Below are 56,076 nucleotides of genomic sequence, written 5' to 3'. Positions count from 1 at the left end.
AGCTCGTGGAACGGCTGCCCCGTGGCCTCGGTCACGAGCGTCGAGCTCATCATGTTGAGTCCCTGGCGTCCGGTCTCCTCGGCCGTGGCGCGCGAACCCGAGCCCCACCAGATGTGGTCGCGCAGCGTGGGCGACTGCGGCTCGATCGCGAGGTACTGTCCCGCGCCCACCATGCGGGGGTCGCCGGGGGCGAGTCGCTCGCCGTCGATGGCCCGCAGGAAGATCTCGAACTTCTCCCGTGCGAGCACGCTGCCGCGCTCCTTATCCTCCTCGTCGCGGAAGCCGAAGGTCTCGTAGCCGCGCAGCGCCGTCTCGGGTGACCCACGGCTCACGCCGAGCGCGATGCGCCCGTCCGCGATGAGGTCGAGTGCGGCCGCCTCCTCCGCGAACTGGAACGGGTTCTCGTAGCGCATGTCGATCACGCCGGTGCCGACCTCGATCCGCTCGGTGCGCGCGGCCATGGCCGTCAGCAGCGGCATCGGGGACGCCGCCTGACGGGCCCAGTGGTGCACGCGGACGTAGGCGCCGTTGACGCCGAGCTCGTCCGCGCCCTCCGCGATCTCGATGGTCTGCTTCAGCATGTCGCCCGCGGTGCGGGTCGCCGAGCCGGGCACGTCGGCGTAGTGACCGAACGAGAGGAATCCGAAAGCCTTCATGGTGTATTCGAACGCATGGAAGCCGGGACTATTCCCCCGGGAGGAGGAAGCCGTCGAGCACGAGTCCCCGGATGCGCGGCTCGAGCTCCGCCCACAGCTGCGGGAAGGGCACCTCGAAGAGGTCGGCGAGGGCGGGGGCGATCTGCAGCACCTGGAGCTCCCCGTCGCAGGCGCCGACGAACCCGGCGAGCGCGGGATCCACCGCGACGGTCCGCGCGAATCCGCCGCCCTGACGCAACTCGATCACGCTCGGGTCGTCGTTGCCGGGAAGCAGGTGTCGCGCCTCCGTGACGTCGGGGGCCACGACGAGCGTGTCGGGCAGTCCCTCGGCGAGCGCATCGTGAGCCGCGAGGCCGAGAGCGAGCGCCGCCCCCACGTTCGCCACGGGCTGCGAGACCCGCTCCGACCGCCGCAGCGGCTCCCCCTGCCCCCGGCGGAGCAGCACGTAGCCGAAGCCGATCGCGGTCACGCCCCGCGCCGCGAAGTCGTCGAGCCACGCGGTGAGCAGCGGAGTGAACGCGGCGTCGCGCGGCGTGATGCCGCCGTCCCTGATCCAGAGCTCGGCGTACGCGAGGGGCGACAGCTCCTCCCGCTCCACCACCCACAGGTCGAGGTCGGCGGGCACCCACGCGTCCAGCCGGGCGAGGCCGGTGATCCCCGTGCGGGACTCCCAGTTGCCGAGAAGCTGGGCGATGCCGCCGGGGGTGAGGTGCGCCGGTGCCGTGCGCACGAACTGCTCGACGAGCGCATCGCCGACCAGACCGCCGTCGCGGTACTCGTAGGCGGGGACGCCCTCGGTTCGGGGGGTGATCACGAACGGCGGGTTCGAGACGATGAGATCGAACGCCTCCCCGGCGACCGGCTCGAACATGCTCCCGTGGCGGAACTCGATGTTCGTGACCCCGTTGAGCTGCGCGTTCAACGCGGCGTAGGCGAGAGCACGGCGGGAGACATCGGTGGCGACGACCCGGCCGGCCCGCCGCGCCACGAGGAGCGCCTGGATGCCGCACCCCGTGCCGAGGTCGAGCGCACGATCCACCGCGAGCGGCACGACGGTCTCGGCGAGCGTGCGCGAGGCCCCGCCCACACCGAGCACGTGATCGGCGGGCAGCGGGCCGTCGAGGGCGACCTCGTCCAGATCGCTCGCGATCCACCACTCCCCGACCCCGTCCTCGTCGACGAACGACTGCGGGCGCAGCAGCGCGATCGGCGTCACGGAGTCGGGGTCGATCCTCGCCAGCCCCAGGGCCTCCAGACCGTCCACGCCGAGGGTGGGCAGGGCGCGCTCCACCGCTGCACGGGGCTGCGGAAGCCCGAGCACCAGGAGACGTCCGAGGGTCGCGAGCACGCCCTCGTCCCCGGCGATCGCCCGCAGGATGGGTTCGCGCAGGCCGCGGGCGAGGGCATCGTCCGCCTCCTCTCCCCAGAGGCGACGCAGGGGCTCGGATCGGAGGTCGGCGGCGTCGAGATCCGCGGCGAACGCGGCACTGCGGAGCGGGTCGGGATGAGGGGCGGGGGTGTCGGACACGGCCGTCACTCTACGCGTCTTCAGGGTTCTCCTCCCTCCGGCCTCCTAGAATCGCAAGGTCAGTACTCACGATCCGCCTCCTCCCGGCGTTCGAGGAAGACCTTCATGACCGCGATCACTCCCGAGACGGGCCTCCGCGCGCGCGTGCGCCGGCTCGCGGCGTTCGTGGTCGCCGCCGGGGTCTGCGCCCTGGGCGTCGGCGAACCGGCGATGGCGGCGGACGAGCCCCCCGCGGCCGACGAGCAGCGGGTGGACCTGCACGTCACGGCGGGCCTGCGCGGCACCGTCGCACCGGGCACCTCGACCTCGGCCGTCGTCACGATCGACAACGAGACCGCATCGGAGCTCTCTGCGGGCCGTGTCGAGGTCGAGCTCGGCACCACGCCGCTCAGCGACGATGCCGCTGTCACGGACTGGCTGGAGGAGGGACGTGCCGCCGGTTCGTTCCTGCCTCTCGGCGACGAGACCACGAAGACGGCCGAGGCCGGCGGCTCCGCGACGACCACGGTGTTCGTGCCGCAGGAGACCCTCACGCCCCTCGCGCCCGGAGTGTACCCGCTGCGGGCGGCTCTGAGCGATGCCCGCACGAAGGACACCTCAGGAGGGCGCACCACCACGTGGGATGCGAGTGCGACGACCGTCCTCGTCGTCACCTCCACGCCGACCAGTCCGATCGGAGTCCTCGTCCCGATCACCGCCACCCCGGCCGGCGGCGCCCTGCTGAGCGCGGAGGAGCTCACTGAGCTCACCGCACCGGACGGCGACCTCACCGCGCAGCTCGACGGCGTGGCCGGGACGACGGCCGTGCTCGCTCTCGACCCCGCCATCCCCGCCGCCATCCGCGCCCTCGGGACGGCTGCCCCCTCGACGGCCACGGAATGGCTGGAGAGGCTCGATAAGCTCCCCAACGTCCGATTCGCCCTGCAGTTCGGCGACGCCGATCTCACCGTGCAGGCCCAGGCCGGTCTCCCGGACGCCCTGACTCCGCTCCCGCTGACCTCTCTGCTCGACCCCGCGGCTTTCCCGCAGCAGCGCGCCGTGACCCCGACGACCACGCCGGGCGCCCCCACCACGCCGTCTCCCTCATCGTCGGACGAGCCCGCTCTCCCGACGGACCAGGAGCTGCAGGAGATCAGCGGTGCCCTCCCGGGGATCGTCTGGCCGGACACCGACCTCACGCAGAGCGACCTCGCGGCGTTCTCCGGCTACCTGGACGGGAGCGCGACCACGGTCGTGTCCTCGGAGGCGGTCGGTGGGCGCAGCGCGGCACATGCGAGTTCCGGCGGGCAGGACCTCCTCGTCACCGACGCCGCGACGTCGGCAGCCCTGTCGGCAGCCGCGGCGGAACCCGCCTCGACGCCCCGCCAAGGGCTCCTGGCGGAAGCGGCGGCGCGGCTGTTCCTCGCCGGAGCGCGGGCCCCTGGCGCTCCCCTTCTCGTCGGACTGGAGCGCGATGAGAATCGCTCGGCCGAGGCTCTTCGCGACGCGATCTCGGCCGCGGACTCCATCGGCTTCGAGTTCTCAGCGGTCCGCGCAGCCCCAGCCGTTCCCGTGGCCGTGGCGGAGACGGCCGCAGCGACGCGGGCCCCCGACCTCGCGAACCTTCTCTCCGACGAAGGCTCCCTCACCGCCTTCGCCACGATCCTCAGCGACCCGCTCGTGCTGCTGAGCCCGGAGCGCATCCGGATCCTGCGCACCATCGCAGTCGGCTCGTCCGACGCCGCCTTCGCGGAGAAGGTCGCGGATCACCGTGCCCGCACCACCGAGACGCTCGGAGCGGTGAGCATCCCCGACTCCAGCACGATCCAGCTGCTCACGGCCAACGCCGACCTGCCGATCGCGGTGCGCAACGACCTCCCCTGGCCCGTGTCCGTGCGGCTGTTCGCCTCGCCCAGCGATCCGCGCCTCGAGGTGGAACCCGTGATCGACGTCCAGGTGCAGGCGAGCTCGACGACCAGGGCGAAGGTCCCCGTCTCCGCCCGGGTGGGCAGCGGCGAACTCGATCTGCGTCTCGCGCTGACCAGTCCGACGGGCGTGCCGATCCAGTCGCAGCAGACCGTCCGCGTGGCGGTGCGAGCAGAGTGGGAGACCATCGGCCTCGTCATCTTCGGCGGCCTGGCGGTGCTGCTTATCGCTCTCGGGGTTGTCCGCACCGTGCGCCGGAAGCGTCGGGAGGCGATCGAGGAGCAGGCCGTGGAGGCCGCCGTCGAGGAACTGATCGAGGAGAAGGAGGCGGAGGCGGCCGTGCAGGAGCACCACGACGGTCCGGATGCCCCGCCCACGAAGGAGTCGAGTGAGTAGTCTCGGGCGCGCCAGCGCCATCATCGGCGCCGGCACCATGGTGTCGCGCGTGACCGGGCTGCTGCGCAGCATCGTCCTCGTGGCGGTGATCGGCTCGTTCAATTCGGGGCCGGCCGACGCGTTCGCCGCGGCGAACACTCTCCCGAACAGCGTCTTCTCCCTCATCTCCGTCGGCATCCTCACCGCGGTCATCGTGCCGCAGATCGTCAAGGCCACCGCAGATGCCGATGGGGGCAACACCTTCATCTCGAAGCTCTTCACCCTCGGCACGGTCGTGCTGGTGGCCGTCACGGCGATCGCCACGATCGCCGCCCCGTGGCTCGTGCAGATCGTGGCCGGGGGCCTGTCCTCGACCACCCAGGCGCTCGCGACCGCGCTCGCGTACTGGTGTCTCCCGCAGATCCTCTTCTACGGCCTCTACGCGCTGCTGGGCGAGGCTCTGAACGCGCGGCGTATCTTCGGGCCGTTCACCTGGGCCCCCGTCGTCAACAACATCGTCTCCATCATCGGGTTCCTGATCCTGGGATGGGCCTTCTCCCCGGTCTCGCGGAACTCCGCCGACTGGACGCCGGAGATGATCGCGACGCTCGGCGGCACGGCGACCCTCGGCATCGCCGTGCAGGCGCTCATCCTGCTGCTGTTCTGGAGGCGGACCGGGCTGTCCCTGCGTCCCGATTTCCATTGGCGGGGCGTCGGCCTCGGCAACGTAGGCAAGCTCGCGGGGTGGACCTTCCTGATGGCCCTGGCCTCGCTCTCCGCGGGCGTGCTGCAGGGCAACATCGTCAGCAACGCGTCGGAGTCGGGTGCATCGCTCGCCGTGACGGCCAACGCCTGGCTCATCTTCATGCTGCCGTATTCGGTCATCGTGCTGTCGATCGGAACCCCGTACTTCACGCAGATCAGCGAGCACGCCGCCGCAGGTCGCGATGAAGAGGTCCGCGGGGACATCTCGCGCAGCATCCGCACTCTGCTGTTCTTCATCGTCGCCGCCGTCGCCGCCGTCGCCGCCGCGGCCATCCCCGCCTCCCGCGTCTTCACCGAGAGCCCCTCGGATGCCGAAGGCGCCGCCATCGTCCTCCTCTGCTATCTGATCAGCCTCATCCCGCTCACGATCCTGTTCATCGTCCAGCGCACCTTCTACGCCTACGACGACACGCGCACCCCTTTCTGGTTCACGATCTTCCAGTGCACGTTGATCGTCGTGACCGCACTGGCCGCGGCCGCGCTCCTGTCCGCAGAGGTCATCGCCCTGACCCAGCTGGCTGCCGCCGTGGCTCTCGGCCAGTCCATCGCCAGCACACTGCAGACGATCGTGGCGACCTGGCTGCTGCATCGCAAGATCGGCGGGCTGGGCGTCCTCTCGTGGATGCGTGCCCTCGCGCTCTTCGCGATCGCCGCGATCCCGGCCGGTCTCGCCGGCTGGGGCACCTTCCTCCTCCTCGGCGGGACGACGGGATGGGCGACGTCCGGAGTCATTCCCGGCACCCTGGCGACCGCCGTCATCGGACTCGTCGTGGTGCTCGTCTACGTCGCGATCCTCGCGGTCTTCCGCGCCCCGGAGCTGAAGGCCGCCGGCGGGCTCGTCCGCCGCTTCCTGCCCGGCCGCTGACGCGGGAATGCCCCGCGGTTACCATGGGTTGAAGCAGTCGGACGTCTTTCGACGGCACCGCCTTTCTAACGGAGATCACATGCGTCAGGTCATCATCATCGGCTCCGGCCCCGCCGGATTCACGGCTGCCATCTACGCGGCGCGCGCGAACCTGGAGCCGCTCCTCATCGCGAGCTCCGTCGAGGTCGGCGGAGAGCTCATGAACACGACCGAGGTGGAGAACTACCCCGGCTTCCCGGAGGGCATCCAGGGCCCCGAGCTCATGGCCAAGTTCCAGGAGCAGGCCGAGAAGTTCGGCACCGAGGTGCTCTACGACGACGTCACCGAGCTCGACGTCGCCGGTCCCGTCAAGAAGGTCACCCTCGGTTCGGGCGCCACCCACGAGGCGAAGACCATCATCTACGCGACGGGTTCCGCCTACCGCAAGCTCGGTATCGAGGGCGAGGAGCGCCTCTCCGGCTTCGGTGTCTCCTGGTGCGCCACCTGCGACGGCTTCTTCTTCCGTCAGAAGACGATCGCCGTCGTCGGCGGCGGTGACTCGGCGATGGAGGAGGCCACCTTCCTCACGCGCTTCGCGGACAAGGTGTACGTCATCCACCGCAAGGACACCCTGCGGGCCTCGAAGATCATGCAGGAGCGCGCCCTCGCGAATGAGAAGATCGAGTTCGTGTGGAACAGCGAGGTCGTGGAGATCCTCGGCGACAACGCCGTCTCGGGCGTGCAGCTGCGTTCCACGGAGGACGGCTCGCTGCGCGACCTGCCCCTCGACGGCCTGTTCATCGCCATCGGCAACGACCCGCGCACCCACCTCGTCCACGAGAAGCTCGAGCTCACGCCCGAGGGGACGATCTGGGTCGACGGTCGCTCCTCGCGCACGTCGGTTCCCGGAGTCTTCGCCGCCGGCGACGTGATCGACCCCACGTACCGCCAGGCCATCACCGCCGCGGGGACGGGCACGATCGCGGCCCTCGACGCCGAGCACTTCCTCGCCGACCTGGAGGACTCCTCCGTCGAGGTCCCCGCGGCCGAGGCCGCCGAGGTCATCACGGCCTGACGACGGCCGGGAACACTTTCCCCCCGCCCGTTGTTGCAACAGGCGAACCTCGAACAAGGAGAACTCTGATGAGTGCAAAGGCAACGAGCCAGGCGACCTGGGAGCAGGACGTGCTGCAGGCCGATGGTCCCGTGCTGGTGGACTTCTGGGCCGAGTGGTGCGGTCCGTGTCGTATGGTCGCGCCGGTGCTGGACGAGATCCAGTCCGACAACCCCGACAAGATCACCATCCTCAAGCTCAACGTGGACGAGAACCCGGAGCTGGCCATGAAGTACCAGATCACGTCGATCCCGGCGATGAAGGTCTTCCAGGGCGGAGAGGTCAAGACGACGATCATCGGCGCCAAGCCGAAGTTCGCCCTCGAGCAGGATCTCGCCGCTTTCCTCGGCTGATCCCCCCGACCACGAGAAGGGCCGCACCTCCGGGTGCGGCCCTTTTCGCTCTCTCCGGGCCCCTGAGCGTGGTCAGCGCTTGTCGTACACGTCCACGGGTTCGAGACCGCGCGCGGCCCGGGCGCTGTTCACGATCTCCTGGATGACGGCCGTCTTTCCCGCGTTGTAGGAGCACACCCCGTCCGCCGCCACCCGCGCTGCGTCGTGCGTGGCGCGCTCGTATCGCTCCGCGTCTGCCGGATGCGTGCGTAGCCAGTCCCGCAACAGGCGCTGGGGCGCGAGATCCCACTCCGCGGCAGGGAAGAAGTGCGCGATGGCGAGGCGCTCCCCCGCCGACTCTCGGATCATCACCGGATGCGTGCGAACCCCGCTGCCCGTGCGCCAGCCGGCCGCCTCCAGTGTGGGCCTCCGGACGCCGAACTGCTCCCCTGTCTCCATGCGCACCGCGAGGTCGATGACCGGCTTCGCGCTCATCCCGGGAATCGCGGTCGAGCCGATGTGCTCGATGATCCAGTCGTCCGCACCGGCCGTCCGCATCGATGAGGCGAACTCCTCGAACCGCTGCGGCCACGACGGGTCGGAGGGAACGAGGAGCATCGGCGTCAGGAGGCGTCGGCGATGCGCGGGTCCCAGCGACGGTGGCGCTGCTTCTCGTCCAGAAGCCCCCAGACGGCCGGTGTGAGCTCCGGGTACTCGAGGGCGATCTGGCGCAGCACCCGGTAGTGTCGTGCGGCATTGGGTCGCACACCGTCGTTCGCAGCGATGTTGTCCGCACGGAGCAGGTAGACGACGAGTTCGTCGACGCTGGGCAGCTCCTCCATGAACTCCCAGGGGTCCTCACCGCCCAGAAGGCGCTCCTGGACGAGGACGGCGAGTTCGTCCGACGCCTCGGCGCGCAGCACTTCCAGGCTGGCGCGACGGGGGACGGATTCGGTCATCCCTCCAGCCTACGCGCGTGCGCGACGGGGTCGGCGCTCCACCTTGGCATCTTCGCTCATGTCCTCGAGCTCGCGGCCCTTGGTCTCCGGCACCTTGAAGAACACGAAGAAGAACGACAGCAGCGCGAAGAACGCGTAGAAGCCGTACGCGAAGGTGAGGCCGATCTCGGCGAACGCGGGGAACGTCGTCGAGATGAAGAAGTTGGCCACCCACTGCGCGGCCGCGGCGACGGCGAGGGCGCCGGCACGGATCGAATTCGGGAAGATCTCGCCCAGGAGCACCCACACCAGCGGCCCCCAGCTCGCACCGAAGAACACGACGAAGCCGTTGGCGCAGATGAGCGCGACGGTGGCCCAGGGGTCCGGGAGCGTCGCGGTTCCGGAGGCGTCGAGCGTGCCGAACGAGAAGGCGAGCGCCATGAGTCCGAGGGTCACCGTCATGCCGACCGAGCCGACGAGGAGCATGATCCGACGACCGACCCGATCGACGAGGAGGATCGCGACGATCGTGACGACGATGTTCGTGACGGAGGTGATGACGGACGTGAGGAGGGCACTGGACTCGTCGAAGCCCACCGACTGCCACAGCGTGGTCGAGTAGTAGAAGATGACGTTGATGCCGACGAACTGCTGGAACACCGACAGCAGGATGCCGACCCAGACGATCGGCTTGAGTCCCAGCCGGCTCCCCCGCAGATCCCGCAGCGACTCGGAGCGCTCCGTATCGATCGTGCCCGTGATCTCCTTGATCTTGGCTTCGGTGTCGATCGTCCCCGTGACGGTCTGGAGCACTTCCGCGGCGCGCTTCACCTCGCCCTTGCGGACCAGGTAGCGCGGCGACTCCGGCAGCCGCAACGACACGAGTCCGTAGACGAGCGCGGGGATGGCCGCGACCATGAACATCCACCGCCACGCGGTCAGGCCCCACAGCGGCTGGTCGGCCTCCCCCGCGATGCCCGCGAGCAGGGCGTCGGACAGGAGGGCGGCGAAGATGCCGAGGACAATGGCGAGCTGCTGCAGCGATCCGAGCCGACCGCGGATCGCTGCCGGCGAGACCTCTGCGATGTACGCGGGTGCGATCACCGACGCCGCACCGACGCCGAGTCCGCCGATCACGCGCCAGATGATGAGGTCGACGACGCTGAAGGCGAGACCGGAACCGATCGCCGAGACGAAGAACATGGCCGCGGCGACCACCATCACGGGGATGCGTCCGAACTTGTTCGAGACGGGCCCGGCGAACCAGGCGCCCACGGCGCAGCCGATCAGGGCGGACGACACGGCGAAGCCCTTGAGGCCGGTTCCGAGATCGAAACCGGAGACGTCTCCGGCCAGAGCGTCGACGGCGCCGTTGATCACCGCGGTGTCGAATCCGAAGAGGAATCCGCCCAGAGCCGCCGCGATACTGACGGCGATCACGCGACGCTTGATACTCGCTGGATCAGCTGGTCTGGACATGACATCCCCCTCGCATCGTCAAGATGACGCGAGTCTATGGCACCCCCGACCAGGGGCGCGGTCACCGCGCGGAGCCGTACCCTTCTTCGCCCAGCTCCTCGAGAATGCGGTTCAGATCCTGGATCGATGCGAAATCAATCGTGACCTGGCCTTTTCGGGCACCCAGAGAGATCCGGACGCGCGTGTTGAGCCGGTCTCCGAGCTTGCCGGCGACCTCGTCCAGGTAAGCCCGCCGCGCACCCGGGGTGGGCTTGGGAGTCTTCCCTGCGGACGGCTGCGACTTGGCGGCTTCCTCCGTCGCGCGAACGGACAGGTCTTCATTGACGACCTTGTCCGCCAGCCGCTGCATCGCCTCCGGAGAGTCCACGCTGAGGATCGCGCGCGCGTGTCCGGCGGTCAGCACACCGGCGGCCACCCGCTGCTGCACCGGCACCGGAAGCTTGAGCAGGCGGATGGTGTTGCTGATCTGAGGGCGGGAGCGACCGATGCGCGTGGCCAGCTCCTCCTGAGTGATGCCGAAGTCGTCGAGGAGCTGCTGGTAGGCCGAAGCCTCTTCGAGGGGATTCAGCTCCGAGCGGTGGAGGTTCTCCAGCAGCGCGTCCCGCAGGAGATCCTCGTCGGCCGTGTCGCGGACGATGGCGGGGATCGCCTCGAGTCCGGCCTCGCGGGCGGCTCGCGTGCGCCGCTCCCCCATGATGAGCTCGTACTCGCCGTCGCTGTTCTTCCGGACGACTACCGGCTGCAGCACGCCGAACTCACGGACGCTGTGCACGAGTTCCGCGAGATCCTCGGGGTTGAAGTGCGTGCGGGGCTGCCGAGGGTTCGGCACGATCGCCTGTGGGTCGACCTGGATCAGGTGGATCCCCGGCACCGCCTCGAGTTCGGTCTCGGGCGCGGCGTCGGCGCTCGTGGAGGGAGCCTCGGGGGTCGGAGCGATCTTCGCACCGGGGAAGAACACGTCGACGGGACGTTCGGTCTGGTCCGCCGTCGGGATGAGGGCGCCGATGCCGCGGCCGAGTCCAGTGCGCTTCGCCATTATTTCTCCTTGCTCTGCGTCTGTCGCGACGCGATTTCGACGGCGGCCTCGCGGTACGCGATCGCCCCGGCGGACTGACCGTCGTAGGCGATGACCGTCTGGCCGAAACTGGGGGCTTCCGACACACGGACGGAGCGCGGAATCACGGTGTCCAGCACCTGCGAGGGGAAGTGGGAGCGCACCTCTTCCGCCACCTGCTGGGCCAGCCGCGTCCGTCCGTCGAACATCGTGAGGAGGATAGTCGACAGATGCAGACCCGGGTTGAGGTGCTTCTGGATCATCTGGATGCTGCCGAGTAGCTGGCTCAGGCCCTCCAGGGCGTAGTACTCGCACTGGATGGGGATGAAGACCTCGTTCGCGGCTGTGAAAGCGTTGATCGTGAGCAGTCCGAGGGAAGGGGGGCAGTCGATGATGACGAAGTCCACGGGATGGTCCGCGAGGTAGTCCTCCAGAGCCCGGCGGAGGCGGTGCTCTCGCGCCACCTGCGCGACGAGCTCGATCTCAGCACCCGCAAGGTGGATGGTGCTTGGCGCGCAGAAGAGATTCGGGCTCTCGGGGCTGGGCTGAACGATCTCCGCCAGGGGGAACTCGTCGATGAGGACGTCGTAGACACTCGGGGTGTCGGCGTTGTGTGGCACCCCGAGGGCCGTGGAGGCGTTCCCCTGCGGATCGAGGTCGATGACGAGGACCTTCGCGCCCAGTCCCGCCAACGCGGATGCGATGTTCACTGCGCTGGTGGTCTTACCCACGCCGCCCTTCTGATTCGACACCGTCAGGATGCGGGTATCGCCACTGAAGTCGACGGAAACCCCTTCCAGCGCGCGGCGCCGGGCGGAGAGATCCGCGATTTCTCGCGCGAGGGGTGTATCCATCCCGAACGATTCGTTCGACGATGCCTTCTCGGACTGTTTCACGTGAAACATCCACTCCTTTCGGGGCCGCGTTCCACTCTAATCGCAGGGACCGACCTCGCATCACAGGCGCGACCAGGGAGCAGAACGCGCGCCTCCCGCAACGCGTCCCCCGAATGGACTGCATGGTGCGGACACAGACGTTTCACGTGAAACGCCTGCTGCCCTCTCGATCTGAAGATCGGCCTCAGCGCCACGTCTTGTTGCCGTGTCGTGCGCCGTGACGGGGGAAACTGGCTCCGCTGTCATCCGCGTCCCCAGGATCGCGTCGGGTCGAGAGCAGGCTTCCGTCAGGTCCGCGAATCAGCGCCTCGTTCACCAGATCCGTGGCGCTACGAGGCCCTGGCACGCCCGCCTCGGCAAACCGCAGATGCTCCTCCCCGCCCCGTCGGTGTTTCCACGCAGTCCGGCAGCCCTGAATCTGTAAGGGCCCCGCCCCTGGGGCTCGCGCCGAGACACGGGCACTCCGGCACGCGCGTCCCCCACCACTACGCGTCGCAATCCGAGACCGAGATAGCCCCCACAGCGCCAGGCCGCCAACCGCCGGCGCCCACAAAGCCCGCTTTCCTTATCCGTGTCTGGGCGCCCTCTGCACCCGTCTATGTCACCCGCGCCACGCCATCCTCGTGTGGACGTCCACGCCGACCGTTGGTAGACACCAGGAACACGACGTAGTCCGCGTGCGGGTGGTGTTCCGGCCGCGCCTGCCTCCACCCGTCACTGCCGCGCGGGCCATGAGTGACGCACCCCCGGCACGCGCGATTCACGGGTCCGCTGAGCACGCACTGCTCGTCATGTGTGAGAACAGGCGTTGAGTCCCCACTTTCGGTGCCGTTTCACGTGAAACGCCCAGGGGTTCACCCTTCAGGCGAGCGCTCACTTCGTGTCGCCGGGTACCGCAGGTAATCCTGTAGGCCGGCGTCGTGCGACGCCCTTCGAAGATCCCGAGCTGACCCCCGCTGAAGTGCGCGCGCCACGCCGTCGCGCGGTCGAGGAGCTCAGCACCGGTTCTCGCCAGCGACCAGCCCCGCGCCGCCGCGACATCCCTCGGTCGACACACGAGTCCCGTGCGCACCCCGCGCAAATCATGGCGACGGGTCGGTGCTCGGCCACGAACGAGACATCCACGCGGTCCCCCCTCCGGAAAGCACAACTCACTCGTCCGCGCCCGCCGGGGTGCGCGCTGCCGCCTACAACCCAGACAATCAGACAGCCCACGCCCGCCCCCCCTACGGGAGCACCCGCGCCCACCGCGACCGCGTACCTGCCATCCCAAAGACCGCGTGCACCACCGTGAGCGCGACGAACACACGACCGATCCCCCACGACTGACGCCCCACGACAGACTGACTCTCAGCGCGACGGGGTTCGCCAGATCACACAACCGCCTCCACCCCCGCCGCGCACTCGCGGCGGGGTTCACGTGAGACGGCTGTACGACGCCCGGAGCTCGGCTCTGCGCGCTGCGATCCTGGGCCGTCGTCGCCGCGCAGTATGGACGCTGGGCTTGGTTCGCGAGAGGGCTATTCCCTCCACTGCCCGCCGTGCTTCCTCAGCTGCTGTCGGCCACCGTTTCACGTGAAACCGCCGGACGAGGGCCCGACGCTCGGCTCCGCGCGCTGCCGCCCTTGTTCAGCGCTGCCGCGCAGCATGAGGCACTGGGCTCGGATCGCGAGACGCCCCCCACTGCCAACCGTACTCCCGCAGCTGCTGCCCGCCACCGTTTCACGTGAAACATCGGTGCCGCCCCCAGCGCTCGGCCCTGCGCGCTGCACTCCGTGCCGAATCCGACGCGCAGCATCAGGCACCGAGCGCGGACAGCAAGGCCATGACCCCACCTACCGAGAGCCCTGCGCCCCCAGCCAGCGTCCCACCGTTCCTCGTGAGACCGCCGCGCAGCTCCCGACTCCCGGGCCTGCGCGCTACGCGCCTGAGCCAAAGTCGCCGCGCGGCAGTACGTACCGGCCTCCGACAGCGAGACGGCATCTCCCCTGAGCGCCAGGGCGGGGCCCTCAGCTGCAGCCAGATGCCGTTTCACGTGAAACGACCGCCCACCTCCCTCACATTGCACCGGAGGTTCGGACGCCAGACGTCGCGTCTGCCGATGACACACCTCCGTGGTCCTCCCGGGCCTCACGGACCCTTGGCGAGCCGCAGTCGAGACACCTCGTCGCCCTTGTTGCACGTGAGACGGACCGGAGCCGACAGGGCGGGTCAAAACGACGCGGACCCCTCTCGTTAGGGCGTCCGAGTGGCTGAGCCCAGCCCATCGTCCGCGCCGTCGCGAGTACGCGCTGAGCAGGTCAGCGCTCGCATTGCTACCCGACTTCGAATCTGGGCGCTGCCCTCCGGATGACGGGCCCCACAACACGTGGAGCCAGACGTGCGTTACGAGTGGTTAGGCCCGGTTCTCGACCACCGTCTGGGACACCCGGCCCCTGCTCGTGCAGGCATCGGAGCCCACTTGGCGACTCCCGCAAGACAAAGAATGGCAACAGTCACCGCGCGGACGCCGCCCCACCCCCAACGGGCGACGCGCGCGGCCCCCATCACTCGGACGGGCCACGTCCTGCCCTGCCCGGCAACACCTCCACCTCACCATCGCGCCGCTGGCCCAACGGCGTCAGCGGTACCCGCTGATGAAGCCGCAGATCGACACCTGTCAACGTATCGGCGTACGGCACTGTGCCCTACTCCCCTGCGTTGCTGGCAGACCTTCTGGACGATGCAACTTTCCAGGCATGACGCCGTTTCACGTGAAACTACTTGAGTCCGCTACAGGGAGATCTGCCGTAGACCACCCGTACTGCAGAGCTCACTCGCGCGATGCAGAGATCGAACCCGTCCAGTTCGCCGCAGTAAGCCGCAGGAGGGCCCATTGCGCGACGCACCGACTCAGCGAAGCCCAGCCTTGGCGCCTCGATCAGCGGAACATGAAGTCCATCGATTCCACAGTAGGACCAACCATGGCGGGGCGGGGTGAACGACGACCGCTCCGACTTCGATCCGTCCGAACACATCCACAGCCGCAGCGGAGCGTCCCACGTCAGGTGATCGCACGACAGCTCGCCAGGGAGAGAGATATGCAGGCGCAGTGTCGACGGCACCCAGAACGTGAGACACGGTAGGACCCGGGTCAGTCTCGTGTCCCAGGAAACGGCGACGTCTTCAGCGCACGGAGGCGCGGACGACCCGAGTGGTCTCCGGGAGCAATCCCTCGCCCAGGACCTCGACGCGAACATCCGCAAGCTTGAACTTCGCGATCTGCTTCCTCGCCGCTTCGATCTCGTTCGCGGCGTTCATCCCCTTCAACAGGGCCAGTTCCCCACCATCGCGGACCAGCGGAGCGGTGAGAGGGATCAGGGTCCGCAATGCGCTCACCGCTCGAGCCGTGACGACATCGAAGGCACCCTTCGCCCGCACGTCCTCGGCACGCGCGCGGAGAATGGTGACATTCGTGAGTTCCAGGTCGTTCACTTGCTCAGTCAACCAATTGATCCGACGCTCCATCGGCTCCACGAGCGTCCACGACACGTCGGGCCGCGCGATCGCGAGCACCAGACCGGGCAGTCCGGCCCCGGACCCGATATCCGCGACGGAGCCGTGGAAGAGGGGCGCGGCGATCGCGCTGTTCAGGATGTGGCGCGTCCACAAGCGCGGCAGTTCCAGCGGTCCGATCAGGCCCCGCTCCTCCCCCTCACGCGCAAGGGAGTCCGTGAACCGTCGAGCGAGCTGCAGTCGCTCTCCGAAGATCCGGGCAGCGACTGCCGGCTCCTGCTCGACGGTCTTCTCGCCGGGATCCTGAGTCTCGGACACGTTCCAGCGCTCGCCTTCCGCGCGTCAGTGCCGACGCAGGACCGTGTGTCGGTCCGCGCCCTCGCCGTACGACTCGGAGACGAGCCCTCGCTCGGCGGCGATGTCGTGGACCAGCTTGCGCTCGTAGCTCGACATCGCCGGCAGCGAAGCCTGCGACGAACCCTCATCGAGCTTCGCGGCGGCGGCCTCGACCAGAGTCACGAGCTGACGACGCCGCGCGTCGCGGGATCCACCGATGTCGAGGATGAGGCGCGAGAACGAGCCCGTCTTGTTCTGCACCGCGAGACGCGTGAGCTCCTGCAGCGCCTGCACCGTATCGGGAGCGGAGAGCAACGCGAGCGCGTCACCCTCGGCCTCGACCGAGACGTACGCACGACCCTGACGGACGTCGAGGTTCAGATCACCGTCGATGTCTGCGATGTCGAGCAGCTCCTCGAGGTAGTCCGCCGCGACGTCCCCCTCGTTCTCGAGCTGCGCCACAGTGGGCTCTGTGCTCCCGGTCACGACCTCGCTCATGACGCGTTCCCCTTCTTCTTCGCACGCTTCTTGCCGACCGGCTGCTGCCGCTTCGGCGCCGCCGCCTTCGCCTTCTCGGCCTCCTCGAGCAGACGCTGCTGCTCGGCTTCGTAGGCAGCCATCGGGACCACCTTGCCGGAGGAGTCGATCGCCTTCCCCTTGCGGGCGAGCCGCTCCTCGCGGGCCTTGGCGGCTTCGGAACCGGGAGTCGGCATCTCACGGATGACGAGGAACTGCTGCCCCATGGTCCAGAGGTTCGAGATGAACCAGTACACGACCACGCCGAGCGGGAAGAAGACACCGGAGAAGATGAAGCCCAGCGGCAGAACGTAGAGCATGATCTTCTGCATCTGGTACGCCTGGCCGGTCTTGGCCTCCGGCGAGAGGTTCTTCGAGATGATCTGCAGCTGCGTGAAGAACTGCGACGCGATCATCAGGACGACCAGGGTGATCAGGATGATGATCGCCGTGACGTTCTGGGCCTCGATCGCGTTGCCGAGGTTCTCGTGCAGGGACGCGACGCCGAAGAGCTTGGCGTCGTAGAACTCCTGCGTGAGCTCCGCGCTCAGCAGCCCGACACCGCCGACACCCTGCGTCGCATGCTTGCTGACGTCGCTCAGCACGCTGTAGAGCGAGAAGAAGATCGGCATCTGCACGAGCAGCGGCAGACAGCTCGACATCGGCGTCGTGCCGTGCTTCTTGTACAGCGCCATCGTCTCGCGGCTCATCGCCTCGCGAGAGAGCTGGTCCTTCTTGCCGCGGTACTTCTCCTGGACTTTGCGCAGTTCAGGAGCGATTTCCATCATCTTCCGCTGGCTCTTGATCTGCTTCACGAACAGCGGGATGAGCGCTGCACGGACCACGATCACGAGGCCGACGATCGAGAGGACCCAGGTGATGCCGGACGCCGCAGGGAGACCGACGGCCGTCAGCAGCCAGTGCCAGGCGACGAGGATGAGCTCGACGACCCACTTCAGCGGCCACAGGATCGTGCCGAGCAGATCGAATCCGCCGGATGCCGGTTCCGGGCTGGGGGTGGCACTGGCGAACAGAAGGTCAAGACCCACCGATCAGTCCTTTCGGGAGGGGACGACGAAACCGTGTGCGGTCAGGTCGTAGCGGAAGTGTCGATGCGGTGTGACGTCGTCGACGCCTCCGCGAGACCAGGGGTTGCAGCGGAGGATGCGCCACGCCGAGAGCAGAGCCCCCCGCACGGCGCCGTGCTGCTGCACCGCACCTACAGCGTAGGCGGAACAGGAGGGGTAGTACGCACACACGTCCCCGTACATCGGCGAGACCACCTTGCGGTACCCCGCCAGAAAAGCCAGCACGGCGTTGCGCGGAAGGAGCGGAATGCTCCGGAGCACGTCACGTCCGTGCATCTCGCCCGTGCCCACTGACGACGCCGGCAACGCGGTCATGATATGGCCTCGACGGGCTCGAGCCGAGCGAGACAGCGGTGCACGTCACTGCGGAGGTCCGCATACGACGCGGTCGCCGACGCAGGAAGGGCACGGATGACGACATCCGTGCCCTGAGGAACACGCGGGAGCGCCTCCGCACAGACGGCTTTGAGTCGCCGACGGACGGTGTTGCGCACCACGGCGGTGCCCACCTGCTTGCTGATGATGAAACCGAAACGCGCTGCTCTGCTCTCACCCGTCGCCAGCATCGAGGTGAGGACGCGGGCCCCGCCACAACGCGATCCGCGTCGAACGACCAGTCGGTAGTCGCTCCCGCGGGTCAAACGGAACGGGCGGGCGAGCACAGCTGCTTACGCGGAGAGCTCGGTACGGCCCTTCGCGCGGCGTGCCGAGAGGATGGCACGGCCGGCGCGGGTGCGCATGCGAGCACGGAAGCCGTGCTTCTTGGCGCGACGACGGTTGTTGGGCTGGAAGGTGCGCTTGCTCATGAGATCACTCCGGGAATGCTGCCACCGGATTCACTTCGACCGGAGACATAGGGAACTGCCATACAGGCATAAGTCAACCGATTAAGGGTACGTCTTGGCGGCGCGCAGGGCAAATCTACCGGACGACCGTTCTCGTCCGCTCCGCGCGCGCGGGCGCCATCCGGCCGTCGATATGCTACCCGGACCGCCGATGTGCGGAACGTGCCGTGCCAGCGAGAGGCCGCGATGACCCACCAGCAGACCCCCTCCTCCGACTCCGGATCCGGGCCCGCCGGCGACGGCGGGGCAACACGTGCACTCTCCACCGCGGCGATCGCCACGAGCGCTGTCTCCCTGATCGTCCTGGTCGCCCTCGCTGTTCCGTACTACGCGCTCCAGAATCCTTGGCTGATCCCCGTGTTCGTCCTCGGCGCGGCAGCCGCGATCGGCGGTATCGCCGTCAGCGTCCGTGCACGACGGGCACCGTCGGCCGCGCGCCGGTCCGCCGGTCTCGGAGTGGCGGGGGCCGTCGCCGCCCTCATCCTCGCCCTCATCCTGCTGGTCGTCTTCCTGCTCGGACTCTGGTCGCCGCCGCTGAACACGGTGTTCCTCGAAGGAACAGGACCGCAGTCCGGGGTGACAGCCACCTTCAGCAGCGACACCGAGACCAGGACCCTCCCCTGGTCGGCGGTCGGGAACGCGCAGTACACCACGTCGGAGTCGTCGGCCTGGATCACGATCACGGCACCCACCGACAGCGACGATCAGACGGTGGGATGCAAGATCTACTGGAACGGCGAGCTGGTCGTCGAGGAGACGTCGGATTCCGGCACGGTCAGCTGCGAGTACGACGCCGACTGAAGGTACTCGCCTCCGCTCCACACAGGAGCTATCCACAGCCTCGGCCACCGCGACGGAGCCGTCACAGGGCTTGATTCTCCGCGGCAGGTTGCCGTTCCCGACGACGATGACTAGCGTGGGCATCCGTAGTTATCCACAGGGCAGCCTCTCCCGCGCTCCCTTCCCGAACATCGTCCGGAGCACCATGTCCTCACCAGCCCAGCCCGAAGTGCCGATCTGGACCACGGTGCAGGAGCTGCTGGAAGCCGACGACCGGGTCACCCCCCAGCTCCAGGGGTTCCTGAGTCTCGCGGTACCGGCCGGCGTGATGTCGGCGACGCTCTACCTCGAGGTGCCGAACGACCTCACCGCGGCCCAGATCAACAAGCGCCTCCGGCTGCCCATCATGGAAGCCCTCGCGCACGTCGGTGACGAGGTGACCTCCTACCGGGTCGTCGTGAACCACGAACTGGCCGAGCAGCCCACCGCCCCCATCGCCGTCGCGGACTTCGGTCGGCAGGAACCGGCGCGAGCCGAGTCCCCGATGGAGCAGCCCGCGGCCGTGCGTCACGAGTCGCGCCTCAACCCGAAGTACACCTTCGACAACTTCGTGATCGGCCAGTCCAACCGGTTCGCCCATGCCGCGGCGGTCGCGGTGGCCGAAGCGCCGGCCAAGGCGTACAACCCGCTCTTCATCTACGGCGACTCCGGACTGGGCAAGACCCACCTCCTCCACGCCATCGGCGACTACGCGCAGTCCCTCTATGCGGGGGTCAAGGTGCGATACGTGTCGAGTGAGGAGTTCACGAACGACTTCATCAACTCGATCGCGAACAACCGCGGTGCCGCGTTCCAGGCCCGGTACCGCGACGTGGACATCCTCCTCATCGACGACATCCAGTTCCTCCAGGGGCGCGCGGAGACGCAGGAGGCGTTCTTCCACACGTTCAACACCCTGCACGATCACAACAAGCAGGTCGTGATCACGAGCGATGTCGCGCCGAAGCACCTGACCGGCTTCGAGGACCGCATGCGCAGCCGCTTCGAGTGGGGCCTCATCACCGACGTGCAGGCACCCGACCTCGAGACCCGCATCGCGATCCTGCGCAAGAAGGCGCAGAGCGAAGCCCTCCACATCCCCGACGAGGTGCTCGAGTACATCGCCACGGTCGTGTCCTCGAACATCCGCGAGCTCGAGGGCGCACTCATCCGCGTCTCGGCGTTCGCGAGCCTGAACCGCTCGGCCCTCGACATCTCCCTCGCCCAGACCGTGCTGCGGGACATCATCGACACGGCCGAGGACAACATCATCTCGCCGACCGACATCATCACGGCGACCGCACAGTACTTCAAGCTCACCGTCGACGATCTCTACGGCTCCAGCCGCTCGCAGCAGATCGCCACCGCCCGGCAGATCGCCATGTACCTCTGCCGTGAGCGCACCAGCCTCTCCCTCCCGAAGATCGGCCAGCTCTTCGGCAACCGGGACCACACGACGGTCATGTACGCCTACAAGAAGATCAGCGAGCTCATGAAGGAGCGCCGCTCGATCTACAACCAGGTGACCGAGATCACCACGCAGCTCGGTCGTCGCTGACGCCTGCGCACACGAGAGGGACGCCATCCGACACCGGACGGCGTCCCTTCGGCGTTTGACAGGTCCCTGACCGCCGGATAAATGCGTCTATGCACATGTGGATAACTTGTGGATGACCGTGGAACGCGCCGACGCAGATGTGTGTCGATCGGGGAAACCTGTGGATAACCGCGGGACGGTCGAATCGCGATGGACCCTCGTCCACCCGCGGATTCCTCAGGGTCTCCACAAGTGACAAGTGTGTAGTTCCCTACTCGCGTCTGCTTTCCACCGACTTATCCACAGTATCCACAGGTGTTAACACCGTTAAGGAGTTAAGTCATTCAGGGTGCGATCCGATCACCAGACGGTGGGGAGAACCGGGCCGGGGCATTACAAGTCCTCCGGCGTAGGGAAGCGCAGGACTGTGGGGCTAGCATGGGATTCCCTGCACAGGCAGGGCCCGACGACGACCCGTCATGTTCGACGACAAGGGAGCACCCGTGAGGTTTCAGGTCAACCGCGATGTCTTCAGCGAGGCTGTGTCCTTCGTCGTCAAGCTGCTCCCCCAGCGGAATCCACAGCCGATCCTCGCCGGAGTGTTGATCGAGGCCGACGGTTCGGGACTCACGCTCTCGGCCTTCGACTACGAGGCCTCCGCACGGACGACCATCGAGGCGACGGTCGACACCCCGGGCACGATCCTCGTCCACGGCCGCCTGCTCTCGGACATCGCGAGCCGCCTCCCGAACGCCCCCATAGAGATCGCCGTGGAGGATGACGGCGGGATCGCCGTGACCTGCGGCTCGGCGCGCTTCACCCTCGCGGCCATGCCGGTCGAGGAATACCCGTCGATTCCCGAGGTCTCCGGATCCTCCGGCGTCGTCCCCGCCGACGAGTTCGGCACCGCGATCGCCCAGGTCGGCTTCGCCGCATCCCGCGACGACGTGACTCCGGTGCTGACGGGTGTCCAGCTCGAGGTCACCGGACACACGCTCAGCCTCGTCGCCACCGACCGCTACCGGGTCTCGCTCCGTGACGTGCCGTGGGATGGGGAAGCCGTCGAAGCCACCGCGCTGGTCCCCGCTCGCACGCTCGTCGAGGTCGGAAAGACCTTCGGGCACGCCGGCACGATCCAGATCGCGTTCTCGGGGGCCGGAGACCGCGAGATCATCGCGTTCACCGCCGGCAACAAGACCGTGACCTCGCTCCTCATCAAGGGCAACTTCCCCCCGGTCCGGCGCCTCTTCCCCGAGCAGACCGACCACTACGCCGTCGTCAACACCGCCGACCTCATCGAGGCCGTCCGCCGCGTGTCCCTCGTGCTCGACCGCGCCGCGCCGCTGCGCTTCACCTTCTCGACCGACAGTGTCACGATGGACGCCTCCGGCAGTGAGCACGCCCGCGCGTCCGAGTCGGTCGACGCCATCCTGTCCGGCGGCGACGAGGTGACCCTGGGGCTCAACCCGCAGTACCTCATCGAGGCGCTCGGCGCGGTCAAGAGCGAGTTCGTGCGGGTGACCTTCACCTCCAGCGACAACGCCAACAAGCTCAGCCCCGTCCTCATCACCAGCCAGACCTCGGTCGACCAGGCGGGCCTGGACTCGTTCAAGTACCTGCTGCAGCCCAACCTCCTCCTGCGCTGAGCGCGAGCTCTCACCCCGAGGGAGTGTCCGACCCGGAAGGTAGGCTGGCTCCGTGATTGTGGAGCACCTCAGCCTGGTCGATTTCCGCAATTACGCGACCGCGGAACTCGCGCTGCACCGAGGGCCGAACGTCCTGGTCGGGCGGAACGGCCAGGGCAAGACGAACCTCGCCGAGGCCGTGGTCTTCCTCGCGACACTCGGGTCGCATCGGGTGTCGTCCGACGCTCCGATGGTGCGGGACGGCCAGGACTACGCGGTCATCCGTGCACGGCTCTCCCACGGTGAGCGGCGTGTGCTCGTCGAGGTGCAGCTCAATCGGCAGGGCTCGAACAAGGCGCGCATCAACGGCTCGCCGTCGAAGACCAACGAGCTCCCCCGCTACGCGCACGTCGTCCTCTTCGCGCCGGAAGACCTTCAGATCGTCCGTGGAGACCCGTCGGCTCGGCGCCGGTTCGCCGATCAGCTCCTCATCCAGCGCACCCCGCGCCTCGCCGCGGTCCTGGCCGACTACGATCGCGTGCTCAAGCAGCGCAACGCCCTTCTCAAGTCGGCGCGGGCGCGCGGCATCCGCGGTGAGGCCTTGAGCACCCTGGACGTCTGGGACGACAAGCTCGTCTCGCTGGGATCGGAGATCATCACGGCGCGGCAGCGGTTGGCCGCCGATCTGCAGCAGCCGGTGGCCGATGCCTATGCGGCCATCGCGGGCGCCGATCACCGACCGCAGCTGGACTGGGCCCTGTCCGTCGCCGGCAGCGATCCGGAGGACGACGACGATCGGGACGCCGCCGACGGCTCCACCCCCGTGGATGACGTGCGCGCAGACTCCCGTCGCATCGCCGAGATGTTCCGCGCCTCCCTCGCCGCGAAGCGATCGAACGAGCTCGACCGCGGTCTCACCCTCACCGGACCCCACCGGGACGATCTGGTGCTGCGGGTCCGCGACCTCCCCGTGAAGGGCTACGCCTCGCACGGCGAGTCCTGGTCGGTCGCGCTCGCTCTGCGGCTGGCATCCGCCGAGCTGCTGCGCAGCGAGTCTCCCGCCGGCGACCCGGTACTCATCCTCGACGACGTCTTCGCCGAGCTGGACGCTGATCGGCGCCAGCGTCTCGCCGCCCTCACGGCGGGCTATGAGCAGGTGGTGGTCACCGCGGCGGTGGAGGAGGATATCCCCGATGTGCTCCACGCCCACGTCGTGCGCATCGCAGCGGGCACCATCACCGACGAGCGCGACCGGTCGCAGGAAGAGGAGGGTGCGCAGGATGACTGACGTCGTCACGGACAGCGCAGCTCCGGCGGAGGCGCCGGAGACCGTCGCCACCTATCTGCGGCTGCGCGGGCTCAAGCCCAGCGCCAAGAACTGGAAGCGCAAGCGACGGATCTCCGTCGACGACGACAACGCGCCGTTCACTCCCGGACGCGATCCGGGAACCCTCGGTGCGGTCCTCGACACCCTCACCCGCGAATCCGGCTGGGAGACGACGCTCGCGCGGGAGGACCTCGTCCGGCAGTGGGCCGACCTCGCCGGAGCGGACACCGCGAAGCACTCGGAGCCGGTGTCGCTCGAGCGCGGACTGCTCACCGTGAAGTGCGATTCGACGGCGTGGGCGAAGAACCTGCAGTTCATGCGTGCGACCATCCTCACCGAGATCGGACGACGGTATCCGGAGGCGGGGGTGGAGAACCTCCGCTTCATCGGACCGGACGTCCCCTCGTGGAAATGGGGTCCCAGAGCCGTTCCAGGGCGGGGCCCGCGCGATACCTACGGGTAGGGCACCATGCAAGGGGTCCGAAACGCTCAGAGGGCCACACGCGGCCGTTGAGCGGCATTTCGACTCGAAACCCGGCTAGAATGGGAGTTCGAGATATCGATCTGGAGAATGCCCTCTGATGACGCCTGAATCCCCTGCTGACGAGACGGAACCGAACAACGACGCTTCGTCGGGCTCACAGGCCGGAGAATCGGCGGCACCCGCACCGAAGAAGCAGCAGCCCGGTGAGTACGGCGCCGACTCGATCCAGATCCTCGAAGGACTCGAGGCCGTGCGCAAGCGCCCCGGCATGTACATCGGCTCGACCGGACCCCGCGGACTGCACCACCTCGTCTACGAGATCGTCGACAACTCCGTCGATGAGGCGCTGGCCGGCTACGCCGACACGATCCTCGTCACCCTTCTCGCCGACGGCGGCGTGCGCGTGGTCGACAACGGGCGCGGCATCCCCGTCGACCCGCACTCCTCCGACCCGTCGAAGTCCACGGTCGAGGTCGTGCTCACGATCCTGCACGCGGGCGGCAAGTTCGGCGGCGGCGCCTACGCCGTCTCCGGCGGTCTGCACGGCGTCGGATCCTCGGTGGTGAACGCCCTGTCGACCCGCTTCGACGTGGAGGTCAAGCAGAAGGGCTTCGTCTGGCGGCACAGCTTCGCCGAGGGCGGCGTCCCGCAGCAGAAGCTCGAGAAGGGCGAGGCCACCGAGGAGACCGGGACGAGCATCACGTTCTGGCCGGACGCGGAGATCTTCCAGGAGACGGTCGAGTTCGACTACGACACGCTCCGCACCCGGTTCCAGCAGATGGCGTTCCTCAACAAGGGACTGCGCATCGAGCTGTCCGACGAGCGGCCGGAGTCGGCGTACGAGACGGAGGAAGACGGCCAGGCGGTCACGAAGCAGCCAAGCGACGTCTTCTTCTATGAGCGCGGTCTCGTCGACTACGTCGAGTACCTGAACAAGGTGCGTCACGCCGAGGTCGTTAACGAGGAGATCATCGCCTTCGAGTCGGAGGACACGGCGCGCAAGATCTCGCTCGAGGTCGCGATGCAGTGGACCACGTCCTACACGGAGAACGTGTTCACCTACGCGAACACGATCAACACGCACGAGGGCGGCACGCACGAGGAGGGCTTCCGGGCGGCGCTCACCACGCTGGTCAACCGCTACGCCCGTGCGAACAACCTCCTCAAGGAGAAGGACGACAACCTCTCCGGCGACGACGTGCGTGAGGGGCTGACCGCGGTCATCTCGATCAAACTCGGCGAGCCGCAGTTCGAGGGTCAGACCAAGACCAAGCTCGGCAACACCGAGGCGAAGGCCTTCGTGCAGAAGGTCGTCGGCGATCAGCTCGGCGACTGGTTCGACCGCAACCCGACCCAGGCGAAGAACGTGATCCGCAAGGCGATCGACGCGGCGACGGCACGCCTCGCCGCCCGCAAGGCGCGCGAGACGGCTCGACGTAAGAGCGTCTTCGAGTCGGCGGCGATGCCCGACAAGCTCAAGGACTGCACGAGCAAGGACCCGTCGATCAGCGAGATCTTCCTCGTGGAGGGCGACTCGGCCGGTGGTTCGGCGGTGCAGGGTCGCGACCCGCACACGCAGGCGATCCTCGCGCTGCGCGGCAAGATCCTCAACGTCGAGCGTGCGCGTCTCGACAAGGCGCTCGGCAACAAGGAAGTCCAGGCGATGATCCAGGCCTTCGGCACGGGCATCGGCGAGGAGTTCGACATCGAGAAGGCGCGCTATCACAAGATCGTGCTGATGGCCGATGCCGACGTCGACGGCCAGCACATCACGACCCTGCTGCTCACGCTGCTGTTCCGCTACATGCGCGGACTCATCGAGGCCGGCTTCGTGTACCTCGCGATGCCGCCGCTCTACCGCCTCAAGTGGTCGAACGCGGCGCACGAGTACGTGTTCAGCGACGCCGAGCGCGACGCGCTGCTGGCCTACGGGCTGGAGAACGGCAAGCGCATCCCGAAGGACGCCGGCATCCAGCGCTACAAGGGTCTCGGCGAGATGAACGCGAAGGAGCTGTGGGAGACCACGATGGACCACACCACCCGGACACTCCGCCAGGTGACCATCGAGGACGCCGCCGCCGCGGACGAGATCTTCAGCGTGCTGATGGGCGAGGACGTGGAGTCGCGTCGGAGCTTCATCCAGCGCAACGCCAAGGACGTCCGGTTCCTCGACATCTGATCACCGCGGGGTCCCTGAGCGTGTGCCAGGGGTTCCGACGCCTCGATAAGCTCAGCCCACCAGGAAAGACACATGACTGACGAAGAACGCCCCGACATCACCGCGGGCCACGAGCACGGCAAGATCGACCAGGTCGATCTGCAGTCGGAGATGCAGCGCAGCTATCTCGACTACGCCATGGCGGTCATCGTCGGCCGTGCGCTCCCCGATGTGCGCGACGGTCTCAAGCCGGTGCACCGGCGCGTGATCTACGGCATGTACGACGGCGGATTCCGCCCCGACAAGTCGTTCTCCAAGTGCGCCCGCGTCGTCGGCGAGGTCATGGGTCAGTACCACCCGCACGGCGACTCGGCGATCTACGACGCGCTCGTCCGTCTCGTGCAGCCGTGGTCGCTCCGGTACCCGCTCGCTCTCGGCCAGGGCAACTTCGGCTCGCCCGGCAACATGGGCGCGGCGGCACCGCGGTACACCGAGACGAAGATGGCCCCGCTCGCGCTCGAGATGGTGCGCGACATCGAAGAGGACACCGTCGACTTCGCCGACAACTACGACGGCCAGACCCAGGAGCCGACGGTTCTGCCGTCCCGGTTCCCGAACCTCCTCGTCAACGGCTCGGTCGGCATCGCGGTCGGCATGGCGACCAACATCCCGCCACACAACCTCCGCGAGGTGTCCGATGCCGCGCTCTGGGCGCTGGACAACCCGGACCTCCCCCGGGAGCAACTGCTCGACGGGCTGATCCAGCGCATCCCCGGACCGGACTTCCCGACCGGCGCGCAGATCCTCGGCACGAAGGGTATCCACGAGGCGTACCGCACCGGCCGCGGCTCGATCACGATGCGCGCGGTCGTCAACGTCGAGGAGATCCAGGGGCGGACGTGCCTGGTCATCACCGAGCTGCCGTACCAGGTGAACCCCGACAACGTGGCCGTCAAGATCGGCGACCTCGCGCGCGACGGCAAGATCACCGGCATCGCCGACATCCGCGACGAGTCCTCGGACCGCACAGGTCAGCGCCTCGTCGTCGTGCTCAAGCGCGATGCCGTGGCGAAGGTGGTGCTGAACAACCTCTACAAGCACACGCAGCTGCAGGAGAACTTCGGCGCGAACATGCTCGCGATCGTCGACGGCGTGCCCCGGACGCTCGCGATCGACGGCTTCATCTCGAACTGGATCGCCCACCAGATCGACGTCATCGTGCGACGGACACAGTTCCGGCTGAACGAGGCCGAGAAGCGCATGCACATCCTGCGCGGCTATCTGAAGGCGCTCGACGCGCTCGACGAGGTGATCGCGCTCATCCGCCGTTCCCAGACGACGCAGGATGCGAACGAGGGTCTGCAGAAGCTCCTCGACATCGACGAGATCCAGGCCGATGCCATCTTGCAGATGCAGCTCCGTCGCCTCGCCGCGCTGGAGCGTCAGAAGATCATCGACCAGGCCAACGAGCTCGAGGCGCTCATCGCGGACTACAAGGCGATCCTCGCCGATGAGGGCCGGCAGCGGACGATCATCCGCGAGGAGCTCACCGCGATCGTCGACCGGTTCGGCGACGAGCGGCGCACGCACATCCTGCACGGCTTCGACGGCGACGTGTCGATGGAAGACCTCATCGCGGAAGAGGAGATGGTCGTCACCGTCACGCGCGAGGGCTACATCAAGCGCACGCGCAGCGACAACTACCGCTCCCAGCACCGCGGCGGCAAGGGCGTCAAGGGCGCCCAGCTGCGCGCCGACGACATCGTCGAGCACTTCTTCGTCACGACGACCCATCACTGGCTGCTGTTCTTCACCGACAAGGGCCGGGTCTACCGCGCGAAGACATACGAGGTGCCGGAGGCCGGGCGTGACGCGAAGGGCACGCACGTCGCGAACCTCCTCGCGCTGCAGCCGGACGAGAGCATCGCACAGGTCCTCGACATCCGCGACTACGCCGTGGCCGACTATCTCGTCCTCGCCACGCGCGACGGCCTCGTCAAGAAGACCCGTCTCGACAACTACGACACCAACCGCCAGGGCGGCGTGATCGCGATCCGGCTGAACGACGAGGACGAGCTGGTCAGCGCCCTCCTCGTCAACGCCGAGGACGACATCCTCCTCATCAGCCGCAAGGGGATGTCGGTGCGTTTCCAGGCGACTGACGAAGCCCTGCGCCCGATGGGTCGCGCCACCGCCGGCGTGAAGGGCATGAAGTTCCGTGAGGGCGACAGCCTGCTGTCCGCTTCGGTCGCCGCACCCGGGAAGTACGTGTTCGTCGTCACCGACGGCGGCTATGCCAAGCGCACCGCCGTCGAGGAATACCGGGTCCAGGGGCGCGGCGGATACGGCATCAAGGTCGCCAAGTTGAACGACGATCGGGGCACCCTCGCGGGTGGTCTGATCGTGTCCGAGGACGACGAGGTCTTGGTGGTTCTGTCCAGCGGCAAGGTGGTACGCTCTGCCGTGGCCGAGGTCCCCGCCAAGGGTCGCGACACCATGGGAGTGGTGTTCGCCCGCACGACGGAGGCCGACCGCATCCTCGCCATCGCCCGGAACGGCGAGCGTGGTCTCACCGAAGAGGAGACCGAGCCGGATGCCGATGCCGAGGCCCCCCAGACGACTGAGACACCCGAGGATACAGACGCATGAGCACAGTGGCCGACAAGCTGGCGAAGAAGTCGACACGGAAGACCGGCGGTAAGCAGGTCCGTCTGCGCCTCGTCTACGTCGACTTCTGGTCCGCCGTGAAGCTCTCCTTCTTGGGAGCGGTCGCACTGGCCGTGGTCACGATGGTGTCGTTCTTCCTGATCTTCCTCGTGCTCCAGGCCACCGGCATCATGTCCACGGCCGACGAGTTCGTGCGCAGCTTCACCGACGGCGCCATCCCGCTGTCGGAGCTCGTGGGTCTGCCGCAGGTCATGGCGTTCGCCGCCGTCGTCGCGATCCTCAACCTCATCGTGTTCACGGTGCTCGGTGCGGTCGTCGCGGGCATCTACAACCTGGCGGTGAAGGTCACCGGAGGGCTGCTCGTCGGCTTCATGTCGAACTGAGCCTCCGAGACCCCGTCTTTCCGCCGAAACCCCGGCCTGCGCACCGATGCAGGCCGGGGTTTCGGCGATAGGGCGGGGTTTCGGCGGGGTAGGGAAAACCCGAACGGGAGTGTCCGGCTGACTCGGTGGGCGCGGTCGCGCGGCGGCCCTACCGTGGAAGCATGACCACACAGACTGCGACCCCCGGGGCCGCTGCGACCGGGAAGCCGCCGCTGCGCATCCCGCTCACGATCCTGCATCTCGCCGGCGTCGGGGTGATCGGGGGCGGCATCTTCGGGATGCTCGGCGGCCTCCTCGGCACCGGGCTCGGCCTCCTCTTCGTCTTCGGCGTCGGCATCGTGGTGCTCGTGGGCCTCGTGTATGCGCTCTTCGGCGTGGGCTGGTTCGAGATCGCCCGCGTCGCCGGCCTGTACCGCGTGCCGAACACCCCGCTCCGGCTCCAGCCGCGGGACCGTCCCGGCTTCGGCGGCTGGCTCCGCTCGCTCGGGCGGCAGGCGATCGACGGACGGATGTGGCGCGCGGTCGCGAACTTCGCGATCACCGCCGTCCTCGGCTTCGTGGTCCTGCGGCTCTTCTGGGCATTCCTCTGGTCGATCATCATCGCCTTCGCCCCGCTGACGTCGGCCGAGACGATCATCGGCCCCTTCGGCGGCGGGCAGATCCCGGTGTCCTGGGCGCCCCTGATCGGCATCCTCGGTGCGCTCGCCTCGGCCGCCGGCATCATCGGCCTCGCCCTCCTGGCTCGCACGCTGGCGCTGGCGATCGTCGCCCGAGCCCGGGAGGTCGAGCTCACCGAGCGTGTGCGGGCATCCACCGCCCAGCGGGAGGGAGCGGTCCGCGCCGCCGACCTGGAACGGACGCGGATCGAACGCGACCTCCACGACGGCGTCCAGCCGCGGCTCGTGTCCGTCGGGATGACCCTCGGGCTCGCGCAGCAGAAGATCGACACCGATCCCGACGCCGCGAAGGAGCTCATCTCCGAGGCGCACACGTCGACCAAGGCCGCGATCACCGAGCTGCGGCAGCTCGCGCGAGGCATCCACGCGTCGGTGCTCGACGACCGCGGCCTGGACGCCGCACTGTCGGCACTCGCCAGCCGCTCCCCCATCCCCGTGCAGTTGGACGTGCGGATGGACCCTTCGACAAGCTCAGGGACCCAGGGTTACGGCTCAGGGACCCAGGGTTACGGCTCAGGGACCCAGGGTGGCGGCTCAGTGATCCACGGGGGCGGCTCAGGGACCCAGGGTGGCGGCGCCGGGGGAAGCCGGCCGGGGCGCGATGCGGAGGCGGCGGTGTACTTCTCCATCGCCGAATCGCTGACCAATGCGGCGAAGCACTCCCGGGCCAGCGAGGCGCGGGTGACGGTCCGGCTCCGCGAGGGGAACACCCTCTGGGCGCGGGTCGAGGACAACGGCATGGGCGGGGCCCAGGTCATCCCGGGCGGAGGCCTCGACGGCATCGCGAACCGGATCCTCGCCGCGGGCGGAACGTTCCGACTCGACAGCCCGCAGGGCGGTCCGACCAGCCTGGAGGTGAACGTGCCATGCGCATCCTGATCTGCGAGGACTCCGTCCTCCTGCGCGAGGGGCTCGTGCGTCTGCTCGAAGACGCCGGCCACGAGGTGGTCGCCGCCCTCACCGACACCACCGACCTCCGTGCCACTGTGGCATCCACGTCCCCGGACCTCTGCATCCTCGATGTGCGGCTGCCGCCCACCTTCACGGACGAGGGCATCCGCGCGGCGCTGGACCTCCGTGCCGTGCACCCGGCGCTCGCCATCCTCGTGCTGTCGCAGTACGTGGAGGAGCGCTACGCGTCCGACCTCATCGCCGCGCAGGGCGGTCCGCTCGGCTACCTCCTGAAGGACCGGGTGGCGGATGTCGCCGAGTTCATCGCTTCGGTGCAGCGGATCGCCGACGGGGCCACCGTGCTCGACCCGGAAGTGGTGGCTCAGCTCCTGACGCGGCGGAACCGCGACGACCGCATGATGCGGCTCACCGAGCGGGAGCGCACCGTGCTGGCCCTGCTCGCCGAGGGCAAGTCGAACCAGGCGATCGCCGGCCTCCTCTTCCTCTCGGCGGCGAGCGTCGAGAAGCACATCACCTCCATCTTCCAGAAGCTGGGCTTCGAACAGGACGAGTCGGGCAACCGCCGCGTGCTCGCCGCCCTCGCCCACCTCGAGAACACGGGCGGCCCCACGCCGTCGAACGGCCAGACAGGAGTCTCACGATGACCACCGAGAACACCGGAGCACAGGGGGGACACTCCCCGATCACTCCTCCCCCGCCGCCGTCCGCGGCGTCCCCCACGCCGGCGCCCGGCGCGCCCGGACCCCGGCGCTCGTCCGGAGCGACCGCCGTCATGATCGTCACCGCCGTGGTCGGTGGGATCGCCCTGCTCGGTGCCGGAGGCACGGCGGCCGTCGCGGCGACCGGCACCCTCCTCTCCTCCAGCCGGCCGGATTCGGTGCAGACAGTGGACGTCGACGGCGTCACCGCGATCGATCTCGACGCCGACGCGAGCATGGTCCGAATCGACTTCGGCGATGTGGACGCGGCGGAGCTCTCCGTGACCAACGGCCGCGGTGCGTGGACGTTCGAGCGCGAGGCGGACGAGCTCGTCGTCCGGAGTCCTCGACCGGCCTTCGGCTGGTGGTTCGGCAACTGGTTCGGCGACGACGAGCGCGCGGTCCTCACGCTGCCGGAGGAGCTCAGCGGCTCCAGCCTCGACGCGAGTCTCACTCTCGATGCCGGCGCTCTCGACGTCTCCGGTGAGTTCGGCACCTTGGAAGTCCAGATGAACGCCGGATCCTTGGACGTCTCCGGTGCGGCCGCGGCCTTCGATGTGCAGATGAACGCGGGACGCGCGGACGTCCTCCTGGAGGGCGTCGACCAGGCGGATCTCGGTATCGCTGCGGGCGATCTGACCGTGGAGCTGACCGGCGACGCGCCGGCGACGACCACGATCGACGTGAGCGCCGGATCGCTGAATCTGACCCTTCCCGACGTGGAGTATCGGATCAGTCAGGACGTCAACGCGGGCTCGTTCGATGCCAGGGTCGACGAGTCCCCGAGCGCTCGACGCACGATCGACGTGTCCGTGTCGGCCGGCAGCGTGGACGTCAGCCCGGGACGGTGACCGGCCGAGGGCGGGGATCCCGGAGGGGGTCCTCGCCCTCGATTCGGATTTTCGGCGAAACTCCGGTAAAGTTCTGGAGGTTGACGGGGCTATAGCTCAGGCGGTTAGAGCGCTTCACTGATAATGAAGAGGTCCCAGGTTCAAGTCCTGGTAGCCCCACCCTTTCAATTCAAGAATTCCCTCACGGGGCCTTAGCTCAGTTGGTAGAGCGCCTGCTTTGCAAGCAGGATGTCAGGAGTTCGAATCTCCTAGGCTCCACCATCCTCCCCCTCACCGGTCGGTCACCGTGAGTTCGTGCGGCGCCGTGTTCAGGCGCTCGGCCCCGTCCGCGGTCACGACCACGATGTCCTCGATGCGGGCACCCCATTCGCCGGCGAAGTAGATGCCGGGCTCGATGCTGAAGGCCATGCCCTCTCGCAGCACGAGGTCGTTGCCGGGGGCGATGTAGGGCTCCTCATGCACCGAGACGCCGATCCCGTGACCCGTGCGGTGCAGGAACGCCTCGCCGAGCCCCGCCTCCGTGAGAACCGAGCGGGCGGCCGCGTCGACCTCCGCCGCCGTGACCCCGGGGCGCACCGCATCCACGGCGGCCTGCTGCGCCCGGACGAGGGTGGCGATGCGATCGGCTGCCACCGGATCGGGCGTTCCGACGACGTAGGTCCTCGTGCTGTCGGAGTTGTAGCCGCTCGGAACGGCACCGCCGATGTCGACGACCACCACGTCGTGCTGCTCGATGACCCGGTCGGAGACCTCGTGGTGCGGGTCGGCGCCGTTGGGCCCGGAGCCGACGATGACGAACTCGACCGTCCGATGCCCCTCCTCCACGATCGCCGCGGCGATGTCGGCGGCGACCTCCCGCTCGGTGCGGCCGGCGCGCAGCCATCCGGGCACGCGGCGGTGCACGGCATCGATCGCCGCGCCGGCTCGGCGCAGCTCGGCGATCTCCTCGTCGTCCTTGGTCATCCGGCCCTCGCGGAGGACGGGGGTCGCGAGCTCGAGCCGGGCCTGCAGCCGTTCCCCGATCGGGACGACGTGCAGCGCGGGAAGCGCATCCGACACCCCGACGCGGGAGACGGGACCGGTCGCCGCGGCGACGAGGGCGTACGGATCGTCGCCGTCGACCCAATCGGCGACCGCCAGCCCGAGCTCTCCGACGGCCGTGCTGCGCACCTTGGCGAGCTCCATCCGCGGGACGATGACCGTCGCCGCGCCGCGCGGCGGCAGGACGAGGGCGGTCAGCCGCTCGATGGTGTCACCCTCGACACCGAGGAGGTACTGCAGGTCGGGGCCGGGGCCGACGATGATCGCGTCGAGGCCAGCCTCCTGGGCGCGTTCCTGCGCGCGTGCCAGACGGCGGGCGTAGACGGCGGCGGAGAAGGGAAGGGTGCTCACAGGCACCACGCTAACGCGAGCGGCCCCGCTGCGTCAGACCCACTTCGGGATCAGCTGATCGCCTGGCGGATGCGTCCGGCGAGGAACTCGAGGTCCTTCTCCGTGAGCGCGGTCACCGCGTACGCGGTCGGCCAGACGGTGCCGTCATCGAGGTGGGAGATCGGCTCGAACCCGAAGGTGCCGTAGCGGACCTTGAACTTGCTGGCCGGCTGGAAGAAGCACATCACCTTCCCGTCGCGGCCCCACGCCGGCATGCCGTAGTACGTCCGCGGCACGAGTTCGGGCGCCACCTCGGAGACCAGCACGTGCAGCTTCTCGGCGAGCAGCCTGTCCTCGTCGGTGAGCTTCGCGACGGCCTCCTTGAGATCGGCCTCGCCGGCGGCCCGCAGCTCCTCGGGCGACTTCTTGGCCCGCGAGCGTCGGGTGCGGGCCTCCTTGGCGGCGGCCTGCATGGCCTCGCGCTCCTCGGCGGTGAAGTTCTTCTCGGTGTCAGCCATGATGTTCCTCTCGTGGGCCGGATGATGCTCCCAGCGTAGGGACGGCGCGTGATGCCGGGCTTCTCGATTCGTGATCGATCACCCCGATCGTCACGCGGCGGGGACGGTCCGAGACCCGGATAGGGTGTGACGCATGGACCTGCGCGTCGCCGCATACGGGGTCGTCACCGATGAGGGTGGACGCCTCCTGCTGGCGCGGTGGACCGAGGGCCGACGTGTGGCGTGGACGCTCCCGGGCGGCGGCCTGGAACCGGGCGAGGCGCCCGAGGACGCGGTGCGGCGGGAGCTCCGCGAGGAGACCGGGTACACGGTCCGGGTCGGACAGCTCCTCGGCATCCACTCCCGTGTCATCCCGGCAGGGCGGCGCGTGCAGAAGTCGTCAGACCCCCTGCATACCTTGCGCATCGTCTATCGGGCCGAGGTCACCGGCGGGAAGCTGCGGTGGGAGACGGACGGCTCCACCGATCGCGCCGAGTGGTTCGCGCTCTCCGCGGTCGCCGGACTGCAGCGTGTACGGCTGGTGGACATCGCGTTGCGGATGGCCGGCCTGGTCTGAGGATCGGGCGGACGTCAGCGCTCGTCGGGCACCGAGATGTCGGCGACGGTCGCGCCGTACGCCGCGATGAGGTCGTCGGCGTCGACGAACAGGCTGTAACCGTGCGCACCGGCGCCCATCGCGACCCGCTCGCCCACGATGGACTCATCGGCGTAGACCGGCCAGTCGGTGGTGCTGCCGATCGGGACGATGGTTCCGCGTTCATAACCGGTCGCCGCGAGAGCGAGCTCGGGTTCCGGCAGGCGGAGCTTGTTCACTCCGACGACGGCGCGCAGCTTCGGCCACGAGATGGACCGCCCACCGGGGATGAGCGCGAAAAGATAGGTGTCGTCCGAGCGCTTCACCACGAGGGTCTTCACGATCCCGGACGGCGGGATGCCGAGGATCTCGGCGGCCTCGACGAGGCTCCGCGCCTGCGGCCGCTCGCGGATCTCGATGTCGAGTCCGCGGGCGGCCGCAGCATCCCTCACCCGCGCGTGCGGGTCGGGAGTGGTCACGCGTCGGGAGCCGACAGCGGGTCGTCGGCGACCCAGAGCTCGTCGTCGGCCCGCAGCGCCTGCCAAGCGGCGTAGAGCACCCCGACGGCGGCGGCGGCGCCCAGGACGATGGCGATGACGGATCCGAGGCCCGGACCCTTCTTCTGCGAGACCGCCTTGCGGGCCTTGTACTCGACGCCGTGGCGCTTCGCGTTCGCGACGTCCCAGGCGGTCAGCGCCGTACCCACGACCCCGCCCACGATGGGGACGACCTTGTCGTCCACGACATGCTTCCCGGCCTTCACCGAACGGTCGACGACCGGGGCGACGCGGCGGTTGTAGGTGTCCTGGACCACGGGGACGATCTGCTCGCGATTGAAGTTGCCGAGCTGGCGACCTGCCTCACGAGCGACGTCGGCAGCGTGGCCGACGAGCACCTGCTGGTCTTCCCACAGCTGGTTCGCGTCCTTCTGAAGACGACGAAGCTGCTTCTTCCGCTTGCGGCTGAGGCTCACGATGCTCTCCTGTCCATTGGAGTACGGGTTCCCCATCTTGCCACGAGAGGCTGGATGCGGCGAGGGAATCGCCCGCCCCTTGCATCATCCGCCCCCGCGTTGTACACGCCCGGCCCGCTCATCGGAAGCTCTGCGAGAATGAACGCATGGTTCACGCTTCCCACGTCGCAACTCTGCACACCAACCACGGTGACATCGTCATCAACCTCTTCGGCGACCACGCCCCGAAGACGGTCAAGAACTTCGTCGGTCTCGCCGACGGCTCCCAGGAGTGGACGCACCCCGCCACCGGCAAGCCGGGCGAGGGTCCCCTCTACAAGGACGTCATCTTCCACCGCATCATCCCGAACTTCATGATCCAGGGCGGCGACCCGCTCGGCCAGGGCGTCGGCGGTCCGGGGTACAACTTCGACGACGAGATCAACAACGAGCTCAACTTCAACGAGCCCTACATCCTCGCGATGGCCAACGCGGGCCTCCGCCGCAACGCCATCACCGGCAAGGTCGAGGGCACGAACGGCTCGCAGTTCTTCATCACCACCGACCCGACCCCGTGGCTGCAGGGCAAGCACACGATCTTCGGCGAGGTCGCCGACGACGCATCGCGCAAGGTCGTCGACGCGATCTCCGCGGTTCCGACGGCGGCGGGCGACCGCCCGATCGAGCCCGTGGTGCTGCAGTCGATCGACATCGTCGCCGCCTGACGACAGCGACGGCCGATCCGGATGACGACGCCCGAGTTCACGAACAATCGTGAGAACTTCTGCTACCGGCATCCGGATCGGCAGTCCTTCGTGCTCTGCCAGCGGTGCCTCCGCACCATCTGCCCCGAGTGCCAGACGCCCGCCCCGGTCGGCGTCATCTGCCCGGAGTGCATGAACGCGGAGCGCAAGAACCGCACCCCCGCTCAGAAGAGGGCTGCGCGACGCTGGCGCGGCGGCGGCGCCACGACCATGGGGGCCGTGCGCAGCGGCAAGCCGGTCGTCACGTACGTCCTGCTGGCGGTGACGTCGTTCATCGGCCTCGTGCAGCTCATCCCCGGGCTCAACGCCCCGATCATCCAGGCTCTCGGCTTCTACGCGCCGTTCCTCTACCCGAACCTCTCCCTCCTGCCGTTCGAGCCGTGGCGACTGCTGACCGTGCTGTTCGTGCATGGGGGTTTCGTGCATCTCGCCCTGAACATGCTCGCCCTGTGGATGCTCGGGCAGAACCTCGAACCGATGCTCGGTCGTGTCCGCTATCTCGCGCTGTACCTCATCAGCGGTCTCGGCGGATCCGTCGCGGTGGCCGTCCTCGCGCCGGAGACGTGGACGGTCGGCGCCTCCGGGGCGATCTTCGGGCTCCTGGCGTCGCTCCTGATCATCGGGCGCCACATCGGGGCCAACGTCACGGGCATCCTCGTGATCCTCGGCATCAACTTCGCCTTCGGGTTCTTCGCCGGTGGCATCTCCTGGCAGGCGCACCTCGGCGGCGCGATCACGGGCGCGCTCGTGGCCCTCATCTACGTCCGCACGAAGCGCCGCGACCAGCGGACCTGGCAGATCGTGTCGCTCGCCGCCCTGGTGGTGCTGTTGATCGTCGTGGTCGCCGTGGTGCCGCCCCTCATCCTTTTGGCCTGATCCCGAGTTGTTAACAGGGTTGTTAACCCCTGTGAATAACATCGGTGTAATTCTCCCCAGTGTGGGGATAACCTGTGGATAACGTCGGACTCTCGGACAGACGAAAGAACCCCTCGCCGCGGTGGCGAGGGGTTCTTGTCGTTGCCGGCGGTCAGCGCCAGCGTGTGGTCATGAGGAATCCGATGAGGGCGATGCCCAGACCGATGGCCAGATTCCAGTTGTCGAGGCCGGGGATGGGGAACTGCATGCCCGAGATGTAGAAGACGAGGATCCAGGCGAGGCCGAGGAGCATGAAGCCGATCATCACCGGCTTGAACCAGACGGCGTTGGGAGCGGCGTCGCCCTCGGCGCGCTCGACGGCGGGTTCTTCGGTCTTGCGGTCACGTGCCATGCCGTCATTGTACCCGGGAGACCTCGGCGCCGACGAGACGTGAGGACGCGGATCGGCGGCGCCCCGACTCCTGCTGCACAGGTCCGGCGGATATGATCACGCCCATGACTGCATCTGTCGTGCCTGGGGGGCGGCGCGGACGGCGGCAGCGACCCCGGTCGCGCGCCACGTTCGCGAGTGTGCTCGGCGAACTCCTCCTGACCGCCGGCGTCATCGTGCTCCTCTTCGTCGCCTGGCAGATGTGGATCGGCGACATCATCATCGCCGCCCAGAAGAACGAGGAGGGCGCCGCGATCTCGCAGCAGCTCGCCGCGGGCGAAGCCCCCGAGCCCCCGCCTCTCATCGAGACGGACGACGGCGAGACGGTCTATCAGGCGCCGGTCCCGGCGGCACCGGCCGACGGCGAGTGGTTCGGGCAGATGCACATCCCCCGGTTCGGGGCCGACTACAACTTCGGGATCTACGGGGGGACCAGCCGGGCGCGCACGCTCGATCAGAAGGGCATCGGGGTCTACACGCAGTCGAAGATGCCCGGAGAGGTCGGCAACTTCTCGCTCGCCGGCCACCGCACGACCTGGGGCAAGCCGTTCAACCAGCTCGACAAGCTGCACGTGGGCGACGCGATCGTGGTGGAGACTCCGGACGGGTGGTACACCTACCGGTTCCGCACCCTGGAGTACGTGAAGCCGACGCAGACCGACGTGCTCGCCGACGTGCCGCAGATGCCGGAGCAGCAGACGGGGGAGCAGTACATCACGTTGACGGCGTGCTCGCCGCTGTACTCGCTCGCCGAGCGCATCGTCGCGTACGGGGTCTTCGAGAGCTTCCAACCGCGAGCCGAGGGGCCCCCGCCGGCCCTGACCGATCCCCCGCCGCCGCCGGCCGCGCCGTCCGTGTGACCCCCAGGAGAGAGAAGACCCATGTACGCCGCACTCTGGCGCCTGCTGCCCGGCCCGTGGTGGCTGCGCGTCCTCATTCTGCTCGTGGTGATCGCCGCGGTGCTCTACGCCCTGTTCTGGTACGTGTTCCCCTGGGTCAGCCCCCTCATCTCCCCCGGCGAGGTCGACGTCGAATGACGCGCGTCCTGGTGGTCGACAACCACGACAGCTTCGTGCACACCCTCGTCGGCTATCTCCGGGAGCTCGGGGCGGGCACCACCCTCGTCGAGTCGGACGCGACGGACGCCGCGGCGGTCGAACGGATGCTGGACTCCCACGACGCCCTCCTCCTCTCTCCCGGCCCCGGGGCCCCTGCCGACGCCGGGGTCTCGGTCGAGGCTGCCCGGATCGCGATGCGCCGCGGCGTGCCCACGCTCGGCGTGTGTCTGGGACACCAGGTCATCGGAGCCGCGCTCGGGGCACCCGTCCGGTCGGCACCTGCGGTGATGCACGGCATGGTCTCGGCGGTCCGTCACGACGGCTCCGCGCTGTTCGCCGGCCTTCCGTCGCCGTTCGACGTCGGGCGCTATCACTCGCTCGCTCTCGCCGTCGGCGACCTCCCCGCCGACCTCATCGTGACCGCCACCGCGCCCGACGGCACCGTGATGGCCCTCGCGCACCGGACATTGCCGCTGCACGGGGTGCAGTTCCATCCGGAGAGCGTGCTCACCCGTGGTGGTTATCGGCTGCTTGCGAACTGGCTCGGGCTGTGCGGGGACGAGGAGGCCGTCTCCCGATCCGCTCGCCTCGATCCGCTGGCACGCTGAGCCGGCGGGTCTGGGTCAGGATCCGGTGCAGTAGCGGAGCTCGACCGACGACCCGACGGGAACGTCGCCGGGCGCGACGGACATCGAGTGCACGGTCGCCGGGTCCGTCGCCGGGCACTCTGGGGCGGCGGTCGGAACCGGTGTGAGCCCGAGATCCTCGAGCTCCTGCGTTGCCGAATCCAGGGACCAGCCGACGACGTTGTTCAGGGTGATCTTGCCGCTGGCGACCTCGAGGTTCACCACCGTGCCGGGAGCGACCTCGGCATCCGCGTCTTCACTGGCGGTCATGACGGTGTTCGCGGCGAGAGCCTTGTCGTTGCGCTGGGTCACGGTCCCCAGTTCGAGCCCGGCGTCCTTGAGCGCCTTCGTGGCGGCATCCAGGGACATGCCCTCCAGCTTCGGCACGACGACGGTCTCCTCGCCCGAAGACACGTAGAGCGTGACGGTCGAGCCCTGCTCCACGGACACGCCGCCCTCCGGATCGGTGCGGATGACGTTGCCCTCCGCGATCGAGGGACTCGACTCGATGATGATCTTGGAGGAGAGGTCGAGTTCGGCGAGGTCGTCCTGCGCACGTTCCGAGGCGACGTTCGTCAGATCCGGGACGACCCGCGAGGTGCTGGGCACGTCGGCGGGGCGCATGCTGATGGTCCACACCCAGAACAGCACAGAGGCCAGGAGGACCGCGAGCAGGGCGACGCCGGCCCAGATCCACGCGACGGGCGGCCCCGACTGCGTGCGGGCCATGGTGGTGTCGGTGCTGAGCTGCCGGAGAGATCGCGCCGTCTCCTGCGCCTGCCGCGGATTGGGCCCGTAGAGCTCGCTGGTCAGAGCGCCGATCTGCTTGCGTGTCGGTGCCGCGCCCGTCACTGCGGCGTCGAGGGCGGCGCGGAAGTGCGCGGCATCCGGATACCGCTGGTACGGGTCCTTCGCGAGGGCGCGGAGCACGATCGGATCGAGGGCGGCCGGAGCCTCCTCGTTGACCTCGGAGGGCGGCACCGGCGTCTCGCTGACATGCTGGTAGGCGACGGCCACCGGGGACTCTCCTCGGAACGGCTGGCGTCCGGTGAGCAGCTCGTACAGCACGACCCCGGTGGAGTAGAGGTCTGCACGCGCGTCGACGGGCTCGCCCTTGGCCTGCTCGGGGGAGAAGTAGGCGGCGGTGCCGATGATCTGCGTCGTCTCGGCGACCGTGGAGGAGGAGTCGGACACCGCGCGCGCGATGCCGAAGTCCATCACCTTCACCTGGCCCTTGTCGGTGACCATGACGTTGCCGGGCTTGATGTCGCGGTGCACGACGCCGGCGCGGTGCGAGTAGTCGAGCGCTTCGAGGATGCCGTCGACATAGCGCACAGCGTCCTGGACGGGCACCGGGCCGTCGGCGATGATCTTCTTCAGAAGCGTGCCCTTGACGAGCTCCATCACGATGTACGGCGGCTCGTCCGAGGAGCTGTCGACCGTCGAGGGGTCACCGGCGTCGTACACGCGGACGATCGACGGGTGCGACATGCGTGATGCCGCCTGCGCCTCGAGCCGGAAGCGGGTGCGGAAGCTCGTGTCCCGCGCGAGCTCGGGATCGAGGATCTTGATCGCGATCTCGCGGCCCAGCGTCAGGTCGTACCCGCGGTACACCTTCGCCATCCCGCCATGCCCGATGAGCTCGTCGACGCGGTACCGGCCCGCGATGACTCGTGGCTCTGTGGACACGGATGAACCCCCTGGAAACGACTGCGGCTGGACTGGATACTCAGGCTACCCTTGGGTGGCGTTCCCGCCGTCACCCTCGTCATCCTGCGGATCGAGGATCGTGACGGACAGCGGGGGCGAGGCGTTGGACGTCCGCTGGTCTCCGCCGGAGCACAGTCCCTGGTAGGTGGCGATGAGCTGCTGGCCCGCCGCGTCGCCGACCGTCACCTGCGCGTTGCGCTGGGTGGGCTGGAAGTTCGGGCCGCCGGAGACGAAGGTCCCGTTCTGCAGGGAGACGACGTATCCGGAGAGGGTCGTGCCGCTGGGGCAGGTGAATCCCGTGCCCCAGGAGATCGTCACGGTGCTGCCCGCGATCGGCTCTCCCGTGATCGTGGGCTGATCGGTGGGCGTCGGAAGCGGCGTGCGCGCTGCGTAGACGGTGAGGGTGATCGGTGTCGTCGTCTCGACGTTGCCCGTGGGCTGCACGCGGTAGACGGTACCGACCTGAGCGTCGGTCGGTGCGGGGTCGCCGTCCGCGCACGAGATGTCGGTGAAGCCGGCCTCTTCCAGGGTGGCGGTCGCCGTACCGCAGTCCATGCCGTTGAGGTTGAGCGCCGTCACGTTGACGCGCGTCTCCTCCGGGGTGGGTGGCGGCGTCGGTGTCTGCGCCTGGGTCTGGGTGGGCTTACGGGTCGCGGATGCCGTGGGATCCGGGTCGGCGTCCTTGCCTTGGTTGCCGAACAGCGCCCACAGGGTGGGGACGGCGACGACGAGCAGCAGCACGATCAGCGCGATGAGAGGCCACGTCCAGGCGCTCTTCTTCTTCTTTTTCTTCTCCTGCTCCTCCGCGGCGGCCTCGTCGGTGGGAAGCTGCGCGGTGGTGGGGAGGATGCGTGTCGTGCCGTCGTCACCGGTCGCGGTGAGCATGCGCGTGGCGTCGTCGTCGCCGGCGATGCCGCCCGTCGCGATGGCGGGCACGGCGATGGCCGCGGAGTTCAGGTCGCCGCGACGCAGGGCCTGGGCCGCACGGGCGACCGTGGCCGAGGACGAGGGGCGATCCGCCGGCTTCTTGGCGATCATCGCCATGACCAGGTTCTGCACGGGGATCGGGACCGTCGGCGGCAGCGGCGGCGGCTGCTCGTTGATCTGCGCCATGGCGATCGCGACCTGCGACTCGCCGGTGAAGGGGCGCTTGCCGGCAAGGCACTCGTACGCAACGATGCCCAGCGAGTAGGTGTCGGTCGCGGGGGAGGCCGGGTGACCCGACGCCTGCTCCGGCGACAGGTACTGCACCGTGCCCATGACCTGGCCGGTCGCGGTGAGCGGGACCTGGTCGGCGATGCGGGCGATGCCGAAGTCGGTGATCTTCACACGGCCGTCGGGCGTGATCAGGAGGTTCCCCGGCTTGATGTCGCGGTGGACGAGACCGGCCGCATGCGCGGCCTGCAGGGCCGAGGCCGTCTGGGCGACGATGTCGAGCGTCTTGTCGGCGCTCAGCGAGCCGTCGCGCTCGAGGATCGTCGAGAGCGCCTCGCCGGGCACGAGCTCCATGACGAGGTAGGCGCTGCCGTTCTCCTCGCCGTAGTCGAACACGCTGGCGATGCCCTCATGGTTGACGAGAGCGGCATGCCGAGCCTCGGCACGGAAACGCTCGAGGAACCCGGGGTCCCCCATGTACTCGTCCTTGAGGATCTTGATCGCGACGGTACGTCCGATGACGTGATCCGTCGCTTCCCACACCTCGCCCATGCCACCGATCGCGATACGCGACTGCAGCTCGTAGCGACCACCGAACGACACACCCTGCGTCGGCCTCATCTGCCCAGCACCGCCTCTATGACCTTCTTCGCAATCGGAGCGGCGATGGTGTCCCCGCTTCCTGATTGACCCTGTCCGCCGCCGTTCTCGACGACGACCGCTACCGCGACCGCGGGGTCGTCCGCGGGGGCGAACCCCGTGAACCACAGCGTGTGCGGCCTGTTTCCGTTCTCCGCCGTTCCCGTCTTACCGGCTACGTCGACCCCGTCTATTCTTGCACCCTGCGCGGCGCCGTTTGAGACGCTCGCGACCATGGCGGAGGTGACCTCGTCGGCGACGTCGGCCTCCATCGCCCGGCCGAACTCCGTGCTCTCGAACGATCGGACGACGGAGAGGTCGTTGCCGATCACGGCGTCGACCATCTGCGGGTTCATGACCACGCCGTCGTTCGCGATGCCCGCCGAGACCATGGCGATCTGCAGCGGTGTCGCGGTGACCTGACCTTGTCCGAATCCGGTGAGCGCGGTCTGTGCGTCGTCCAGGCCCTGGGGGTAGCTGGAAGGCGTCGAGGTGAGCGGCGTGTCGAAGCTGCGGTTGAAACCGAACTTCTCCGCCATCTCCCGGATCGTGTCGTCGCCGAGCTCGACAGCGAGCTCGGCCATGGGGATGTTGCAGCTCAGGCGGATCGCCTCGGCGATCGTGACGGTCTCCCCGGGCCCACAGGCGCCTCCCCAGGCGTTGGAGACCCGACTGTTCGAGCCGGGGAGCGTGTACGAGGTGGGGTTGGGCAGCGTCGACTCCGGAGTCCAGTCCCCGCTCGCGTAGGCGGCGGCCGCCACGACGATCTTGAAGGTCGAGCCCGGGGGGTTGAGGTCACCCGCGATCGCCCGGTTGGACAGCGGCTTGCCCGGATCGGCCACCAGCTCGTCGTACGTGGCGTTGGCCGCGTTCGCGTCGTGCGTCGCCATGCGGTTCGTGTCGAAGCCCGGAGTGGAGGCCATCGCGAGGATCCGCCCGGTCTTCGGGTCCATCGCGACGACCGCTCCCTGCAGGCCGTCCAGGGCCTCGACAGCGGCGCGCTGGGCGGCGGTGTCGAGGGAGAGTTCGACGCTGAAGCCGCGCTGAGGCTGGCCGGAGAGGATGCGCTCGATCTCGGCGAAGAAGGCGTTCGAGCCGGTGCCGGAGAGATCGGCGTTCATCGCCTTCTCGATGCCGGTGGCCGAGCCCAGGGCGGGGTTGAAGTACCCGGTGACAGGTTCCCACAGGCCCGGGTCGGTGTACACGCGCTGGAACCGGTACTGGTCATCGCTCGGGACCGAGTTGGCGATGGCGGTGCCGTCGACGATGATCGCGCCGCGCTGGATCTCGTAGCTGTCCAGCCGCGTGCGCTTGTTGTGCGGATTCTGCGACAGGACATCGGTCTCGACGACCTGGATCCAGCTCGTGGCGGCGAACAGCGCGACGAACATGAACAGCATGACGATGCTGAGTCTGCGGAGCTCTTTGGTCATGTCAGCCGATCACCACCCGGGGCTGACGGCGGACGCCGTCGGAGATGCGGAGCAGAAGCGCCACGATGAGCCAGTTCGCGACGAGGGAGGAGCCGCCGGCGGCGAGGAACGGCGTGGTCAGACCCGTCAGCGGGATGACCCGCGTCACGCCGCCAACCATGATGAAGACCTGGAGGGCGATCGTGAACGACAGTCCCGTGGCGAGCAGCTTGCCGAAGTCGTCCTGACCGGCGAGCCCGATGCGGACGCCGCGGCTCACGAACACCATGTAGAGGCAGAGGATCGCGAAGAGGCCGATGAGGCCGAGCTCCTCGCCGAGGCTCGTGATGATGTAGTCGCTGTGCGCCAGCGGGGTGATCTCCGGGCGGCCCTGGCCCCAGCCGGTGCCGATGAGGCCGCCACGGGCGAGACCGAACAGTCCCTGCATGGGCTGGTAGCCGGCGACGTCGGGGTCGACCTTGGAGGAGTCGAACAGGAACAGCCAGTTGATGAAACGACCCTGCACGTAGCTGAGGATCTGCGAGGCGGCGGCGACACCGGCCACCACGAGGCCGAGACCGATCAGCACCCAGCTCGTCTTGCCCGTCGCGACATAGAGCATCGCCACGAACATGCCGAAGATGAGCGTTCCGGTGCCGAGGTCGCGCTGGAAGACGATGATGCCGAGCGAGACGAGCCAGACGACGAGGACCGGACCGAGTTCGCGCATGCGTGGCCAGGTGATGCCGAGCACCCGCTTGCCGACCGAGGTCAGGCTCTCCCGCGTGCGCACGAGGTAGCCGGCGAAGAAGATCGCCAGGCAGATCTTGGCGAGCTCGCCGGGCTGGAAGGCGAACATGCCGCCCAGCGACACCCAGACCTGGGCGTTCGCGTCGGGGATCCGCAGACCGGGCACGAACGGCAGGAGCAGCAGGAGGATGCCGGCGAGGCCGAAGATGTAGGTGTACCGGAAGAGGATCCGGTAGTTGCGCAGCATGATGACCACCGCGATCGCGCCGGCGAGGGAGATGGCCGTCCAGGCGAGCTGCTTCGTGGAGTAGGCGTTCCACCCGGTGTTCCCGAACGCGATGTCGATCCGGTAGATCATCGCGACGCCGAGGCCGGTGAGCAGCGTCGCGATCGGGACCACGAAGGGGTCGGCGTCGGCGGCGACGAAGCGGAGCACGACGTGCAGCGCGAAGGCGAGGGCGGCGAGTCCGCCGCCGATCGCCAGGATCATCGGGTCGATCGTGCCGAGAGCGCCGAGCTGGACGAGCGTGAGGGCGGCGCCGCTGATCGCGCAGGCGAAGAGGAGCAGCCAGAACTCGCGGTTGCGCTGCGTCTGGGGCATGCGCAGTCGGCGCAGGGCCTTGATGACGGTGGTGTCGGCTTGGACGTCGGTGCTCATCCGGCACCTCCCGACGGCGTCTCGCTCGGCGAGGGGAGCGGGGTGGGCAGCGGCGTCTGCTCGATGATGTTGGCCTCGGCGCCGGAGCGGAGCCGGTCGACGATGGCCATCGCGTCCGAGAGCGAGCGGGCGCTGATGGTGCGCTCGACCGAGGCCCGCTGATACGGCGGCAGATCGGCGAGGAGGATCTCGGTGTCATCGACCGGGGTCGACAGGGTGATCGGACCGATGTTCTGCTGCACGCCCTGGAAGATCACCACGCTGTCCTCATCGGCGCCGATGAAGTAGCGCGTCTGCGTCCAGCTGTATGCCGCGAACGCGGCGAAGCCGAGCATCGCGAGGACGACGACCGCGCCGGCGATCCAGCCCAGTCGGCGGCGCTTGGCGCGACGGCGATCCTCCTCGATCAGCTCCTCGAGGTACTCGGGCGCCGGCTCGAAGTGGCTCGGCTCGTTCGCGGCCTGCCGCACCGGGTGCAGCCAGTTGCTCCGCGGCGCGCGGACCGGCGGCACGTAGACCCCGGACGGGTTCGACGCCGCGCCGACGATCGTGGCCGTGCCGGAGTGGACGGGGTGCTGTCCGCCGACGTCGACGATCACGATCGTGACGTTGTCCGGGGCGCCGCCGTCGAGGGCCTGCTTGAGGAGGTTGTCGGCCGTGCGCCCCGGGGCGAGCCCGAGCTGCATGGCCTTGAGGATGCGGGCCTCGTCCACCACGCCCGAGAGGCCGTCGGAGCACAGCAGCCAGCGGTCGCCGGGCTGCGCGTGCATGACGAACATGTCGAGCTCGGGGTCGGCGTCCATGTCGCTGAGCACGCGCATGAGGACGGAGCGCCGCGGGTGGTACCTGGCCTCTTCCGGGGTGATGCGACCAGAGTCGACCAGTCGCTGCACGAAGGTGTGGTCCGCGGTGATCTGCGTGAGCGCGTCGTCGCGGTAGAGGTAGATGCGCGAGTCGCCGATGTGGCCGATGACGGCGTACTCGTCGACCATGATGATCGCGCTGAGCGTGGTGCCGAGCCCGGCGAGCTCGGGACGATCCTTCGCGGCGCGGATGAGGTCGCCCGCGGCCGTCGTGGCGGCGGCCTGGAGGGCGGCCTGCGCGTCTTCCGTGGAGGAGTACGGCTGATCCAGCGGCTCCATGCGCTGGATCGCGATGCTGGAGGCGACGTCGCCGCCCGCGTGTCCGCCCATGCCGTCGGCGACGACGAACAGGTTCGCCCCGGAGTACCCGGAGTCCTGGTTGTTGGAGCGGACCTTCCCGGTGTGGGAGATCGCGGCGCTCGAGCCTTCGAAGACCATGCCGGCGTCAGGCCCTCAGCTCGAACGTCGTCGCGCCGACCTTGACCGGGGTGCCGAGGCTGAGGGAGACCGGGCCGCCCGTCACCCGCTGGCCGGCCACGAACGTGCCGTTCGTCGAGTCGAGGTCCTGGATCGCCCACGTGTCGCCGCGGAGCAGGAGCCGGGCGTGATGGCTGGACGTGTAGTCGTCGCGGATCACCAGGGCGGATTCGCTGGAGCGGCCGATCGTCATCGCGTCGGAGCCCAGGGGCAGTTCAAGACCCGCCTTCGGTCCGGACGTGATCACGAGGCGCTTCGCCGTGGCCACGGTGGCGGGACCGGTCGACGGTCGCGCCGACGAGGGACGGGGCGGGGCGGCCGGTGCCGCGGCCGGAGCGGCGGCGGGTGCTCCCGCTGTCGCCTCCGCGGGGAGCTTCCGAGCCCGCACCCCGAACAGGTCGGCGCGCAGGGAGTACACGACCCCGAACACGAAGAACCACATCAGCACGAGGAAGCCGATGCGGAGCAGGAGCAGGACCAGTTCACTCATCCGAGGGCTCCGAACACGCGGGTCGCGTCGTCGTCGGGGCGGGACGACCGCGACGGGGTGGCGACGGGGACGATGCGGAACACGAGGTCGGTGCGACCGATCGTGATCGTGGTGTCGGAGGGGAGGGCGGCCTCGCGGAGCTTCTGCCCGTCGACCTTCGTGCCGTTGGTGGATCCCATGTCGCGGAGCATGGCGCGCTCGCCGTCCCAGAGGATCTCGGCGTGACGACGGCTGGATCCCGCGTCGGCGATGGTGATGTCGGCGTCGGAGCCACGGCCGATCACGGTGCGGGCACGGGTGAGGGTGTGCCGGCGTCCGTCGACGTCGACCACGGCCTGCCAGCTCACGCGTCCTTCGACGGTGCCCGAGGTGACGCGCACGGTGCCGGTGGCGACCTTGTCGTCCGCCTCGAGCGCGAGGGACAGGGGGCCGGCGAAGCTGTAGCCCTGCGACTTCGCGTGCTTCGTGAGGAGTGCGTGCAGCTCGTCCGTCAGCGCGCCGCCGAGCCCGCGCATGCGCTCCGCGTCGTCGGGGCTCAGGCGCACGACGTAGTTGTTGGGCGCGATGATGCGGTCACGGCTCACCACGGCCGCAGTGGTATCCGCCTCGCGTCGCAGCGCCGAAGCGATCTCCACGGGCTGGATGCCGCTGCGGAAGGTCTTCGCGAACGCGCTGTTCACTGCGCGCTCGAGACCCTTCTCAAAGCTGTCAAGTAGTCCCACTGGGCTCCTCTGGCATGCCGACCGGTAGGGACATCGTAGCCAGGTGACCTGGGGGAACGCCGCCGACGCCCCTGCCGGGGTGTGCAACGCGGGCGAAAACGCGTGATATCCTCGGAAAGTTGAGTTCTTCGGAGCGAGACGCTCGCGCGAGTGGCGGAATGGTAGACGCGCTGGCTTCAGGTGCCAGTGTCCGTATGGACGTGGGGGTTCAAGTCCCCCCTCGCGCACAGCGGGCCCTGTTCGTTGATTCAGGGCAGTCTGTTCGTAAATGGAGAGCCGGTCAGGTGTAAAAACCGACCGGCTCTTCTCGTTTCACGGACTCACCTCGACACATGCCGCAGTCGTGGCGAACAACCTCCGTACCTCGGATCCGTCGTCGGCCTCGCAACATCCACATCGGTGAGCACCTAGACGGCACCCGGCCCCTGCTCAATGCGGTGCTGTGCAGGTCCTCCGCTACAGTCTCGTAGCTGTGCGATGCGACCGCGGCGCAGGTCCGAACCCCGGAGATGAGTGAGCGAATGACCGACAGCCCGGAGAATCAGCAGCAGCACCCCACGGGGGATGAGGCGCAGGATCCCCGCGCCCGACTGAACGAGGTGACTGCCGAACTCGAGGACATCTCACGGCGGCGGCTCGGGCGTCTGCCGAACTCATGGACCCCCACCATCGAACCGCCATCCGAGGAGCTTGAAGAAGAGGCTGACCAGCTCCGGACCAGCCTTGGCGAGCCGCCGGCCACCGGGCGCCCGCCGAAGAGGGCCTGGGTCGGATGGGTGATACTCGTGGGAGTCGTCATCGTCGTAGCTGTCGCCCTCGCTGCATTCAACGGGATCTTCTAGCTAACTCGTGGGCGTGCGCGGGCGTTGCCGAGTTGGCGGGAGTGGACCCCACAGTGCATCGCGGCCTCTATGCCCGAGTAATCTGCTGCGCTGGCGCGGGCGACCGACTTGGGTCTGTTGCATAGCTGTCGCGGTTCCTGTCTGCAGTTCCGCAGCCGCGCGGATCGCGTCCGCGAACCCCGATCCTATCTGTGTCGCCTCGGCGGGTGAATTGCATTAGTTCGCCGAACCCGCACTATTCCTTGACGTGAGATCCGACCGTCGCAGTGCTGCGGTCGCCCCTTCCCGATAGAGACATACGCAACTCGTACTTCCCGCAGATCATGTGGCGGGTTCGGGGCCGTGAAGAAACGAACATGGCCAGAGCGAGACATTCATGAAAGAGTCGGTCAGAGTCTGACCGGCTCTTTCTGTTTCCCCGCGAACGTTTATCGAACGGTCTCCCGCATGAGCCCCTGGATGCACACCGTCGGACTCGTCCTCGTCCGTATCGTCTTCCCCGGCGCCCTGGCTCTGACCGCCTTGTTGCTCCTCTGGTACGGCTTCGGCGTTCTGGACGAGACGCCCGGGTTCGCCTGGGTGATGATCGCGACGGGGGCCGCAGGGTTCCTTCTCTCCCTTCTGCTGCTCTGGCGACTCAACAATGCCCGCGGTCGCGAGGATTTTCGGTGGTACGTCATGCCGGAGGACGAGGCGGAGCAGGCCGTCCCGCCGGAGCCGCTTTCGGCCGAGGAGAGGGAGCGCCTCACCCGCGAGCTGGAAGATGTGAACCGCCGGTGGCGGGAGGCGCTGGAGGCCGGTTTCCTCTCCGGCGGCTCGCTCGCCACCCGGAGGCCGCCCGCTCCATCAAGGAGATCATCTGGATGGGCGGATCGACCGGGCGCGGCAATGTCGGCGCCTACCCCGAGTTCAACGCCTGGGCCGACCCCGAGGCGGCCGCGGTCGTGTTCGCGTCCGGTCTGCCGCTCACCATGGTCGGACTCAACATCTCCCATCAGGCCCTCATCACCGAGGAGGTCGTGCAGCGGATCGCGGCGGTCGGCAACCGCACGGCGGCGTTCGGTGTCGAGCTGCTGCGCTTCTTCTCCGCGTCGTACGACCGGGCCGAGGGGATGCCGGAGGGGCCGCTGCACGACCCGATCACCGTCGCCATCGCGATCGATCGCGCCGTCGCCACCGTGCAGCGCTGCCACGTCGACATCGAGACGGCGGGCGAGTTCACGGCCGGTGCGACCTGCGTCGACCTCCACGACATGCTGGGCAAGGAGCCCAACGCCGACGTCGCGCTGACTCTGGACGTCCCGGCCTTCTGGAACCTGGTGACGGATGCCGTCGCAGCGCTGGCCTGACGATCACGCCTCCGGTGCGGCAGACGTGGACTCCGCCACGCGCAGGGTCGGCGTCACGCGCCGCAGGGCGTATGGCGTCTCCGGATCGTCCATCCGCCGTACGAGCGCTTCCACCGCTTCCGCGGCGAGCTCGTCGAACGGCTGGACCACGGTCGTGAGCCGCGGCTCGCACACGTCCGCCAGCATGGTGCCGTCGAACCCCGTGATGAGGACGTCGCCCGGGACGCGCAGGCCTGCGCGCTTCAGCGCGGCGATCGCGCCCGCGGCGACCAGGTCGTCCCCCGCGACGATCGCATCCGGAAGCGGACCGCGGGCCCGCAGCTGCGCGACGGCGGACTCTCCGAACGAGAGAAGGTACTCGCCGAACACGTTCTCCTCGACCGGCAGCGACCGCGCGCGCACGATCGCCTCGAATGCGGCGCGGCGCTCGCGGCCGACCGACGTCACGTCGTTGCCCGACACGAGGACGATGCGAGAGGCGCCGCGGGAGGCCAGATGGTCGACGGCGAGCCTGATGCCATGATCGTTGTCCACCCCGATGAAGTCGGCATCGAGGTCCAGCACCCGCCGGTCGACCTGGACCAGCGGGAGCCGCTGGGCGGTGTCGGCGACGGCGTCGAAGGACAGCTCCGCGTCGGACGGAACGACGAAGACCCCCTCGACACGGCGCTCGACGAGCATGCGCAGGCGCGCGCGCTCGCGGTCGACATCGCCGTGCGAGTCCGCGATGACGAGATCGAACCCGCGGCGCTGCAGGTGGTCCTCGAGCCGGTGGACGAGTTCGCCGTAGAACGGGTTGCTGATCACCGGGACGACGACGCCGATGGTCGCGCCCGTGCCTTCGCGCAGACCGCGGCCGATGAGGTTGACCCGGTAGCCGAGCTGCTCGGCGACCCGCGCCACATGCTCAGCGGTGGCCCCGGACACGCGCTCCTTGCCGTTCAGCGCGCGGGACACCGTGGCGATCGACACCCCGGCCGCGGCTGCTACATCGTGCAGCGTCACCGACGGCTTCCTCATCCGCACCTCGACTCCCGACGGGCACCGACATCGGCGCCTCGACTCCCAAGATAAGCCGCGCGTAAAGGATTACGCATTCCGGCGCCCCCGCACCGACACGAAGAAGTGAGTACGACATGCACACCACCGCCCTCCGGCCCCGAACGGCCGTCGCGCCCCTGATGGTCGCCCTCCTCGCGGCCTGCCTCGCGTTCCAGCTCAACGCGAGCATGCTCAGCCCGGCGCTGGTCACGATGGAGCGCGAGCTCGACGCGACGGCCTCCGAGATCGCCGCCACCCAGACGGTGTTCTTCACCGCCGCCGCCCTGTTCACCCTCTTCCTCCCGCGGCTGGGGGACCTCATCGGACGGCGCCGGGTGCTCGTCGGCATGCTCGTGGTGATGGCGGTCGGCTGCGTGGTCGCGGCGCTCGCGACGAACGTGCCGATGCTCTTCATCGGTCGCCTCATCCAGGGCGTCTCCGGTCCCGTCGTGCCGCTGTGCCTGATCATGCTGCGCGCGGCCGTCGCCGACCCGAAGATGTACGGCACCCTGCTCGGCGTCGTGACAGCCGTCAACGGCGGGATCGCCGGCGGCGACGCGCTGCTCGGCGGCTACCTCGCGACGAACCACGGATTCGCCTCGATCTTCTGGACCATGGCCGGTGTCGCCGTGGTCGCGGCGCTCGTCGTGCGTCTGCTCGCGCCGGAGACGATGGCGGAGGACCGTCCGCGCATGGACTGGTGGGGGTCGTTGCTCCTGGTCGTCTCCGTCGGATCGATGCTCGTCGCCCTCAACGAGCTCGGGAAGCTCGCTGAGGCGGACGTGCTCCTGGTGGTCGTGCTGGCCGTCGTCTCCGTGGTGTCCTTCCTCGCGTTCTGGAAGCTCGAGGGTGCGCTGCGGGACCCGCTCGTCTCGCCCGCCCAGTTGAAGCAGCGTGCCACCTGGGCGCTTTCCGCGACCTCGTTGCTGACCCTCTCCGGGATCTTCGCGGTGATGAACGGCGTGGTCCCTGCACTGGCGCAGGACACCGCGATGGGACTCGCGATGAGCGCGGAGGAGGTGTCGTTCTGGATCCTGATGCCGTACGCGCTGGCGGGCCTGCTGATGGGACCCCTCACCGGACGGCTCGCCGCGACGGTGGGCTACCGGGCGATGCTGCGGATCGGACTGGTCGGCACGATCGTGGTGCTCGTGCTGATGGTCGCGAACGTCGGGACCTCGTCGCGGATCACCCTGCTGCTCCTCTCGGTCGCCGCCGGCATCACCTACGCCGGCATCGGCAACATCATGTTGAACGGCCTGGGGGTCGTGCTGTCGCCCACGGAGAAGCCGGGATCCCTCCCCGGGCTGAACACCGGTGCGATCAACCTCGGGGCAGGGCTGAGCTTCGTCGTGATCTACGCGGCCCAGACGTCGTTCGGCGGCAGCGGGGACGCGGCGGGTGGCTACGTCGCCGCGCTCCTCACCGGTGCCGTCGTGCTCGCCGGCGCGCTGACGTTCTCCCTCTTCATCCCGAAGCCCGTCCACGCCGAGCTGACCCGCTGAGGCGGCTCAGCTGAAGAGGATGAGGACGTAGACGGCGAAGGTCGCCAGGTGCGCCGCGCCGTGCATCGCGGTGACCCGCTTCGCTGCGAACGTCGTCACCGAGAGCAGCAGCGTCACGGCGAGCATGAGGAGGTTCGCCGGCGACTCGGCGAGCACCACTTCCTGCCCGGTGAGCATGCCGATCAGGAGGACGGCGGGGATGGTGAGGCCGACCGTCGAGACGAGCGCGCCATGGCAGAGGTTGTTCACGCGCTGCGCCTCGCCGCTCAGAGCCGCACGGATCGAGGTGATCGACTCGGGGAGGAACACGATGCCCGCGATCAGCAGTCCCGCCAGGGCGACCGGAGCGCCGAGCCGGCCGAGACCGTCGTCGAGCAGGGCCGCCATGTCGTGCGAGAGCAGCACGATCGGGACGACCGTGACGACGAGGAGCACGAGGCGGGTCAGCACCTCGACCCGGTGGGCCGCCAGCACCTGGCGGATGGGGGTCCGGGGTGCGTCCCTCTCCGCCGCACGGACGGCCGGTCGCAGCCGCTCGTCCACCTCGGTGAAGTCATCGGCCTGCGGACCCATCTGCCGGAACAGGAAGAACGCGTAGAGGGCGAGGGTGAGCAGGATGATCGGGATCTCCTGCCCGATCGTGTAGGCACCGCCGTCGCCGATGAGGCCGGGGAGCCCGAATGCGAGAGCGACGAGCACCACGAGCATCGACAGGTACGCGGACGTACCGGTGCGGTTGTGCGCCATCCCCCGATGGCGGAGGCCGCCGAGGAGGAGGGCCAGACCGATCACGAGGTTGAGGATGATCATCGACACGGCCATGACCGAGTCGCGCGCGATCGTGGCGTGCTCGCCCGGACCGAGCATGACGGCCGAGATGAGGATCACTTCGATCAGCACGATCGACAGCGTCAGCACCAGGGAGCCGTAGGGGTCGCCCAGCCGGTGGGCGAGGGCCTCCGCCTGCTTCACGACGCCGAAGGCACAGACGAGGATGACGGTCACGATCGCAAGGAGGGTGACGACCAGGAGCGGTCCGGGCACCGGCGGCGCCAGCAGCGGATGCAGGGCGAGCAGGGCGGCGAACGCCCCCCACCCCAGCGCCACGCGCAGCACATCGGTGCGGGTGATGAACGACGTCATCGACGATCCGGACATGGAACGCTCCTCGACGACCGGGGCCGTCCCCGGATGATCCTTTACGTCAGGTCGTCCTGCTCGCAGCGCTGCGCGGGTGCGCAGACTTCGATCGTACGCGCCGGCGTCTTCACGAGCTTGAGTCCGATGACGGCAGTCACGATCCCGGCGATGAACACGGCCTTACCGACCGAGAAGCTCTCCCCACCGGTGAGCATCGCCCAGGACACCGTCAGCACCGCCCCGAGACCGACCCACACCGCGTAGGCGGTGCCGATCGGGATCGACTTCATTGCGGCGCCGAGGCCGATCATGCTCAGGGTCAGCGCGCCGAGGAAGACCACTGTCGGCAGCGGTTTCGAGAACCCGGCCGAGGACCCCAGGGCCGTCGCCCACACGGCTTCCAGGACGGCGCTGATCAGGAGGATCACCCAGGCCATCTCAGCTCACCACCTTCAGCCCGACCACGCTGGCGACCAGCAGCAGAAGGAGCAGGATGCGCGGCAGCGAGGCCCGCTCCTTGCCGGTGACCATGGCCCAGAGGACGGTGAGCGAGGCGCCGATCCCCACCCAGACCGCATAGGCGGTTCCCGTTGGCAGGTCGTTCATGGCCCACGCGAGGCCCACCATGCTCAGGGCGAGGGCGACGAGGAAGAGCACCGTGGGGCGCGGCTTCTTCAGCCCCTCCGACGCGGACAGCGCGGTCGCCCACACCGCCTCGAGAACGCCGGATGCGACGAGGATCACCCAGGACATGACGACTCCTTCTGCGAGTCAGTCGTCGTGTGCGGGTACTGCTCCCTCGTCCGCTGCTCCGGGTGCCGGAGCCCTCCCAGGGTAGCCCGCGAAACACAACACCACCTGTGCAGACGGGCGAAGGTCGTGGTTGGCGACCGCGGCGCGCTCTCTGCTACGGTGGCCGCAGGTTCGCAACCCGAACCTGCGGACGAGGGCGCAGTACCCGCAGAGCGACAAGACTGACCAAGAAGGTCGTCTCGTGTCGCATCTCGCCGGTGGAACCGCCCCCGCAGCCTCCGCCTCTCCGTGCATGCCGGCCTTCTCGGTGCCCCGCCCTTCCGCCGACCGCATCGCCGCATCCTCGGAAGGGAGGTTCCGTGGACGCGCTCTTCGGAACGATCATCGGGCTGGCCATCCTCACCGTCATCCTCGGGCTGTCGCGTGCCTTCGCACGCGGGTACGACCACGCCGTGCGCTACGACGAGCTGACCCACGAGCGGCTGCACGCCCTGACGGAGGGCGACCTGGCAGCGCTCGAGATCCGCGATGTCGATGCCTGGCTCGAGCTGCGCCGGGTGGAGCGGCGGATGACGGCTCTGCGCGCCCGCGCGGCGGCCGTGCGCAGCGAGCGCTGACGCGCGTCGGCCCGTTCTCCGACACCACCCAGACCCCGACCACCCCCTGACCGATCCCGAAGAGGACACGCATCATGGCCACGACCGACACTCGCGACCAGACCGAGCCCGACGCCCCGCCGAAGCGGGGTACGCGCTTCGTCGGTGCCGCGTCGAACTACATCGACGAGCGCACCAGCATCTCGGGGCTCGTGAAGGAGCTCGGGCGGAAGGTGTTCCCCGACCACTGGTCGTTCATGCTCGGGGAGATCGCACTCTGGGCGTTCGTGGTCGTCTTCATCACCGGTACGTTCCTGACCTTCTTCTTCCAGGCGTCGATGGTGCCGACCCACTACACCGGTGCGTACGCCCCGATGCGCGGCATGGAGATGACGGCGGCGTTCGACTCCGCCCTCCGGATCTCCTTCGACATCCGTGGCGGACTGCTCGTCCGACAGATGCACCACTGGGCGGCCCTGGTCTTCGTCGCGGGCATCGGAC

Annotated in this window: 54 protein-coding genes, 3 tRNA genes, 1 pseudogene and 1 riboswitch (1 of these 59 running past the window's edge); of the genes and pseudogenes, 29 read left to right on the top strand and 29 right to left on the bottom strand. The window is 68.6% G+C overall.

From position 1 onward, the window contains the following. Positions 1-656: the 5' portion of an LLM class flavin-dependent oxidoreductase gene (locus tag AUV07_RS16280; protein WP_062637743.1), read on the bottom strand. 403 nt of this gene lie to the left of the window's left edge; the window shows 656 of its 1,059 coding nt (coding positions 1-656); it begins with the start codon at positions 654-656; its stop codon lies off the left edge, out of view. A gap of 28 nt (positions 657-684) precedes the next feature. Then, the gene (locus tag AUV07_RS16275) at positions 685-2,193 is read right to left on the bottom strand and encodes a DUF7059 domain-containing protein (RefSeq protein ID WP_197462167.1); all 1,509 of its coding nucleotides are present in this window, start codon (positions 2,191-2,193) and stop codon (positions 685-687) included. A gap of 96 nt (positions 2,194-2,289) precedes the next feature. On the opposite strand from AUV07_RS16275, the gene AUV07_RS16270 reads away from it, so the two are divergent. The 4 genes from AUV07_RS16270 (at position 2,290) to trxA (ending at position 7,540) form a co-directional block, all read left to right on the top strand. After that, positions 2,290-4,485 (top strand): DUF6049 family protein, encoded by a 2,196-nt coding sequence (locus AUV07_RS16270; RefSeq protein ID WP_062637741.1) that lies wholly within the window; start codon positions 2,290-2,292, stop codon positions 4,483-4,485. Further along, positions 4,478-6,094, top strand: a complete 1,617-nt coding sequence (gene murJ, locus AUV07_RS16265) for a murein biosynthesis integral membrane protein MurJ (RefSeq protein ID WP_062637739.1) — start codon at positions 4,478-4,480, stop codon at positions 6,092-6,094. Before AUV07_RS16270 ends, murJ begins: the two co-directional genes overlap by 8 nt. A 79-nt stretch (positions 6,095-6,173) precedes the next feature. Next, on the top strand, positions 6,174-7,148 hold the full coding sequence (gene trxB / locus AUV07_RS16260; protein WP_062637737.1) for a thioredoxin-disulfide reductase: 975 nt from the start codon (positions 6,174-6,176) through the stop codon (positions 7,146-7,148). 68 nt (positions 7,149-7,216) lie between these two features. Then, positions 7,217-7,540, top strand: a complete 324-nt coding sequence (gene trxA, locus AUV07_RS16255; protein WP_025102859.1) for a thioredoxin — start codon at positions 7,217-7,219, stop codon at positions 7,538-7,540. Positions 7,541-7,612: 72 nt separating this feature from the next. Here trxA and AUV07_RS16250 read toward each other — a convergent pair whose 3' ends face one another. The 11 genes from AUV07_RS16250 to rpmH all read right to left on the bottom strand — a co-directional run bounded on the left by AUV07_RS16250 (position 7,613) and on the right by rpmH (position 18,127). Next, positions 7,613-8,137 (bottom strand): GrpB family protein, encoded by a 525-nt coding sequence (locus tag AUV07_RS16250; RefSeq protein ID WP_062637735.1) that lies wholly within the window; start codon positions 8,135-8,137, stop codon positions 7,613-7,615. Between the two features lie 5 nt (positions 8,138-8,142). Beyond that, positions 8,143-8,478: a hypothetical protein gene (locus tag AUV07_RS16245; RefSeq protein ID WP_025102860.1), complete on the bottom strand. Its 336-nt coding sequence runs from the start codon at positions 8,476-8,478 to the stop codon at positions 8,143-8,145. Between the two features lie 9 nt (positions 8,479-8,487). Then, positions 8,488-9,936, bottom strand: coding sequence for a sugar porter family MFS transporter (locus AUV07_RS16240; RefSeq protein ID WP_082803015.1), 1,449 nt, complete (start codon positions 9,934-9,936; stop codon positions 8,488-8,490). A gap of 61 nt (positions 9,937-9,997) precedes the next feature. Next, positions 9,998-10,972 carry a ParB/RepB/Spo0J family partition protein gene (locus tag AUV07_RS16235; RefSeq protein ID WP_062637731.1) on the bottom strand — a complete coding sequence of 325 codons (975 nt, stop codon included), beginning with the start codon at positions 10,970-10,972 and terminating at the stop codon, positions 9,998-10,000. Further along, the gene (locus AUV07_RS16230) at positions 10,972-11,844 is read right to left on the bottom strand and encodes a ParA family protein (RefSeq protein ID WP_269454392.1); all 873 of its coding nucleotides are present in this window, start codon (positions 11,842-11,844) and stop codon (positions 10,972-10,974) included. The genes AUV07_RS16235 and AUV07_RS16230 overlap by 1 nt, the downstream gene beginning before the upstream one ends. 3,207 nt (positions 11,845-15,051) lie before the next feature. Then, positions 15,052-15,699 carry a 16S rRNA (guanine(527)-N(7))-methyltransferase RsmG gene (gene rsmG, locus AUV07_RS16225; RefSeq protein WP_062637727.1) on the bottom strand — a complete coding sequence of 216 codons (648 nt, stop codon included), beginning with the start codon at positions 15,697-15,699 and terminating at the stop codon, positions 15,052-15,054. A gap of 24 nt (positions 15,700-15,723) precedes the next feature. Then, complete coding sequence (locus tag AUV07_RS16220; protein WP_062637725.1) at positions 15,724-16,215, bottom strand: Jag family protein; 492 nt, start codon at positions 16,213-16,215, stop codon at positions 15,724-15,726. Further along, complete coding sequence (gene yidC / locus AUV07_RS16215) at positions 16,212-17,282, bottom strand: membrane protein insertase YidC (RefSeq protein WP_060921330.1); 1,071 nt, start codon at positions 17,280-17,282, stop codon at positions 16,212-16,214. Before yidC ends, AUV07_RS16220 begins: the two co-directional genes overlap by 4 nt. Positions 17,283-17,285: 3 nt before the next feature. Further along, positions 17,286-17,636, bottom strand: coding sequence for a membrane protein insertion efficiency factor YidD (gene yidD / locus AUV07_RS16210; protein ID WP_062637723.1), 351 nt, complete (start codon positions 17,634-17,636; stop codon positions 17,286-17,288). Continuing rightward, a complete protein-coding gene (gene rnpA / locus AUV07_RS16205; protein ID WP_082803014.1) occupies positions 17,633-17,983 on the bottom strand; it encodes a ribonuclease P protein component in 351 nt (116 codons plus the stop codon). Before rnpA ends, yidD begins: the two co-directional genes overlap by 4 nt. Before the next feature lie 6 nt (positions 17,984-17,989). Next, on the bottom strand, positions 17,990-18,127 hold the full coding sequence (rpmH, locus tag AUV07_RS16200; protein ID WP_022879826.1) for a 50S ribosomal protein L34: 138 nt from the start codon (positions 18,125-18,127) through the stop codon (positions 17,990-17,992). 225 nt (positions 18,128-18,352) lie between these two features. Here rpmH and AUV07_RS16195 point away from each other — a divergent pair, with 225 nt between their 5' ends. From AUV07_RS16195 to AUV07_RS16135, 13 genes are all read left to right on the top strand, one after another. Then, positions 18,353-18,967, top strand: a complete 615-nt coding sequence (locus AUV07_RS16195) for a hypothetical protein (RefSeq protein ID WP_062637719.1) — start codon at positions 18,353-18,355, stop codon at positions 18,965-18,967. 106 nt (positions 18,968-19,073) lie between these two features. Next, the gene (gene dnaA / locus AUV07_RS16190) at positions 19,074-20,543 is read left to right on the top strand and encodes a chromosomal replication initiator protein DnaA (protein ID WP_396815904.1); all 1,470 of its coding nucleotides are present in this window, start codon (positions 19,074-19,076) and stop codon (positions 20,541-20,543) included. Between the two features lie 482 nt (positions 20,544-21,025). Further along, a complete protein-coding gene (gene dnaN / locus AUV07_RS16185; protein WP_062638022.1) occupies positions 21,026-22,168 on the top strand; it encodes a DNA polymerase III subunit beta in 1,143 nt (380 codons plus the stop codon). A gap of 52 nt (positions 22,169-22,220) precedes the next feature. After that, positions 22,221-23,435, top strand: coding sequence for a DNA replication/repair protein RecF (gene recF / locus AUV07_RS16180; protein WP_062637716.1), 1,215 nt, complete (start codon positions 22,221-22,223; stop codon positions 23,433-23,435). Continuing rightward, positions 23,428-23,937, top strand: a complete 510-nt coding sequence (locus tag AUV07_RS16175) for a DUF721 domain-containing protein (RefSeq protein WP_025102874.1) — start codon at positions 23,428-23,430, stop codon at positions 23,935-23,937. The genes recF and AUV07_RS16175 overlap by 8 nt, the downstream gene beginning before the upstream one ends. Positions 23,938-24,055: 118 nt before the next feature. After that, positions 24,056-26,137, top strand: a complete 2,082-nt coding sequence (gene gyrB / locus AUV07_RS16170) for a DNA topoisomerase (ATP-hydrolyzing) subunit B (RefSeq protein ID WP_025102875.1) — start codon at positions 24,056-24,058, stop codon at positions 26,135-26,137. 72 nt (positions 26,138-26,209) lie between these two features. Continuing rightward, positions 26,210-28,765: a DNA gyrase subunit A gene (gene gyrA / locus AUV07_RS16165; protein ID WP_062637714.1), complete on the top strand. Its 2,556-nt coding sequence runs from the start codon at positions 26,210-26,212 to the stop codon at positions 28,763-28,765. Beyond that, the gene (locus tag AUV07_RS16160; protein ID WP_025102877.1) at positions 28,762-29,166 is read left to right on the top strand and encodes a DUF3566 domain-containing protein; all 405 of its coding nucleotides are present in this window, start codon (positions 28,762-28,764) and stop codon (positions 29,164-29,166) included. The genes gyrA and AUV07_RS16160 overlap by 4 nt, the downstream gene beginning before the upstream one ends. 161 nt (positions 29,167-29,327) lie before the next feature. Further along, on the top strand, positions 29,328-30,722 hold the full coding sequence (locus tag AUV07_RS16155; protein WP_062637712.1) for a sensor histidine kinase: 1,395 nt from the start codon (positions 29,328-29,330) through the stop codon (positions 30,720-30,722). Further along, complete coding sequence (locus tag AUV07_RS16150) at positions 30,710-31,399, top strand: LuxR C-terminal-related transcriptional regulator (protein ID WP_062637710.1); 690 nt, start codon at positions 30,710-30,712, stop codon at positions 31,397-31,399. Before AUV07_RS16155 ends, AUV07_RS16150 begins: the two co-directional genes overlap by 13 nt. After that, a complete protein-coding gene (locus AUV07_RS16145; protein WP_157524123.1) occupies positions 31,396-32,304 on the top strand; it encodes a DUF4097 family beta strand repeat-containing protein in 909 nt (302 codons plus the stop codon). Before AUV07_RS16150 ends, AUV07_RS16145 begins: the two co-directional genes overlap by 4 nt. An 85-nt stretch (positions 32,305-32,389) precedes the next feature. Then, positions 32,390-32,463: transfer RNA gene (locus AUV07_RS16140), tRNA-Ile, on the top strand. Positions 32,464-32,489: 26 nt separating this feature from the next. Further along, positions 32,490-32,565 (top strand) — tRNA-Ala (locus AUV07_RS16135). A gap of 9 nt (positions 32,566-32,574) precedes the next feature. Here the strand turns inward: AUV07_RS16135 and AUV07_RS16130 are convergent. Next, positions 32,575-33,696: a M24 family metallopeptidase gene (locus AUV07_RS16130; RefSeq protein ID WP_062637708.1), complete on the bottom strand. Its 1,122-nt coding sequence runs from the start codon at positions 33,694-33,696 to the stop codon at positions 32,575-32,577. 50 nt (positions 33,697-33,746) lie between these two features. After that, a complete protein-coding gene (locus AUV07_RS16125) occupies positions 33,747-34,193 on the bottom strand; it encodes a hypothetical protein (RefSeq protein WP_062637706.1) in 447 nt (148 codons plus the stop codon). Between the two features lie 133 nt (positions 34,194-34,326). Here AUV07_RS16125 and AUV07_RS16120 point away from each other — a divergent pair, with 133 nt between their 5' ends. Further along, positions 34,327-34,749: an NUDIX hydrolase gene (locus tag AUV07_RS16120; RefSeq protein WP_062637704.1), complete on the top strand. Its 423-nt coding sequence runs from the start codon at positions 34,327-34,329 to the stop codon at positions 34,747-34,749. Positions 34,750-34,763: 14 nt separating this feature from the next. On the opposite strand, the gene AUV07_RS16115 is transcribed toward AUV07_RS16120, so the two are convergent. Both AUV07_RS16115 and AUV07_RS16110 read right to left on the bottom strand, forming a co-directional pair. After that, entirely contained in the window at positions 34,764-35,246 is a 483-nt protein-coding gene (locus AUV07_RS16115; RefSeq protein WP_231868296.1) for an aminoacyl-tRNA deacylase, read from the bottom strand. Beyond that, positions 35,243-35,740: a hypothetical protein gene (locus AUV07_RS16110; protein WP_025102885.1), complete on the bottom strand. Its 498-nt coding sequence runs from the start codon at positions 35,738-35,740 to the stop codon at positions 35,243-35,245. The genes AUV07_RS16115 and AUV07_RS16110 overlap by 4 nt, the downstream gene beginning before the upstream one ends. Positions 35,741-35,886: 146 nt before the next feature. On the opposite strand from AUV07_RS16110, the gene AUV07_RS16105 reads away from it, so the two are divergent. Both AUV07_RS16105 and AUV07_RS16100 read left to right on the top strand, forming a co-directional pair. Beyond that, the gene (locus AUV07_RS16105; protein ID WP_025102886.1) at positions 35,887-36,444 is read left to right on the top strand and encodes a peptidylprolyl isomerase; all 558 of its coding nucleotides are present in this window, start codon (positions 35,887-35,889) and stop codon (positions 36,442-36,444) included. A gap of 21 nt (positions 36,445-36,465) precedes the next feature. Next, positions 36,466-37,359 carry a rhomboid family intramembrane serine protease gene (locus AUV07_RS16100; RefSeq protein ID WP_062637702.1) on the top strand — a complete coding sequence of 298 codons (894 nt, stop codon included), beginning with the start codon at positions 36,466-36,468 and terminating at the stop codon, positions 37,357-37,359. Between the two features lie 151 nt (positions 37,360-37,510). Here the strand turns inward: AUV07_RS16100 and AUV07_RS16095 are convergent, their stop codons facing one another. Continuing rightward, complete coding sequence (locus AUV07_RS16095) at positions 37,511-37,750, bottom strand: cell division protein CrgA (protein ID WP_025102888.1); 240 nt, start codon at positions 37,748-37,750, stop codon at positions 37,511-37,513. Between the two features lie 104 nt (positions 37,751-37,854). Between AUV07_RS16095 and AUV07_RS16090 the strand changes: the two genes are divergently transcribed. From AUV07_RS16090 to AUV07_RS16085, 3 genes are read left to right on the top strand one after another with little or no spacing between them, the layout of a single operon-like run. Beyond that, positions 37,855-38,649 (top strand): class E sortase, encoded by a 795-nt coding sequence (locus tag AUV07_RS16090; RefSeq protein ID WP_062638016.1) that lies wholly within the window; start codon positions 37,855-37,857, stop codon positions 38,647-38,649. Positions 38,650-38,670: 21 nt separating this feature from the next. Then, entirely contained in the window at positions 38,671-38,826 is a 156-nt protein-coding gene (locus AUV07_RS17875; RefSeq protein WP_036292274.1) for a membrane protein, read from the top strand. Continuing rightward, complete coding sequence (locus AUV07_RS16085) at positions 38,823-39,455, top strand: anthranilate synthase component II (RefSeq protein ID WP_062637700.1); 633 nt, start codon at positions 38,823-38,825, stop codon at positions 39,453-39,455. Before AUV07_RS17875 ends, AUV07_RS16085 begins: the two co-directional genes overlap by 4 nt. Positions 39,456-39,470: 15 nt before the next feature. Here the strand turns inward: AUV07_RS16085 and pknB are convergent, their stop codons facing one another. From pknB to AUV07_RS16050, 7 genes are read right to left on the bottom strand one after another with little or no spacing between them, the layout of a single operon-like run. Continuing rightward, positions 39,471-41,162: a Stk1 family PASTA domain-containing Ser/Thr kinase gene (pknB, locus tag AUV07_RS16080; protein ID WP_062637698.1), complete on the bottom strand. Its 1,692-nt coding sequence runs from the start codon at positions 41,160-41,162 to the stop codon at positions 39,471-39,473. A 45-nt stretch (positions 41,163-41,207) separates the two neighbouring features. Further along, positions 41,208-42,959, bottom strand: coding sequence for a serine/threonine-protein kinase (locus tag AUV07_RS16075; RefSeq protein ID WP_082803013.1), 1,752 nt, complete (start codon positions 42,957-42,959; stop codon positions 41,208-41,210). Beyond that, positions 42,956-44,410, bottom strand: coding sequence for a peptidoglycan D,D-transpeptidase FtsI family protein (locus tag AUV07_RS16070; RefSeq protein ID WP_062637694.1), 1,455 nt, complete (start codon positions 44,408-44,410; stop codon positions 42,956-42,958). The genes AUV07_RS16075 and AUV07_RS16070 overlap by 4 nt, the downstream gene beginning before the upstream one ends. 1 nt (position 44,411) lies before the next feature. Beyond that, positions 44,412-45,797, bottom strand: coding sequence for an FtsW/RodA/SpoVE family cell cycle protein (locus AUV07_RS16065; protein ID WP_062637692.1), 1,386 nt, complete (start codon positions 45,795-45,797; stop codon positions 44,412-44,414). Then, positions 45,794-47,098 carry a PP2C family protein-serine/threonine phosphatase gene (locus AUV07_RS16060; RefSeq protein ID WP_025102895.1) on the bottom strand — a complete coding sequence of 435 codons (1,305 nt, stop codon included), beginning with the start codon at positions 47,096-47,098 and terminating at the stop codon, positions 45,794-45,796. Before AUV07_RS16060 ends, AUV07_RS16065 begins: the two co-directional genes overlap by 4 nt. Positions 47,099-47,105: 7 nt before the next feature. After that, positions 47,106-47,627 carry an FHA domain-containing protein FhaB/FipA gene (locus AUV07_RS16055; protein ID WP_025102896.1) on the bottom strand — a complete coding sequence of 174 codons (522 nt, stop codon included), beginning with the start codon at positions 47,625-47,627 and terminating at the stop codon, positions 47,106-47,108. Next, positions 47,624-48,349 carry an FhaA domain-containing protein gene (locus AUV07_RS16050; RefSeq protein WP_062637690.1) on the bottom strand — a complete coding sequence of 242 codons (726 nt, stop codon included), beginning with the start codon at positions 48,347-48,349 and terminating at the stop codon, positions 47,624-47,626. Before AUV07_RS16050 ends, AUV07_RS16055 begins: the two co-directional genes overlap by 4 nt. A 144-nt stretch (positions 48,350-48,493) precedes the next feature. Between AUV07_RS16050 and AUV07_RS16045 the strand changes: the two genes are divergently transcribed. The 3 genes from AUV07_RS16045 (at position 48,494) to AUV07_RS17870 (ending at position 50,540) form a co-directional block, all read left to right on the top strand. Next, positions 48,494-48,576 (top strand) — tRNA-Leu (locus tag AUV07_RS16045). 294 nt (positions 48,577-48,870) lie between these two features. Further along, a complete protein-coding gene (locus AUV07_RS16040; RefSeq protein WP_062637689.1) occupies positions 48,871-49,191 on the top strand; it encodes a hypothetical protein in 321 nt (106 codons plus the stop codon). 668 nt (positions 49,192-49,859) lie between these two features. Further along, positions 49,860-50,540 carry a nucleoside hydrolase gene (locus AUV07_RS17870; RefSeq protein ID WP_331709284.1) on the top strand — a complete coding sequence of 227 codons (681 nt, stop codon included), beginning with the start codon at positions 49,860-49,862 and terminating at the stop codon, positions 50,538-50,540. A 3-nt stretch (positions 50,541-50,543) separates the two neighbouring features. Here the strand turns inward: AUV07_RS17870 and AUV07_RS16030 are convergent, their stop codons facing one another. Then, complete coding sequence (locus AUV07_RS16030) at positions 50,544-51,545, bottom strand: LacI family DNA-binding transcriptional regulator (protein ID WP_180964535.1); 1,002 nt, start codon at positions 51,543-51,545, stop codon at positions 50,544-50,546. A gap of 131 nt (positions 51,546-51,676) precedes the next feature. Here AUV07_RS16030 and uriT point away from each other — a divergent pair, with 131 nt between their 5' ends. Next, complete coding sequence (gene uriT, locus AUV07_RS16025; RefSeq protein WP_062637683.1) at positions 51,677-53,086, top strand: uridine transporter UriT; 1,410 nt, start codon at positions 51,677-51,679, stop codon at positions 53,084-53,086. A 6-nt stretch (positions 53,087-53,092) separates the two neighbouring features. Here the strand turns inward: uriT and AUV07_RS16020 are convergent, their stop codons facing one another. The 3 genes from AUV07_RS16020 to AUV07_RS16010 are packed head-to-tail and all read right to left on the bottom strand — an operon-like array spanning position 53,093 to position 54,979. Next, on the bottom strand, positions 53,093-54,244 hold the full coding sequence (locus AUV07_RS16020; RefSeq protein ID WP_062637681.1) for a calcium:proton antiporter: 1,152 nt from the start codon (positions 54,242-54,244) through the stop codon (positions 53,093-53,095). A 41-nt stretch (positions 54,245-54,285) separates the two neighbouring features. Beyond that, positions 54,286-54,663: a DMT family transporter gene (locus AUV07_RS16015; RefSeq protein WP_062637679.1), complete on the bottom strand. Its 378-nt coding sequence runs from the start codon at positions 54,661-54,663 to the stop codon at positions 54,286-54,288. A 1-nt stretch (position 54,664) separates the two neighbouring features. Then, positions 54,665-54,979, bottom strand: coding sequence for a DMT family transporter (locus AUV07_RS16010; RefSeq protein WP_062637676.1), 315 nt, complete (start codon positions 54,977-54,979; stop codon positions 54,665-54,667). Positions 54,980-55,143: 164 nt separating this feature from the next. Further along, a riboswitch (guanidine-III (ykkC-III) riboswitch) is annotated at positions 55,144-55,209 on the top strand. A gap of 129 nt (positions 55,210-55,338) precedes the next feature. On the opposite strand from AUV07_RS16010, the gene AUV07_RS16005 reads away from it, so the two are divergent. Continuing rightward, positions 55,339-55,596, top strand: coding sequence for a hypothetical protein (locus AUV07_RS16005; RefSeq protein ID WP_062637674.1), 258 nt, complete (start codon positions 55,339-55,341; stop codon positions 55,594-55,596). A 74-nt stretch (positions 55,597-55,670) separates the two neighbouring features. Further along, positions 55,671-56,076 (top strand): annotated as a pseudogene (locus AUV07_RS18060) (ubiquinol-cytochrome c reductase cytochrome b subunit); the annotation flags it as partial.

Origin of the sequence: Microbacterium sp. CH1 (genome assembly GCF_001595495.1) — a bacterium.
In the GTDB taxonomy this organism is placed as follows: domain Bacteria; phylum Actinomycetota; class Actinomycetes; order Actinomycetales; family Microbacteriaceae; genus Microbacterium.
This window is presented reverse-complemented; position numbering and strand designations above follow the sequence as displayed.

What these genes read in the sequence shown, in the direction of transcription:
- trxB (WP_062637737.1), top strand. Translation starts at nt 6,174, where the DNA reads ATGCGTCAGGTCATCATCATCGGCTCCGGCCCCGCCGGATTCACGGCT.
- AUV07_RS16240 (WP_082803015.1), bottom strand. Translation starts at nt 9,936, where the DNA reads ATGTCCAGACCAGCTGATCCAGCGAGTATCAAGCGTCGCGTGATCGCC.
- AUV07_RS16145 (WP_157524123.1), top strand. Translation starts at nt 31,396, where the DNA reads ATGACCACCGAGAACACCGGAGCACAGGGGGGACACTCCCCGATCACT.
- trxA (WP_025102859.1), top strand. Translation starts at nt 7,217, where the DNA reads ATGAGTGCAAAGGCAACGAGCCAGGCGACCTGGGAGCAGGACGTGCTG.
- rpmH (WP_022879826.1), bottom strand. Translation starts at nt 18,127, where the DNA reads ATGAGCAAGCGCACCTTCCAGCCCAACAACCGTCGTCGCGCCAAGAAG.
- AUV07_RS16235 (WP_062637731.1), bottom strand. Translation starts at nt 10,972, where the DNA reads ATGGCGAAGCGCACTGGACTCGGCCGCGGCATCGGCGCCCTCATCCCG.
- AUV07_RS16150 (WP_062637710.1), top strand. Translation starts at nt 30,710, where the DNA reads ATGCGCATCCTGATCTGCGAGGACTCCGTCCTCCTGCGCGAGGGGCTC.
- AUV07_RS16155 (WP_062637712.1), top strand. Translation starts at nt 29,328, where the DNA reads ATGACCACACAGACTGCGACCCCCGGGGCCGCTGCGACCGGGAAGCCG.
- AUV07_RS16020 (WP_062637681.1), bottom strand. Translation starts at nt 54,244, where the DNA reads ATGTCCGGATCGTCGATGACGTCGTTCATCACCCGCACCGATGTGCTG.
- AUV07_RS16065 (WP_062637692.1), bottom strand. Translation starts at nt 45,797, where the DNA reads ATGAGCACCGACGTCCAAGCCGACACCACCGTCATCAAGGCCCTGCGC.
- AUV07_RS16075 (WP_082803013.1), bottom strand. Translation starts at nt 42,959, where the DNA reads ATGAGGCCGACGCAGGGTGTGTCGTTCGGTGGTCGCTACGAGCTGCAG.
- AUV07_RS16220 (WP_062637725.1), bottom strand. Translation starts at nt 16,215, where the DNA reads ATGAGCGAGGTCGTGACCGGGAGCACAGAGCCCACTGTGGCGCAGCTC.
- AUV07_RS16125 (WP_062637706.1), bottom strand. Translation starts at nt 34,193, where the DNA reads ATGGCTGACACCGAGAAGAACTTCACCGCCGAGGAGCGCGAGGCCATG.
- AUV07_RS16010 (WP_062637676.1), bottom strand. Translation starts at nt 54,979, where the DNA reads ATGTCCTGGGTGATCCTCGTCGCATCCGGCGTTCTCGAGGCGGTGTGG.
- AUV07_RS16105 (WP_025102886.1), top strand. Translation starts at nt 35,887, where the DNA reads ATGGTTCACGCTTCCCACGTCGCAACTCTGCACACCAACCACGGTGAC.
- dnaA (WP_396815904.1), top strand. Translation starts at nt 19,074, where the DNA reads ATGACTAGCGTGGGCATCCGTAGTTATCCACAGGGCAGCCTCTCCCGC.
- AUV07_RS16040 (WP_062637689.1), top strand. Translation starts at nt 48,871, where the DNA reads ATGACCGACAGCCCGGAGAATCAGCAGCAGCACCCCACGGGGGATGAG.
- AUV07_RS16100 (WP_062637702.1), top strand. Translation starts at nt 36,466, where the DNA reads ATGACGACGCCCGAGTTCACGAACAATCGTGAGAACTTCTGCTACCGG.
- AUV07_RS16250 (WP_062637735.1), bottom strand. Translation starts at nt 8,137, where the DNA reads ATGCTCCTCGTTCCCTCCGACCCGTCGTGGCCGCAGCGGTTCGAGGAG.
- AUV07_RS16090 (WP_062638016.1), top strand. Translation starts at nt 37,855, where the DNA reads ATGACTGCATCTGTCGTGCCTGGGGGGCGGCGCGGACGGCGGCAGCGA.
- AUV07_RS16175 (WP_025102874.1), top strand. Translation starts at nt 23,428, where the DNA reads ATGACTGACGTCGTCACGGACAGCGCAGCTCCGGCGGAGGCGCCGGAG.
- uriT (WP_062637683.1), top strand. Translation starts at nt 51,677, where the DNA reads ATGCACACCACCGCCCTCCGGCCCCGAACGGCCGTCGCGCCCCTGATG.
- AUV07_RS16230 (WP_269454392.1), bottom strand. Translation starts at nt 11,844, where the DNA reads ATGGATACACCCCTCGCGCGAGAAATCGCGGATCTCTCCGCCCGGCGC.
- AUV07_RS16085 (WP_062637700.1), top strand. Translation starts at nt 38,823, where the DNA reads ATGACGCGCGTCCTGGTGGTCGACAACCACGACAGCTTCGTGCACACC.
- AUV07_RS17875 (WP_036292274.1), top strand. Translation starts at nt 38,671, where the DNA reads ATGTACGCCGCACTCTGGCGCCTGCTGCCCGGCCCGTGGTGGCTGCGC.
- AUV07_RS16060 (WP_025102895.1), bottom strand. Translation starts at nt 47,098, where the DNA reads ATGGTCTTCGAAGGCTCGAGCGCCGCGATCTCCCACACCGGGAAGGTC.
- gyrA (WP_062637714.1), top strand. Translation starts at nt 26,210, where the DNA reads ATGACTGACGAAGAACGCCCCGACATCACCGCGGGCCACGAGCACGGC.
- AUV07_RS16245 (WP_025102860.1), bottom strand. Translation starts at nt 8,478, where the DNA reads ATGACCGAATCCGTCCCCCGTCGCGCCAGCCTGGAAGTGCTGCGCGCC.
- AUV07_RS16055 (WP_025102896.1), bottom strand. Translation starts at nt 47,627, where the DNA reads ATGAGTGAACTGGTCCTGCTCCTGCTCCGCATCGGCTTCCTCGTGCTG.
- AUV07_RS16195 (WP_062637719.1), top strand. Translation starts at nt 18,353, where the DNA reads ATGACCCACCAGCAGACCCCCTCCTCCGACTCCGGATCCGGGCCCGCC.
- AUV07_RS16270 (WP_062637741.1), top strand. Translation starts at nt 2,290, where the DNA reads ATGACCGCGATCACTCCCGAGACGGGCCTCCGCGCGCGCGTGCGCCGG.
- AUV07_RS16015 (WP_062637679.1), bottom strand. Translation starts at nt 54,663, where the DNA reads ATGGCCTGGGTGATCCTCCTGATCAGCGCCGTCCTGGAAGCCGTGTGG.
- AUV07_RS16070 (WP_062637694.1), bottom strand. Translation starts at nt 44,410, where the DNA reads ATGACCAAAGAGCTCCGCAGACTCAGCATCGTCATGCTGTTCATGTTC.
- AUV07_RS16120 (WP_062637704.1), top strand. Translation starts at nt 34,327, where the DNA reads ATGGACCTGCGCGTCGCCGCATACGGGGTCGTCACCGATGAGGGTGGA.
- AUV07_RS16160 (WP_025102877.1), top strand. Translation starts at nt 28,762, where the DNA reads ATGAGCACAGTGGCCGACAAGCTGGCGAAGAAGTCGACACGGAAGACC.
- gyrB (WP_025102875.1), top strand. Translation starts at nt 24,056, where the DNA reads ATGACGCCTGAATCCCCTGCTGACGAGACGGAACCGAACAACGACGCT.
- AUV07_RS16095 (WP_025102888.1), bottom strand. Translation starts at nt 37,750, where the DNA reads ATGGCACGTGACCGCAAGACCGAAGAACCCGCCGTCGAGCGCGCCGAG.
- yidD (WP_062637723.1), bottom strand. Translation starts at nt 17,636, where the DNA reads ATGACCGCGTTGCCGGCGTCGTCAGTGGGCACGGGCGAGATGCACGGA.